The organism is Pollutimonas nitritireducens (genome assembly GCF_002849615.1).
Classification (GTDB): Bacteria; Pseudomonadota; Gammaproteobacteria; order Burkholderiales; family Burkholderiaceae_B; genus Pollutimonas; species Pollutimonas nitritireducens.
Genome location: NZ_PDNV01000004.1, coordinates 1 through 57,671, shown reverse-complemented (window position 1 = coordinate 57,671; position 57,671 = coordinate 1). Strand labels below are relative to the sequence as shown.

General features: G+C 56.8%; 51 protein-coding genes, 2 tRNA genes and 2 pseudogenes (1 of these 55 running past the window's edge). 44 read left to right on the top strand and 11 right to left on the bottom strand.

What is annotated here, in order from left to right; all coding sequences use genetic code 11:
- The 3 genes from CR155_RS06600 to CR155_RS06590 form a co-directional block, all read left to right on the top strand.
- Positions 1-784, top strand: the 3' portion of a protein-coding gene (locus CR155_RS06600) for a CaiB/BaiF CoA transferase family protein (protein WP_102069213.1). 413 nt of this gene lie to the left of the window's left edge; the window shows 784 of its 1,197 coding nt (coding positions 414-1,197); its start codon lies beyond the left edge, outside the window; its stop codon occupies positions 782-784.
- Positions 785-1,101: 317 nt separating this feature from the next.
- Positions 1,102-2,037 (top strand): Bug family tripartite tricarboxylate transporter substrate binding protein, encoded by a 936-nt coding sequence (locus CR155_RS06595; protein ID WP_102069460.1) that lies wholly within the window; start codon positions 1,102-1,104, stop codon positions 2,035-2,037.
- Positions 2,038-2,361: 324 nt separating this feature from the next.
- Positions 2,362-3,600 (top strand): TIGR03862 family flavoprotein, encoded by a 1,239-nt coding sequence (locus CR155_RS06590; RefSeq protein ID WP_102069212.1) that lies wholly within the window; start codon positions 2,362-2,364, stop codon positions 3,598-3,600.
- On the opposite strand, the gene CR155_RS06585 is transcribed toward CR155_RS06590, so the two are convergent.
- On the bottom strand, positions 3,597-4,769 hold the full coding sequence (locus CR155_RS06585) for an FUSC family protein (RefSeq protein ID WP_102069211.1): 1,173 nt from the start codon (positions 4,767-4,769) through the stop codon (positions 3,597-3,599). The two genes, CR155_RS06590 and CR155_RS06585, sit on opposite strands and share 4 nt — an antisense overlap.
- 205 nt (positions 4,770-4,974) lie before the next feature.
- Between CR155_RS06585 and CR155_RS06580 the strand changes: the two genes are divergently transcribed.
- The 9 genes from CR155_RS06580 to CR155_RS06540 all read left to right on the top strand — a co-directional run bounded on the left by CR155_RS06580 (position 4,975) and on the right by CR155_RS06540 (position 14,249).
- On the top strand, positions 4,975-5,919 hold the full coding sequence (locus CR155_RS06580; RefSeq protein ID WP_233214031.1) for a Bug family tripartite tricarboxylate transporter substrate binding protein: 945 nt from the start codon (positions 4,975-4,977) through the stop codon (positions 5,917-5,919).
- Between the two features lie 77 nt (positions 5,920-5,996).
- Positions 5,997-7,544: an acyl-CoA carboxylase subunit beta gene (locus CR155_RS06575; RefSeq protein ID WP_102069209.1), complete on the top strand. Its 1,548-nt coding sequence runs from the start codon at positions 5,997-5,999 to the stop codon at positions 7,542-7,544.
- Positions 7,545-7,546: 2 nt separating this feature from the next.
- Positions 7,547-8,914, top strand: coding sequence for an acetyl-CoA carboxylase biotin carboxylase subunit (locus CR155_RS06570; RefSeq protein WP_102069208.1), 1,368 nt, complete (start codon positions 7,547-7,549; stop codon positions 8,912-8,914).
- Between the two features lie 26 nt (positions 8,915-8,940).
- Positions 8,941-9,159, top strand: coding sequence for an acyl-CoA carboxylase biotin carboxyl carrier protein subunit (locus tag CR155_RS06565; RefSeq protein ID WP_102069207.1), 219 nt, complete (start codon positions 8,941-8,943; stop codon positions 9,157-9,159).
- Positions 9,160-9,161: 2 nt separating this feature from the next.
- Positions 9,162-11,252, top strand: a complete 2,091-nt coding sequence (locus CR155_RS06560; protein ID WP_102069206.1) for a 3-hydroxyacyl-CoA dehydrogenase NAD-binding domain-containing protein — start codon at positions 9,162-9,164, stop codon at positions 11,250-11,252.
- A gap of 60 nt (positions 11,253-11,312) precedes the next feature.
- Positions 11,313-11,711, top strand: a complete 399-nt coding sequence (locus CR155_RS21455; RefSeq protein ID WP_102069205.1) for a Zn-ribbon domain-containing OB-fold protein — start codon at positions 11,313-11,315, stop codon at positions 11,709-11,711.
- A complete protein-coding gene (locus tag CR155_RS06550; RefSeq protein WP_102069204.1) occupies positions 11,708-12,883 on the top strand; it encodes a thiolase family protein in 1,176 nt (391 codons plus the stop codon). Before CR155_RS21455 ends, CR155_RS06550 begins: the two co-directional genes overlap by 4 nt.
- 12 nt (positions 12,884-12,895) lie before the next feature.
- On the top strand, positions 12,896-13,588 hold the full coding sequence (locus tag CR155_RS06545) for a 3-oxoacid CoA-transferase subunit A (protein ID WP_102069203.1): 693 nt from the start codon (positions 12,896-12,898) through the stop codon (positions 13,586-13,588).
- The gene (locus CR155_RS06540; protein WP_102069202.1) at positions 13,581-14,249 is read left to right on the top strand and encodes a 3-oxoacid CoA-transferase subunit B; all 669 of its coding nucleotides are present in this window, start codon (positions 13,581-13,583) and stop codon (positions 14,247-14,249) included. The genes CR155_RS06545 and CR155_RS06540 overlap by 8 nt, the downstream gene beginning before the upstream one ends.
- A gap of 18 nt (positions 14,250-14,267) precedes the next feature.
- Here CR155_RS06540 and CR155_RS06535 read toward each other — a convergent pair.
- Positions 14,268-14,567: pseudogene (locus CR155_RS06535) on the bottom strand (TonB-dependent siderophore receptor); the annotation flags it as partial.
- A 255-nt stretch (positions 14,568-14,822) separates the two neighbouring features.
- Between CR155_RS06535 and CR155_RS06530 the strand changes: the two are divergent.
- From CR155_RS06530 to CR155_RS06485, 9 genes are all read left to right on the top strand, one after another.
- Complete coding sequence (locus CR155_RS06530) at positions 14,823-15,134, top strand: ArsR/SmtB family transcription factor (protein ID WP_102069200.1); 312 nt, start codon at positions 14,823-14,825, stop codon at positions 15,132-15,134.
- A gap of 180 nt (positions 15,135-15,314) precedes the next feature.
- Entirely contained in the window at positions 15,315-15,512 is a 198-nt protein-coding gene (locus CR155_RS06525; protein ID WP_102069459.1) for a YgaP family membrane protein, read from the top strand.
- Positions 15,513-16,207: 695 nt separating this feature from the next.
- Entirely contained in the window at positions 16,208-17,650 is a 1,443-nt protein-coding gene (locus CR155_RS06515) for a DUF3375 domain-containing protein (RefSeq protein ID WP_102069199.1), read from the top strand.
- A gap of 118 nt (positions 17,651-17,768) precedes the next feature.
- Complete coding sequence (locus CR155_RS06510) at positions 17,769-18,416, top strand: DUF4194 domain-containing protein (protein WP_102069458.1); 648 nt, start codon at positions 17,769-17,771, stop codon at positions 18,414-18,416.
- Complete coding sequence (locus CR155_RS06505) at positions 18,409-21,804, top strand: ATP-binding protein (RefSeq protein ID WP_102069198.1); 3,396 nt, start codon at positions 18,409-18,411, stop codon at positions 21,802-21,804. The genes CR155_RS06510 and CR155_RS06505 overlap by 8 nt, the downstream gene beginning before the upstream one ends.
- The gene (locus CR155_RS06500; protein ID WP_102069197.1) at positions 21,801-23,030 is read left to right on the top strand and encodes a DUF3322 domain-containing protein; all 1,230 of its coding nucleotides are present in this window, start codon (positions 21,801-21,803) and stop codon (positions 23,028-23,030) included. Before CR155_RS06505 ends, CR155_RS06500 begins: the two co-directional genes overlap by 4 nt.
- Positions 23,031-23,093: 63 nt before the next feature.
- A complete protein-coding gene (locus CR155_RS06495; protein WP_233213974.1) occupies positions 23,094-23,696 on the top strand; it encodes an Xre family toxin-antitoxin system antitoxin in 603 nt (200 codons plus the stop codon).
- Positions 23,693-24,181: an RES family NAD+ phosphorylase gene (locus CR155_RS06490; protein WP_102069196.1), complete on the top strand. Its 489-nt coding sequence runs from the start codon at positions 23,693-23,695 to the stop codon at positions 24,179-24,181. Before CR155_RS06495 ends, CR155_RS06490 begins: the two co-directional genes overlap by 4 nt.
- Before the next feature lie 446 nt (positions 24,182-24,627).
- A complete protein-coding gene (locus CR155_RS06485; protein ID WP_102069195.1) occupies positions 24,628-24,870 on the top strand; it encodes a hypothetical protein in 243 nt (80 codons plus the stop codon).
- A gap of 37 nt (positions 24,871-24,907) precedes the next feature.
- Here the strand turns inward: CR155_RS06485 and CR155_RS06480 are convergent.
- Positions 24,908-24,983 (bottom strand) — tRNA-Phe (locus CR155_RS06480).
- Positions 24,984-25,152: 169 nt separating this feature from the next.
- Between CR155_RS06480 and hemA the strand changes: the two genes are divergently transcribed.
- Genes hemA through CR155_RS06455 form a run of 5 tightly spaced genes read left to right on the top strand, consistent with a single transcriptional unit; the run spans position 25,153 to position 29,319 of the window.
- Complete coding sequence (gene hemA, locus CR155_RS06475) at positions 25,153-26,427, top strand: glutamyl-tRNA reductase (RefSeq protein WP_102069456.1); 1,275 nt, start codon at positions 25,153-25,155, stop codon at positions 26,425-26,427.
- A gap of 60 nt (positions 26,428-26,487) precedes the next feature.
- Positions 26,488-27,567 (top strand): peptide chain release factor 1, encoded by a 1,080-nt coding sequence (gene prfA, locus CR155_RS06470; RefSeq protein ID WP_102069194.1) that lies wholly within the window; start codon positions 26,488-26,490, stop codon positions 27,565-27,567.
- A 4-nt stretch (positions 27,568-27,571) separates the two neighbouring features.
- Positions 27,572-28,387 carry a peptide chain release factor N(5)-glutamine methyltransferase gene (gene prmC, locus CR155_RS06465; protein ID WP_102069193.1) on the top strand — a complete coding sequence of 272 codons (816 nt, stop codon included), beginning with the start codon at positions 27,572-27,574 and terminating at the stop codon, positions 28,385-28,387.
- 24 nt (positions 28,388-28,411) lie between these two features.
- Positions 28,412-28,738: a Grx4 family monothiol glutaredoxin gene (gene grxD, locus CR155_RS06460; RefSeq protein WP_102069192.1), complete on the top strand. Its 327-nt coding sequence runs from the start codon at positions 28,412-28,414 to the stop codon at positions 28,736-28,738.
- Positions 28,735-29,319 (top strand): UbiX family flavin prenyltransferase, encoded by a 585-nt coding sequence (locus tag CR155_RS06455; protein ID WP_102069191.1) that lies wholly within the window; start codon positions 28,735-28,737, stop codon positions 29,317-29,319. Before grxD ends, CR155_RS06455 begins: the two co-directional genes overlap by 4 nt.
- Before the next feature lie 2 nt (positions 29,320-29,321).
- Here the strand turns inward: CR155_RS06455 and CR155_RS06450 are convergent, their stop codons facing one another.
- From CR155_RS06450 to folB, 3 genes and pseudogenes are all read right to left on the bottom strand, one after another.
- A complete protein-coding gene (locus CR155_RS06450) occupies positions 29,322-31,697 on the bottom strand; it encodes a mechanosensitive ion channel domain-containing protein (protein ID WP_233213973.1) in 2,376 nt (791 codons plus the stop codon).
- 109 nt (positions 31,698-31,806) lie between these two features.
- A pseudogene (ttcA, locus tag CR155_RS06445) lies at positions 31,807-32,727 on the bottom strand (tRNA 2-thiocytidine(32) synthetase TtcA); the annotation flags it as partial.
- 102 nt (positions 32,728-32,829) lie between these two features.
- Positions 32,830-33,189: a dihydroneopterin aldolase gene (gene folB / locus CR155_RS06440; RefSeq protein WP_102069188.1), complete on the bottom strand. Its 360-nt coding sequence runs from the start codon at positions 33,187-33,189 to the stop codon at positions 32,830-32,832.
- Between the two features lie 69 nt (positions 33,190-33,258).
- On the opposite strand from folB, the gene CR155_RS06435 reads away from it, so the two are divergent.
- The gene (locus tag CR155_RS06435; RefSeq protein WP_102069187.1) at positions 33,259-34,185 is read left to right on the top strand and encodes an NAD(P)/FAD-dependent oxidoreductase; all 927 of its coding nucleotides are present in this window, start codon (positions 33,259-33,261) and stop codon (positions 34,183-34,185) included.
- A 27-nt stretch (positions 34,186-34,212) separates the two neighbouring features.
- On the opposite strand, the gene CR155_RS06430 is transcribed toward CR155_RS06435, so the two are convergent.
- Entirely contained in the window at positions 34,213-35,982 is a 1,770-nt protein-coding gene (locus tag CR155_RS06430; RefSeq protein ID WP_102069186.1) for a M61 family metallopeptidase, read from the bottom strand.
- Positions 35,983-36,014: 32 nt separating this feature from the next.
- Here CR155_RS06430 and CR155_RS06425 point away from each other — a divergent pair, with 32 nt between their 5' ends.
- From CR155_RS06425 to CR155_RS06360, 14 genes are all read left to right on the top strand, one after another.
- Entirely contained in the window at positions 36,015-36,791 is a 777-nt protein-coding gene (locus tag CR155_RS06425; protein WP_102069185.1) for an enoyl-CoA hydratase, read from the top strand.
- A 216-nt stretch (positions 36,792-37,007) separates the two neighbouring features.
- A complete protein-coding gene (locus CR155_RS06420) occupies positions 37,008-37,430 on the top strand; it encodes an ATP synthase subunit I (protein ID WP_199171696.1) in 423 nt (140 codons plus the stop codon).
- A 60-nt stretch (positions 37,431-37,490) separates the two neighbouring features.
- Positions 37,491-38,372: a F0F1 ATP synthase subunit A gene (atpB, locus tag CR155_RS06415; RefSeq protein ID WP_102069183.1), complete on the top strand. Its 882-nt coding sequence runs from the start codon at positions 37,491-37,493 to the stop codon at positions 38,370-38,372.
- Between the two features lie 105 nt (positions 38,373-38,477).
- Positions 38,478-38,720, top strand: coding sequence for a F0F1 ATP synthase subunit C (atpE, locus tag CR155_RS06410; protein ID WP_073102520.1), 243 nt, complete (start codon positions 38,478-38,480; stop codon positions 38,718-38,720).
- Positions 38,721-38,844: 124 nt separating this feature from the next.
- The gene (locus CR155_RS06405; RefSeq protein WP_102069182.1) at positions 38,845-39,315 is read left to right on the top strand and encodes a F0F1 ATP synthase subunit B; all 471 of its coding nucleotides are present in this window, start codon (positions 38,845-38,847) and stop codon (positions 39,313-39,315) included.
- 13 nt (positions 39,316-39,328) lie between these two features.
- A complete protein-coding gene (locus tag CR155_RS06400; RefSeq protein ID WP_102069181.1) occupies positions 39,329-39,868 on the top strand; it encodes a F0F1 ATP synthase subunit delta in 540 nt (179 codons plus the stop codon).
- Positions 39,869-39,903: 35 nt separating this feature from the next.
- Entirely contained in the window at positions 39,904-41,445 is a 1,542-nt protein-coding gene (gene atpA, locus CR155_RS06395; protein WP_102069180.1) for a F0F1 ATP synthase subunit alpha, read from the top strand.
- Between the two features lie 98 nt (positions 41,446-41,543).
- Positions 41,544-42,455, top strand: a complete 912-nt coding sequence (gene atpG, locus CR155_RS06390) for a F0F1 ATP synthase subunit gamma (RefSeq protein WP_102069179.1) — start codon at positions 41,544-41,546, stop codon at positions 42,453-42,455.
- 48 nt (positions 42,456-42,503) lie between these two features.
- A complete protein-coding gene (atpD, locus tag CR155_RS06385; protein WP_102069178.1) occupies positions 42,504-43,925 on the top strand; it encodes a F0F1 ATP synthase subunit beta in 1,422 nt (473 codons plus the stop codon).
- A 9-nt stretch (positions 43,926-43,934) separates the two neighbouring features.
- Entirely contained in the window at positions 43,935-44,360 is a 426-nt protein-coding gene (locus CR155_RS06380) for a F0F1 ATP synthase subunit epsilon (protein WP_102069177.1), read from the top strand.
- A gap of 186 nt (positions 44,361-44,546) precedes the next feature.
- Positions 44,547-45,338: a hypothetical protein gene (locus tag CR155_RS06375; protein WP_158238240.1), complete on the top strand. Its 792-nt coding sequence runs from the start codon at positions 44,547-44,549 to the stop codon at positions 45,336-45,338.
- A 27-nt stretch (positions 45,339-45,365) separates the two neighbouring features.
- Entirely contained in the window at positions 45,366-46,442 is a 1,077-nt protein-coding gene (gene hemE / locus CR155_RS06370) for a uroporphyrinogen decarboxylase (RefSeq protein WP_102069176.1), read from the top strand.
- 308 nt (positions 46,443-46,750) lie between these two features.
- Positions 46,751-48,862: a primosomal protein N' gene (locus CR155_RS06365; RefSeq protein WP_102069175.1), complete on the top strand. Its 2,112-nt coding sequence runs from the start codon at positions 46,751-46,753 to the stop codon at positions 48,860-48,862.
- An 8-nt stretch (positions 48,863-48,870) separates the two neighbouring features.
- Entirely contained in the window at positions 48,871-51,006 is a 2,136-nt protein-coding gene (locus CR155_RS06360; RefSeq protein WP_233213968.1) for a UvrD-helicase domain-containing protein, read from the top strand.
- Between the two features lie 104 nt (positions 51,007-51,110).
- On the opposite strand, the gene CR155_RS06355 is transcribed toward CR155_RS06360, so the two are convergent.
- From CR155_RS06355 to CR155_RS06345, 3 genes are all read right to left on the bottom strand, one after another.
- A complete protein-coding gene (locus tag CR155_RS06355; RefSeq protein WP_102069174.1) occupies positions 51,111-51,344 on the bottom strand; it encodes a hypothetical protein in 234 nt (77 codons plus the stop codon).
- A 167-nt stretch (positions 51,345-51,511) separates the two neighbouring features.
- Positions 51,512-52,258: an enoyl-CoA hydratase-related protein gene (locus CR155_RS06350; protein ID WP_102069173.1), complete on the bottom strand. Its 747-nt coding sequence runs from the start codon at positions 52,256-52,258 to the stop codon at positions 51,512-51,514.
- Complete coding sequence (locus CR155_RS06345) at positions 52,255-53,235, bottom strand: NAD(P)H-dependent flavin oxidoreductase (protein WP_102069172.1); 981 nt, start codon at positions 53,233-53,235, stop codon at positions 52,255-52,257. Before CR155_RS06345 ends, CR155_RS06350 begins: the two co-directional genes overlap by 4 nt.
- A gap of 168 nt (positions 53,236-53,403) precedes the next feature.
- Here CR155_RS06345 and CR155_RS06340 point away from each other — a divergent pair, with 168 nt between their 5' ends.
- Complete coding sequence (locus CR155_RS06340; RefSeq protein ID WP_102069171.1) at positions 53,404-54,624, top strand: CaiB/BaiF CoA transferase family protein; 1,221 nt, start codon at positions 53,404-53,406, stop codon at positions 54,622-54,624.
- Entirely contained in the window at positions 54,621-56,156 is a 1,536-nt protein-coding gene (locus CR155_RS06335) for a 3-hydroxyacyl-CoA dehydrogenase (protein WP_102069170.1), read from the top strand. The genes CR155_RS06340 and CR155_RS06335 overlap by 4 nt, the downstream gene beginning before the upstream one ends.
- A gap of 100 nt (positions 56,157-56,256) precedes the next feature.
- On the opposite strand, the gene CR155_RS06330 is transcribed toward CR155_RS06335, so the two are convergent.
- A complete protein-coding gene (locus CR155_RS06330) occupies positions 56,257-57,204 on the bottom strand; it encodes a c-type cytochrome (RefSeq protein ID WP_102069169.1) in 948 nt (315 codons plus the stop codon).
- Between the two features lie 248 nt (positions 57,205-57,452).
- Here CR155_RS06330 and CR155_RS06325 point away from each other — a divergent pair.
- Positions 57,453-57,527 (top strand) — tRNA-Arg (locus CR155_RS06325).
- Positions 57,528-57,671 lie beyond the last annotated feature (144 nt).

Here is a 57,671-nt window from a genome sequence, read left to right as displayed (position 1 = left end):
ATTCGCGGCGATTGCCGAGGCCATGGGAGGATTGCGCCATCTTAATGGCGAGGCCGGTCGTGCGCCAGTCCGCGCAGGCTTGTCGCTCGGTGACACAATTGCCGGATTGCATGGTGCCATAGGCGTACTCCTGGCCTTGTACGAGCGCGATACTCGAGGAGGAGAAGGTCAAGTCATCGATACAGCGCTTTATGAAAGTATCTTTAACCTTACTGAAAGCCTGCTGCCAGAATACTCGGTGTTCGGCGCAGTGCGCGAGCCGGCCGGTGCATCATTGCCGGGCATAGCGCCCTCCAGCGCGTATCCGTGCCGTGGTGGGCATTACGTGCTTATCGCAGGCAACGGCGATGCGATATTCCAGCGATTGATGCGCCGCATCGGACGCGATGACCTGGCCGATGACCCCCGCTTGGCCCACAACGACGGGCGCGTTGAACAAGTTCACATTCTTGACGAAGCCATCAGCGCCTGGACATCCGTACGCGACATCGACAGCGTGCTGGACGCCATGCGAGAGGCCGATGTGCCTTCCGGCCGCATCTATAACGTTCGCGATATTGCCGAAGATCCCCACTTTCGCGCGCGTGGTGCCATATCAAGCATCCGCAGTGCGAGCGGTATCGAGGTCGAGATGCCCAATGTGGTGCCCATACTTTCGGAAAACCCGGGCGCCATCCGTCGCCGGGCGCCGACGTTGGGCGAGCATACCGTGGCGGTGTTGAAAGAAGCTGGATTCGATGAGTCGCGTATCGGCATGTTGAGTGCAAAAGGAGTTATCGAATGAGACGCGGCATGGCCCTGGCCAATGCGGTGGCGGCCTGGTGCATATGTTCGAGTGCATGGACGTCAATACTGGCGTGTCGATCGAGCGTCTTCTGGCTGTTGTCTCCACGCTGCCACGATTGGTACAGCGAGACTTCAAGCCCGCATTGCTCGTCGCCGGCCCTCGTTTGAAGTTACACCCAGTGCCTTCGGCGCTGGCAATATAAGCGGCAGCACCTATCGGGGCGCCGCATTTCCATATAATCCGAGGAGACTATTTTGAAATCCACATTCAAGTTGCATCGCCCACTGAGCCTTCTGGGCTGCGCGCTGGGGCTGATGCTGACTGCCGCGACGGCTTCAGCTCAAGCCGAAGCGTATCCGGACCATCCTATCAGGCTGATTGTTTCGGCCGCGCCGGGCGGAACCACTGACATTACAGCCCGCATGATCGCCGACCCATTGGGCCGTGCGCTGAAACAGAGCGTCGTGGTCGACAATCGCCCGGGCGGCGCCGGTACCGTCGCCGCGCAACTTGTGACGCGCGCCAAGCCCGACGGCTACACCCTGCTCCTGCAGTACTCCGGTTATCAGGTCATTACGCCGTTGATCACGCCCAACCTGACCTGGGATCCCATCAAGGACTTTGCGCCGGTGGCCAATATATTGTCAGCGCCGCAAGTACTCGTTGTGCGATCGACGCTGCCGTACAAGACGCTGAAAGAGCTTGTGAATGCCGACAAAAAGGATCCAGCCAAGCTGAACTACGCTTCGTCGGGCGTCGGGTCGCTTCAGCAGGTTTCCACGGAATTGCTCAACCAGATGGCCGGCACCAAGCTCGTGCATATTCCTTACAATGGAACTGGGCCTTCAATAAAGGATTTGCTGGGTGGTTCGGTTGACCTGACCATGACTACGCCGCCGCCATTATTGCCTCATATCGCCAGCGGCTCCATGAGGCCGTTGGTGGTTACCGGAAAGAATCGTCTGCCGTCCTTGCCGGATGTCCCTACCGCTGCGGAAGCCGGTTATCCCGACCTGCTTGTTTCTTCTTGGTTCGCCATTTATGCCCCGGCTGGCACCCCGCCCGACATCGTCAACAAGCTGGCTTCCGAGATCGAAACAATCATGAAAACACCCGCGTTCCGTGAAAAGGCTGAAACGCTGGGCGCCGAAGCGCTGTTTATGGGTCCGGCCCAACTGGGCGAATTTACCAAACAAGAGCTCAAACGTTGGGAGCCCGTGGTCAAGGCTGCAGGCATCGTTTCCGAATAAGCTGCTCACCTATGGTTTCGGTGGCCATGGCGATCAGACTGGACGCAGCAAACTGACTGATGTAGACGTGCAATTTCATGGGGTTATCCTACGATGCTGAAGATGTGCCCAGCGTAGCGAGGCGGCCGAAACTGAGCAAGTCGCCAGGCCCCATCTTGAAGCCGATTGAAATAACTGGCGTCCGTAGTCGGTACTTTCGTTGCTTCTTGCTGCAGACGGGTATGCATCGCAAAGCGGCCACTTGCGGCAATGCCGTCTCCGTGGCGGCTAGCGGCTTGTGCTACCGTACGATTTTCTCTGGCCGATCCGGCCTTTTTCTCTCACATGTCTTCTTATTGCGTAGCCGTCATCGGCGGGGGGCCGGCCGGATTGATGGCGGCCGAAACCTTGGCAGACGCCGGTGTGCGGGTCGACGTCTACGATGCAATGCCATCGGTCGGCCGCAAGTTTCTCCTGGCTGGGCGCGGCGGCCTGAACCTTACGCACAGTGAACTATTGGCCGCCTTTGTGTCGCGCTATGGCCACCAGGCCGCACGTGTTGGATCGTGGCTGGAACAATTCGACGCCGACGCCTTGCGACAGTGGGCTCATGGGCTTGGGATATCAACATTCGTGGGATCTTCCGGCCGCGTGTTTCCGAGTGAAATGAAAGCGGCTCCCCTGTTGCGCGCGTGGCTGCAGAGATTGCGAGCCAACGGCGTGCGCGTACACGCCCGGCATGTGTGGCGCGGTTGGACGGAAGATGGGGCTTTAAAGCTGGACACGCCACAAGGAGCAATGACGCGCAAGGCCGACGCCGTGGTGCTGGCGCTGGGCGGCGCAAGCTGGGCCCGGCTGGGCTCTGACGGTGCCTGGCAGGCCATACTCGTACGGGAAGGCGTTGCTGTATCGCCATTGCTACCCGCCAACTGCGGCTTCACGGTGAACTGGAGTCCTTATTTCACCCAGCGTTTTTCCGGTGAACCTTTGAAATCGATAGCCATGGCGCCCCAGGGCGATATGGCGATGCGTCGCGGTGAGTGCGTGGTGACGCACGACGGTCTGGAAGGGGGAGTGATTTATGCCTGGTCGGCGCATCTGCGAGATGCCATTCTCGCGACGGGCGCTGCCGTATTGCATATCGACCTCTTGCCTGACCATGAGCCTGGTCGGGTGTTGGCGGAAGTGACTCGAAGCCGCGGGGCCCGGTCGTGGTCCAGTCACCTCGGTGGCCGGCTGGGCTTGCGCGGCGTGAAGGCTGGACTATTGCGGGAATGCCTGCCTAAAGAAATATTCGATCGACCCGATGCGCTGGCCACGGCAATAAAACAGCTGCCCTTGCGGCTATGCGGGGTGCGTCCTTTGGATGAAGCAATCAGTACGGCGGGAGGCGTGCGATTCGATGGCCTGGATCCAGGCCTGATGTTGAATGGTATGCCTGGGGTGTTCTGCGCAGGTGAAATGCTGGATTGGGAAGCCCCGACTGGAGGCTATTTGTTAACGGCATGCTTTGCCAGCGGACGCGTGGCGGCGCAGGGCGTGTTGCGATGGTTGGACGGCAAGGACCGGGGACAGAGTCTTTAACGCCTCGCCTGCATCTTCGTGCGCCGCCTTGCAAGGTATGCCCGATCATCGACTGTCGAAAAAATCAAAGCAAACACGATGCCGAGTGCCGCACCGACGATCGTGTCCAGCACACGCTCAACCGGCATGTTTGAGGTGGTGGCCACCGGGGTGGCGAGATGGGTCATCAGCAGGGCCATGGGAGTGACGGTGATTTGCCCCAGGGCATAGTTGTAGCCGATGATTACTTCAGTGATGAACTGGAAAAGCACGATAGCCGTGGCTACGGCCCAGAAGCCCGGGTTCTGCGCCAGGATAGCCCACGCGATGCAGGCACCCAGAACCGTCCCGGCCATACGCTGAAGGGAGCGATTCATGGTCACGTGCAGGTGCGTGCCCTGCATCACGGCTGTGGCACCTATGGCGGCCCAGGCAGGGTAATGCCAGCCGGCTGCATGGGAAATGCCGGCTGCGATGGCAGCGCCGATGGTAATCCTCCCGGCAACGATCAGTTGGTGCGACATTGGCGGTATTTTGGGGGCTGGCGAGGTCGTGCCTTCGGTTTCCTGAGATCTCAAACGATCCGTCAATGTGCAGATCACAAACGTGAGCAGCGCGCCCGCGCCGGTCGCCACAGTGCGTTCGACCACTGTCTGCCATGCATCGACAGGACCCATTACCGCCCCAACGGCGAACACAAAAATGACTGCGCCTGGGCCGCCCAGGCCCCAGGTTGTTACGGCTATGGTGTAAACGCCCGCGCTTAATGCCAGGACAAGGACCATAGCCGCCGGGGCGGCACCCGCAAAGGAAACCAACGATGGAACAAGGACGCCAGCGGTCAACAGGGCTCCGCCTATGAGGACGATTTTCCTGCGTCGTTGCAGAGATGCGTAGCGTCCGAACAAAGCCGCGAGAGCACCCAGGGCAGGAAAACCAACCAGCTGCGGCCATGGCGACAGGTGCGTTATGGCGAGTGCAAGCAGTATGGCCAATGCGGCCTGGAAGCCCGCTACACACGCGTTGCGTGGTGACGGAGGCGCGGCGACGATTATGCTTTCCCACAGCTGAGCGCGGGTCAACAAGTGCCGAGCCGAACCTCTACGTGTCGCATGCAAGCGCGCGCCGATGACTTTTTGGTCTCCTGCAGCGGATACCGGGTCGATCGATTTCTTTCTCTTGAACGGCATTTGGAATTTTCGAAACTGGACTACGCATGATACTCCGCCAGTGTCGCCGATCGCATCTTGCCAGCGATTGACAACGTTGCGGGTATCCTAATAAAATAGAATGAGTGTTCTGTCCATAAGAACGCTTAATACATCACCGAACTAGTTAAAAAGACGGGAGACAATAATGAAACCTTTTAGATATATCGCTGCTACCGGCTTGCTGATGACGTTGACCGGTGTGGGTTCCGCCTGCGCGGAGGTTTACCCATCCCAGCCGGTAAAATTTGTTGTCGGCTTCAGCCCGGGAAGCACAATCGATACCGTGGCCCGCATCATTGGTGAGGGACTGACCCAGCGCATGGGCACCACTTTCGTGATCGACAATAAAACCGGTGCGAACGGTGCAATTGCCGCGCGTACCGTTGCGCAGGCCAAACCCGACGGGTATACCCTCCTGGTGAGCAATTCCAGTTCGATCACGGTCAATCCTTTGCTCTACTCGGATCTGCAATACCATCCATTAAAAAACTTCGAACCGATATCGACGGTGGTTTCGGTGCCCTTTGTGCTGGCAATTAATCCCGAGAATAAGCGCACGGCGGCTATTTCCTCGTTAAAGGATCTGGTGGATGCGGCTGCTAAACAGCCCGGTCGAGTCACCTACGGATCCGCTGGCAACGGGAACCTGATGCATTTGGCTGGCGCACAGCTCGCCACGATGTCGAAGACCGAGATGGTTCACGTGCCCTATCGCGGAGCCGCACCCATGGAAGCTGCTCTATTGGCGGGCGACATCGACTATGGATTCGACACGCTTTCCGGTGTGCCATTAATGAAATCGGGCAAGTTAAAGCCCCTGGCAGTATCGACCAAAGAGCGTTGGCGCGATCTGCCAGACGTTCCCTCGGTTGCCGAGCAAGGCTATCCCGATTTTGACATTTCATTTTGGGTAGGTACATTTGCGCCTGCCGGAACACCTAAAGATGTCGTGGACCGGTTGAATAAGGAGATTGCGGCAGTAGCCAACGATCCGAAATTTCAGAAGAAGCTGATGCTGCAAGGAAACATCCTCACGCAAAGTCCAGCAGGTTTTATCGAGAAAATCCGGACAGAACTTGATCAGAACGAGCAGTTGATCCAGCGCGCGAATATCAAGATAGATAAGTAGGGCGAAGGGAAACTGGGGGGAACGGTGGCTGGTTTTCCATCGCCACTGTTTTGAATCTTTGTATTGAGGAGTAGTGGATGTCTTGGCAGAAAGAGCTGGACGAGCTCGCGTTACGCAAGCAACTGGCAGAAAAAATGGGCGGGCCGGAAAAAGTGGAACGGCATCGCGGAATGGGCCGACTGCCCGTGCGAGAGCGCATCGAGCGTCTAGTAGACCCCGGTTCATTCAGGGAGGTTGGGGCGTTAACGGGTAGCGGTGAGTACGACGAACACGGCACGCTTGTGGATCTGACGCCATCCAACTTTCTTACTGGACGGGCACGTGTCGATGGCCGCCCCATCGTTATTGCCGCTGACGATTTTACGGTTCGTGGTGGCGCCAACGATGGCGCTGTCGGAGATAAATTATTGGCGTCCGAGTGTATGGCGCGCGATTTGCGCCTTCCACTGATCCGGCTTGTCGACGGCACCGGAGGTGGCGGGTCAGTCAAGAACATCGAAACCAAAGGCTATTCCTTGTTGCCCAAGTTGCGGATGTGGCCCGCCATGGCGCAGAACCTTGCTACGGTGCCAGTGGTATCGCTGGCTTTGGGATCCGTCGCGGGCTTGGGCGCAGCCCGGGTGGCGACCAGTCATTATTCCGTAATGGTCAAAAACACATCCCAGCTGTTTATCGCGGGCCCACCTGTTGTCGCGCGTATCGGCCAGGTGTTGGACAAGAATGAGCTCGGCGGTAGCAATATCCACGTACGCAACGGAGTCGTGGACGACGAGGTCGCGAGCGAAGAGCAGGGGTTCGAGCGGGCGCGCCGTTTTCTTTCTTATCTGCCGCGTTCTGTATATGACACAGCGCCGCGTGCGGAAGCAATCCCGCCTGCGTCTTCGGATTTCACGTGGTTGCGCTCCGTAATTCCGTCCGAGTCCCGTCAGGTTTACAAGATGCGTCCCATAGTGGAATCGTTGGTGGACGAGGGCTCTTTCATGGAAATCGGCAGCAAGTGGGGTCGTTCCTTGATCGTCGGCTTGGCTCGCATAAACGGCTGGCCGATCGCTCTGTTTGCGAGTGATCCTTACTATTATGGTGGGGCCTGGGATAAACAGGCATCCGAAAAATTTATCCGGATGCTGGATATTGCCGAGGTTTTCCACCTGCCGGTGATAAACCTGGTCGATGTTCCTGGGTTCCAGATTGGGCTGAGCGCCGAAAAAGAAGGGGCCATGCGCTATGGTGTTCGCGCCTTGACTGCGGTGGCTCAATCGACAGTTCCATGGTGTACGTTCATCATTCGGAAGGCGTTTGGCGTAGCGGCCGGCGGGCATCAAAGTGATGGCCGGTTCAATTTCCGCTATGCATGGCCTTCCGCACAATGGGGATCACTGCCGATCGAGGGCGGCCTCGAAGTTGCGTATAAGCGCGAAATCGAATCTGCCGATGATCCCGCCGCCAAGAGGGCGGAGATTGAGGAACGTGTTCATGGGTTGACATCGCCATTTCGGAGCGCCGAAGCCTTTGTCATCGAGGACATTGTCGATCCCATCGAGTCACGTTCCTTACTGGAGGAATTTGTGGATGTGGTCGCGCCCTTACGCGGTACCGGCCCGCGTGGATTTGGATTCAGGCCTTGACCATGACACACGGAAGAACATTGAAGCGAGTGTTGGTCGCCAATCGTGGCGCCATAGCGGGCAGGGTTATTCGTGCATTGCGCCAGTTGGAGATAGAATCCGTCGCGGTCTACTCCGAAGCCGATAAAGATCTCCCCTACCTGCAAGATGCCGATACAGCGGTGTGTATCGGACCCGCGTCTCCGATGCACAGCTATCTGAATCAACGGGCGTTACTGGATGCTGCAATGCAGTCAGGGGCTGATGGCGTTCACCCCGGATATGGTTTTCTGTCGGAGAATGCAGATTTTGCTGAGAAGATCGAGGACGCCGGCCTGTGCTTCGTTGGACCGTCTCCCCGGTTCATACGCATGCTCGGACACAAAACCCAGGCGCGCGACGCCATGCGCCTGCACGGCATGCCTATGGTTCAAAGTAGTGAAGTGCTGGACGACGACATGGACCACGTTCGTTCCGTCGCGCTGGCGCTCGGGTTTCCTTTGCTTATCAAACCGGCTGCGGGTGGTGGGGGTATAGGGATGTTGCCTATACACCGCGTTGACCAAATCGAGTCGGAGTGGAAGCGTGCGCGCGCCATCGCCGAACGCAGCTTTGGGCGTACGGATCTGTACCTTGAACAGTTGATACAGGCGCCGCGCCATATCGAGTTTCAATTCCTGGCCGATCGCCATGGCGGTGTGCGGTGCCTTTATGAGCGTGATTGTTCAACCCAACGGCGACACCAGAAGGTCGTCGAAGAGGCGCCTGCGCCCGCGCTCGACCGCGAGCTCGTGCGGACCATGGCAGTTCAATTGGAGTCGATACTGGCCGCTATAGGCTATGACGTGATCGGAACCGTCGAGATGCTTTACACCCCAGAGACGGGATTTTCATTTTTGGAAATGAATACCCGTCTGCAGGTCGAGCATGCTGTCACCGAAGAAGTGACAGGTATCGACCTCGTGATGGCCCAGATCCGGCTGGCGCGGGGTGAGCTCATCGAGAATGTATTGCCAGGAGCCATCGATACCATAGGGTGTGCGATCGAAGCCCGCGTCTATGCAGAGGATCCGCTGCGGTTCCTGCCGTCGCCAGGACTCCTCAATGAGTTTGAGCCGCCGCGCATGCAGGGCATACGGGTCGAGACAGGCTATCAGCAGGGTTCCCGGGTAACGAGTCATTATGATCCCATGTTGGCCAAGGTGATCGCGAAGGCCGAAACCCGGCAAGAGGCAATCCAGCGACTAACCGAGGCCTTGAAGGTATTCAGGATCGAAGGGTTGAAAACAAATATTCCTTTTATCTTGCGCGTACTGGCCGATAAAGAGTTTGGCCAGGGACATGTATCGACGGATATCGTTCAGCGGATACTCGCTGAGCACCACGCATAGCAAATGAATCTAACAAACAGGAGCACATGATGGAGAAGATTGAGGCAACAGTAACGGGGCGCGTGCTGGAAGTACTCGTACAAGTCGGCAGCAAAGTGAACGTGGGCGACGACGTAGTGAAAATAGAATCCATGAAAATGGAAATTCCAGTGAGTTCCGAATATGCCGGTACTGTGAGGTCAATTGGAATCGCAGTCGATGACAGCGTCGAAGAAGGACAAGCCATTATTGAACTGGAGGCCTAGTCATGATTGCTTCGCAGACAGCGACGTTTCCTCAAGGTGCGGTGGCTGTATTGACCATCGATAATCCTCCTGTCAACGGCATCGGCAGCGGAGTCAGGGTCGCGCTGGGTAAAGCACTGGAAGAAGCGATTGCAAATCCCATGATCAAAGGAATCGTTCTTACAGGATCGGGCAGTTTTTTTTCCTGCGGCGCCGACATACGTGAGTTCAACACGCCCAAGTCCCGGCAGGAACCCAGCTTGCGCGCGATCATCGAGCAGCTGGAAAACTCGCCCAAGCCGACTGTCGCTGCGATACACGGGGCGGCATTGGGTGGTGGGCTCGAACTGGCTCTTGGTTGCCATTATCGTATTGCGCAGGCGAAGTCATCTTTTGGCCTGCCAGAGGTCAAGCTGGGAATCTTGCCAGGCGCCGGCGGTACCCAGCGGCTTCCGCGATTGATAGGTATCGGCCCCGCCTTGGAAATGGTGGCTGGGGGTGATTCTATCGATGCTTCGAAGGCCCAATCGCTGGGCCTGATTGAGCGACTCGTACAAACAGACCTTGTGCCGCAGGCATGCGAGCTGGCCCTGGAGGCCTCCATTCGAACGGAGGGGTTGCCGCGCCTGTCACGTGCGCCTATTGGTGCCACCGCCGATAGCAAGGTTTTCGACGAGGCGCGCAAACTGGCCGGCCGGCGTTATCGGGGATGCATCGCTCCCCTGGAGTGCATTGCATGCGTCGAGAAAACGCTCACGTCCGACCTGGATGAAGGGCTGGCATTTGAAAGAGAGCGTTTTCAGTTCCTGGTCAACGGCGATCAGTCAAAGGCCCAACGTCATCTCTTCTTTGCCGAGCGTGCGGCCATGAAGCCGCCTAAGGTCGAGGCAAAACTGACTCCGATTCGCAAAGTGGGTGTCGTGGGCGCCGGTACCATGGGCACTGGGATCGCCATGAGCATCGCGAACGCCGGGATATCCGTCGTGATGATTGAGCGCGACCAAGCGGGCTTGGATCATGGCTGGGAAGTGATCAAAGGAAACTATGCATCCAGCGTGAGCCGCGGGAAGCTGAGTGATTCCGATGTCAAAGCACGTCTGGCCCTGATCTCCCGTTCGCTTGACTATGCTGCCTTGGCAGACGTCGACTTGGTGATAGAGGCGGCGTTTGAAGACATGGGCGTAAAAAAAGAAATTTTTTCTCGGCTGGATGCTGTTTGCAAGCCGGACACCATCCTCGCTTCAAATACATCGCGTCTTGACATTAACGACTTGGCAGCATCGACTTCAAGGCCGTCAAAGGTGATAGGTACGCACTTTTTCAGTCCTGCCAATGTCATGCGCTTGCTGGAGGTAGTGCAAGGCACACGGACGGCGACAGACGTGATCGGATCCCTCTTTGCTTTCGCCAGAAAATTGGGAAAGATACCGGTTCTTGTGGGCGTTTGCGACGGATTCGTCGGCAATCGCATGGTCAGCCCCTATACGCGCGAGGCACATTTCCTTTTGGAAGAAGGTGCCACGCCGGAACAGGTGGACAGCGCTCTAAGGCGGTTCGGCATGGCTATGGGTCCTCTGCAAATGGGCGACATGGCGGGACTCGATATCAGCTGGGCGGCGCGAAAGCGCATGGCGCCCACGCGGCCGGCGCATATACGCTATAGCAAAGTGGCGGACACTATTTGCGAACTGGGTCGCCTGGGGCAGAAAACCGGCGCGGGCTTTTACCGTTACGAATCTGGGAGCCGTACTCCCATATCCGACCCCGCCATCGATGTCTTGATTGCCGAGTGCGCCCGAGAGGCTGGTGTCGAGCGGCGTGAAATCACTGATGTAGAAATCATACAAAGGACGATGTACGCGTTGGTCAATGAAGGTGCGCGGATTCTTCAGGAAGGAATCGCTCAAAGAGCATCCGACATTGATGTGATTTACGTGGCGGGCTATGGCTTTCCGGCATTCCGCGGAGGTCCGATGTTCTATGCCGACACGGTAGGATTGCCCGAAGTTCTGGCGACGATTGAACGCTTTCATGATCGGCATGGAGAGCTTTGGGCGCCTGCGCCTTTACTCAAGGAACTGGTAGAAAACGGCCGCAGTTTCGCCGATCTGTAGTCTCGTGCGTTACGGCGTTCGAGACGGCTGGCACATAACAAACAGAAGATAGAGGTAGAAATGGCTGAGAACGACATTGGCTTGGATTCTGCGGGGCCCCAAGCTCGTTATTTTTCGAAATTGGATCAAGGGATATTTGAACTTCAGCACTGCCAAGCGTGCCTTCGTCATCAGTTTTATCCGCGTGTTCTTTGCGAACACTGCGGTTCGACGGCGCTCGAATGGGTTAGCCCGAGCGGAAGAGGAACGCTGTACTCGTTCAGCGTGGTGCGTAGAAAGCCCGAGTTGGGAGGTGACTACAACGTCGTGTTGGTGGACCTTGCCGAAGACGTGCGACTCATGAGCCGTGTCGAGGGAGTAGCGCCCGATGAGTTGAGCATCGGCATGGAGTTGTCCGCTCGCGTCATTAACCAGGACGGCCATGGTGTCGTTGTTTTCCAGGCTGGGGTTCCGGTATGAACACACTTGATGCATTGCGCTCGAAGGCAGCAATCGTTGGGGTAGGAGTTGCAGGTTTAGGCGAGGCCCATGGCTATACTGAGCTTGAAATTCTTGCACAGGCCGCCACCAAGGCGGTGGCGGACGCGGGTCTGAGCATGCGGGACATCGATGGTGTAGCCACTTGCAGCTCATCTGCGACGATGTGGGGTATGCCGGTCGTGGAGTACTTGGGATTGCGCCCACAGTTCATTGAGAGCACGATGTTGGGCGGGTCAAGCTTTCTGGCCCATTTGCTCCCTGCCATTCTGGCGTTGGAGTCCGGTCAATGCAATGCTGTTCTGGTCTGCTACGGCAGCACTCAGCGTACGGCAACGTTCGGCCGCAAAGAAGGGGTAAAAGCGCGGACGTTGCTGGACCCGCAGCCCTTTGAGCAACCGTATGCGCCAATCCAGCCGATCACTTCGTATGCGTTGGCCGCCCAGCGGCATATGCACGAATTTGGAACAACGCGCCGGCAATTGGCCGAGGTCGCCGTGGCTGCACGAAAGTGGGCGCAACTTAATTCCGAAGCGGTAATGCGGGATCCGCTATCCATCGAAGATGTGCTGAATGCGCGCATGGTCTCTGACCCGCTTTCGGTGCGCGATTGCTGCCTGGTCACCGATGGAGCCGGCGCATACGTTCTGGTCAGATCCGACAAGGCAAAAGACCTTCCCCGCAAGCCGGTATATGTGCGGGGCAGTGCAACCGCAGTCTGGAACCGGCAGATATCCTCAATGAAAGATCTGACCACAACGGCGGCAGCCGAGTCGGGCGCGCGTGCGTTGAGCATGGCGGGGGTTGGCGTTTCGGACATCGACGTTGTCCAGCTGTATGACGCTTTTACGATAAATCCTATTCTTTTCCTTGAAGACCTGGGCTTCTGCAAGAAGGGGGAGGGTGGGTCTTTTGTTGAGGGCGGGGCGATTGCGCCTGGCGGCCGCTTACCGGTCAACACAAATGGCGGGGGGCTCTCTTGTGTGCATCCAGGGATGTATGGAATATTTTTATTGATCGAGGCCGTGCGCCAGCTTCGCGGAGATTGTGGCGAGCGGCAGGTTGCCGGAGCGGAGCTCGCACTCGTGCACGGCAATGGCGGAACCTTGTCCAGCCAGTCAACCGCAGTGCTGGCGACCGAATCCAGATGCTAAAGGAGTAATGGGGTGCTTGATAAGACGGTTGTGAGCTTCGCGGACGCCGTATCCGGTGTGCAGGACGGCGCGACGATATTGATAGGCGGGTTTGGATCGTCTGGCGTGCCTACGGAACTTATCTGCGCCTTGCTGGATCAGGGAGCCACCGATCTGGTCGTGGTCAACAATAATGCCGGTAATGGTCCGGTCGGCCTGAGTCAGTTGGTGGCGGCAGGTCGTGTTCGAAAAATGATCTGTTCTTTCGCCCGTTCTTCCAATAAGGCGCAGCCAAACGCCGTAGCGTTCGCCGAGTGCTACCGCGCTGGAAGAATAGAGCTGGAATGTGTGCCCCAGGGAACAATGGCGGAGAGAATGCGCGCCGCAGCGGCGGGTATGGGGCCGTTTTTTACGCCGACCTCATATGATACGGATCTGGCCAAAGGCAAGGAAACACGAGTAATTGACGGGATCGGCTACGTTCTTGAAACCCCGTTGAAGGGCGATTTCGCATTAATCAAGGCACTACATGGCGATCGGTGGGGAAATCTGAAATATCGGTATGCTGGGCGGAACTTTGCACCGGTCATGGCAATGGCTGCGACCACCACCATCGCCCAGGTCGATCAGATTCTCGCCTTGGGCGAAATTGAACCTGAACGGGTGGATACACCCGGAATATTCGTTCAGCGCGTCGTTCAAACGGGAAACAGGCAAAATGCATAATAAATTGACACGGCATCAGATCGCCAGTTTGGTTGCCAACGATATTCCAGACGGATTCTATGTCAATCTCGGAATCGGCATACCTACGCTAGTGGCTCGGCATTTGCCTCCCGACAAGGACATCATCCTGCACACAGAAAACGGTATTGTTGGCCTGGGCCCCGGCGATCCCAATGCCCCACTGGATCTGGATCTCATCAATGCAAGCAAGGAGCCCGTGAGCCTGCTGCCGGGGTCGTCCATCACCGATCACGTTATATCGTTTGCGATGATGCGTGGGGGACATCTCGATCTGACGGTGCTGGGCGCTTTCCAGGTGTCGGCAGCCGGCGACCTTGCTAACTGGGACACCGGTGCCGCCGATACAATACCTGCTGTAGGAGGCGCCATGGACCTGGTCGCCGGCGCCCGGCAGCTATTTGTCACGATGGAGCATGTTACTAGGCACGGCGAACCAAAGATTGTTTCGACGTGCACCTATCCACTAACGGGCAAGGCAGTCGTGGACCGGATTTATACCGACTTGGCCATTATTGACGTCCGGGATGACGGCTTGTTGGTCACTGCGATGGTACACGGCATGAGCTTCGATCTTCTTCAATCGCTGACGGCATGTCCGTTGCGCATCGCAACGGACTGCAGAATGCTGAATCCAACATGATTATGGACCTGGGCCTATTCACCAGCGATACCGCAAGCTAGCCCGTACGCTGCGCTGATAGCCATACCAGCACCACTCTTCCGAATAGCATGAAGCGACGTATTCCTTGTCGAACAGATTGGTGATGTTCAATGCGACCGACATACCCTTTAATGACGGGTTCGCGCGCCCGAGGTCATAATCCATTGCGGCATCCACCAGCGTGGCAGCCGGCACCTTGAATGCATCGTGTGTGCCGCCGGAGCTTGTGCCAAGATAGCGTGCACCGGCGGCTACGCCCATTCCGGCGAGCGGGCCGCTTTGCAGTTGGTACCGCGCCCCGCCAAGCAGGCATGGGCCGATGGTTCGGATGGCTCAGCGCAGGGGCGGCTGCGGTGTTCGCGACGCTGGCATCTGCGGCTCCGCGCGTCGGATCCAGCTCACGGAGGATGCCACTGCGCGGCCGATCGAAGTGAGGCGAGCGTTTTTTCTGGCTTGCACATCCCAGATGTAATAGCCGGAATACTTCCATATGATTGCGAAATATCATATTAGGATCATCTAATTTAGAATAACCTAATATATTATGACGCTATGGTAGTCAATAACGAAGATAATCTGTTGCTGCAGGAGGGCGCGTCCGAGGCGGCCGCGATGTTGCGTACCCTGGGCAATCCGCATCGGCTCCAGGTGCTGTGCATGCTTATTGAATATGGCGAGATGACCGTGGGCGACCTCAATAAGTACGTTGAGTTGAGTCAATCCGCGCTGTCTCAACACTTGGGGAAAATGCGGGACGAGGGCTTGGTGACCTTCCGACGCGAAGCTCAGACTCTGCACTACCGCATTGATAACGCCGACGTGGCAAAAATTATCGCCACCCTTAAAGACATTTTTTGTCCGTGACTTCTGTCAGGAGCGCCGCATATGTCTCTCAAATCAATGCCCGCCTCTGCGGTCCATTGAAGCCTGGAACGGTGGGCAGTGCTGATTGCTATACACCCGGCGGATGAGTATGCCGTGGAATCGATGACACAGAGGCCGTTGGCAGCAGCCATAGTGCCCATTCTTTTCAAAGGAGAAGTTATGAAATTCAACGTAGGCGGTTTAGATCGCGTGTTGCGCGTGCTCGTGGGCGTAGTATTGATTGCGCTCGCGGCAACCGGGACTGTGGGGTGGTGGGGATGGTTGGGTATCATCCCGTTGTTGACGGGGCTGGTACGTTTTTGTCCCCTTTACTCTCTTCTAGGAAAGAGCTCGTGTCCGATGCGGGCACCAAAGTAGTCCAGTGCCACAGGGCTTCGCCGACAGATATCCGTGCGGCGAAGCGCCCAGACGCCCCGACCATCAAAACAAAAAGCCCATCGCTGTGCCGTTAAACATAAACCTATCGGACGTTAGAGCATAAAGCTGCCGCTACCTCCCCTTTCCCCTGGGGAGCGAAAATCCCACAAACATTGCGAAAAAGCTTCTCTTTGCCTTTCGTTTAGGCTGCTGTCCCTGATGGGTTCTACTGGTTGGCACCTCTATCTAAATGGTTTCTACTCGAACGGTTGGTACGATGCATCGGCCGTCATGATCCGCAGGCTGGTGGAGTCTCTCATCATTGAGGTGTTCGAGAAGCACGGGGATCGCATCGAAGATACAAAACACCGCTGGCGACTTCTTCTACTTACGCGACCTTATTGGAGTGCTCGTCACAGAGAGGACGTGGAATCTCAGCAGGAACACGAAGACAGCCCTTCCTCGGCTCAAGAACGCAGGCAACATGTCGGCGCACAGTCGGCGCTTCATCGCCCAACGCCAGGACATCGACAGGCTAATGAGTGACCTGCGCGCGGTGTTCGCGGCTTTGGTGCTGGCGGACAGTCTGAGGGTGACTCATAGGTTACGAGAGTGATAAAGCCGTGTTCTGGCGGTTAAGGGTAATATTCAGTTGATTGGAATTGCCCTTTTGCGACATTAGACCGAAGTAAGCCATGGACTATGAAACCCTTGAGGCGATGCAACGGCGGCATCCGGCATGGCGTCTGTTACTCGCCGACTCCGCTCCTTTAGTAGCCAGTTTTCTACATCGTGTTTTCGTGGCGCCCAATGTACGGGTAATAAGCCAGGCCGACCTTATCGAAGCACTGGAAGACACGTTGTTTGCTCTGCGAGAGCAGTTGGGCGCCGAGGTGTTTCCAAAGCGAGCGCAAGATTATCTGAACGATTGGGCCGCGAACGAGCGCAGTTGGCTGCGCAAGTTTTACCCTAACGACTCCGATGAGCCTCATTTTGACCTAATGCCCGCCACGGAAAAAGCCATAGGCTGGTTGACCAGCCTCACCGAGCGCAGCTTTGTGGGTACCGAGTCTCGCTTGCTCACATTGTTCGACTTACTTAAGCAAATGAGCCAGGGCAGTGAAACCGATCCTCAAGTGCGTTTGCTGGAACTGCAAAAACAGCGTGCTGAAATTGACCTGGAAATTGCTTTGGTTTCACAGGGGCAGTTATCGTTGCTGGACGATACGGCAATCCGGGATCGCTTTCAACAATTCATGGGACTGGCACGCGAGCTGTTGGGGGACTTTCGTGAAGTCGAGCAAAATTTTCGTGGCCTGGATCGACACGTCCGCGAGCGCATCGCCTTGTGGGAGGGCAGTAAAGGCGAGTTGCTGCAGCAAATCATAGGCGAGCGCGACTTGATCGTCGACTCCGACCAAGGCCGAAGCTTCCGGGCGTTCTGGGATTTCCTGATGTCTCACGACCGGCAGGAAGAGCTGACTCAATTGCTGGACAAAGTCTTGCAACTACCGCCCATTGTTCAGCTTAAGCCCGATGTCCGTACGCGCCGCGTGCATTATGATTGGCTGGAAGCGGGCGAACATACGCAGCGTACGGTGGCCTTGTTGTCGCAGCAGTTGCGCCGGTTCCTTGACGATCAGGCCTATCTGGAGAATCGTCGCATTATGGATTTGCTGCGGGGCATTGAAAGCCAGGCGATGGCGGTGCGCGACATGGCGCCTTCTGGCAGTTTCATGCAGATTGACGATACGGCGGCCGATATTGAATTGCCGATGGAGCGACCGCTGCATACGCTTCCCATTAAACCGTTGATCAGCAGCAGCAAACTTGACGTGGGCGACGCGGATATTGATGCGACGGCATTGTTTTCCCAGTTTACGGTCGATAGTGCGGAGTTATCCCAACGCGTGCGCCGGGCTTTGCAGGGCCGTTCTCAAATCACACTGGCGGACTTGCTGGCGGAATATCCTCTTCAGCAGGGGCTCGCCGAGCTTATTGCTTATCTGCAGCTGGCCAGTGAACGGGGAGACGGCAAGGTGCTGCTGGATGACGATGCAAACGATAGCATTGCCTGGCAGGCAATCGACGGGAACTGGAAGCGGGCCGTGATGCCGCGGGTAGTGTTTATCAAATAGACTCTACGGGAAATAGGCCGTGCATATAGATGGTGCAGCGAATAAATGGTGCAGGATATGGATTGCTCCCTAATTGGTCGCATAGGACGGATTGTTAGCAGGATAAAGAATGCAAGATATGACTAGTCCGGCCGCGTCGTCGGTCGATACCGGTGCCGTAGGCGATCCAGAACTGGCCCGAGTGGTCATTCCTTTACTTAAAGGGATTGTCTATCGCGAAGACGCGGCGCAATGGGCTGCATTGCTAACGCTGCAAGGCCGTGTGCGCGACTTCATTGGCGTGCTGGGCTTGATGCTGATGTTGGACGAAACGGAAGGCTATGCGTTTTTACGGGCGCAGGCCGACACGGAAGAGGCGAACGAGTTAAAATTGCCGCGCCTGGTTGCGCGTCGGCCTCTATCATTTCCTGTCAGCCTGTTGCTGGCACTTCTGCGTAAGAAACTGGCCGAATTCGATGCTAGCGGCAGCGACACCCGGTTGATTCTGGCACGTAGTGATGTAGTCGAATTGATGCGCGTTTTTCTACCGGCCGGCAGTAACGAAACTCGTCTCGTGGATCAGATCGACACGCATATCAATAAAGTGGCCGAGCTGGGTTTTATACGTAAGTTGCGCGGGCAAGATGGCATGATCGAAGTACAGCGTATTCTGAAGGCGTTTGTCGATGCCCAGTGGCTTGCCCAGTTCGATCAGAATCTGGCGGCTTATCGAGAATCATTGCAAACTCAAGCGGCCATGCTTCCAACAGGATCCAATGATGAATGACATGCCGGGCCTGGATTTTCTGGGGGATGACGGGCGCTCGGGCTTCCGGCTTGCCCGGCTGGAGGTCTTCAACTGGGGGACATTCGACCGTCGCGTGTGGCAACTACGTCCCGACGGCCATAATGCGCTGCTGACGGGCGACATCGGCTCGGGCAAATCGACGCTCGTCGATGCGGTAACAACGTTGCTGGTTCCTGCTCAGCGAATTGCTTACAACAAGGCGGCTGGTGCGGAAGCGCGCGAACGAAGCCTGCGCTCATACGTGTTGGGCCATTACAAGTCGGAACGCAACGAGGTCGGCGGAGCGGGCCGGCCGGTTGCGCTGCGCGATCAGAATAGTTATTCAGTGATTCTGGGCGTTTTCCATAACGCTGGGTATGACCAGACAGTGACGCTGGCGCAAGTGTTCTGGTTCAAAGAGCCCCAGGGCCAGCCCGTGCGCTTTTATGTCGTGGCGGATAAAGAACTGTCGATCGCCGGCGATTTTGCGGAGTTCGGTACCGATATCGTCCAGTTGCGCAAGCGTTTGCGTGCGGGCGGGGCAGACGTCGAAGATACCTTTCCCCCATATAGCGCGGCGTTCCGACGCCGATTTGGCATCGCCAACGATCAGGCACTGGAGCTGTTTCATCAAACAGTGTCGATGAAGTCGGTGGGGAACCTGACTGACTTCGTCCGCAGCCACATGCTGGAGCCGTTCGACGTTGTGCCGCGCATTCAGGCGCTGATCGCACATTTCGATGACTTACACCGGGCTCATGAGGCGGTTCTGAAGGCCAAGCGCCAAGTTGAATTGTTAACACCTTTAGTGGCGGATTGTCAGCGGCATGCAGCGCTGCTGGACGGTATAGGGCAGTCGCGAGCCTGCCGCGATGCGCTTGGATCGTATTTTGCAGGGCTTAAAGCCAGTCTGCTGGAAACCCGCCTGGAAGCCCTGGATCAGGAATCGAAGCGCCTTGCCGGCCAGATCGCGCAGCTTGCTGAAACGCGCGATGGGCAACGTGCGCAAGAACGCGATCTACGACGCGCCATTGCCGATAATGGCGGCGACCGGATCGAGCGGCTTGAAATCGAATTGACGCAGAAAGAAGCGGAGCGCGTGCGCTGCCTGGTAAAGCGGCAGCAGTACGAAAAACTAAGTCATGTGCTGGGTCTGCCTGCCTTGCAGAATGCGGACGATTTTCTGGCGCAGGCCGGTCTGCGCCAACGCATGCATGAAACGGCCGCCGCGCGCGAGGCGGCCGTGCAAAACGAGCTGAACGAAGCCGGGGTCGACTTTGCTCAGATGCGGCGGGAATACGAGCTGCTGACGCAGGATATCGACAGCCTGAAATCTAGGCGCAGCAATATCGAGACACAACAGATTGCCATGCGTGCTGCATTATGCTCCGCGTTAAGCCTGTCAGAGGCCGATATGCCGTTTGCCGGTGAACTGATCCAGGTGCGCGATGATGAAAAAGACTGGGAAGGCTCCGCCGAACGGCTGTTGCGCAGTTTTGGTCTGTCCTTGCTGGTGCCCGATACGCATTATCCTCAGGTGGCTGAGTGGGTGGATCGTACCCGGCTAAAGGGGCGTCTGGTCTATTTCCGTGTGCGCGCCGCGCGGACATCACCCCGTGGCGATCAACCTGCTTTGCATCCGGATTCGCTGGTGCGCAAGCTCTCGATCAAACCTGACTCGAGCTTTTATCGCTGGCTGGAATCCGAAATAGGCCACCGTTTTGATGTGGCCTGTTGCGCTAATCAAGAGCAGTTCCGTCGCGAAACCAAGGCCATCACTCGCAATGGACAAATCAAGGCGCCCGGGGAGCGGCACGAAAAGGATGATCGCCACCGCATCGATGACCGTAGCCGTTACGTCCTGGGCTGGAGCAACGAAGCCAAGATTGCCGCGCTGGAAAACCAGGCGCGGTCCTTGCAGGCGCAAATTTCCAAGGTGGGCGGCAGTATTGCTTCGCTGCAAAAGGAACAAGCTGCGCTGAAACAACAGTTGGGAACCTTGGGCAAGCTGGATGAGTATCGTGATTTTCGAGAGCTTGATTGGCAACCGCTGGCACTTCATATTACCCGCCTGCAAAATGAAAAGCGGGAACTTGAAGCCGCCTCGGATGTGCTGGCCATACTTAGCGGCCGTCTGACAGAGCTGCTTGCGGCGCTGGCTGACACGGATTTGCAGTTGGATAAACGCAAGGATGCGCAGTCAAGGGCGCAACAGAAACAGTCCGATGCCCTGGCGTTGCTTAATCAGGTCAGGGCTGTATGCGAGACCGCTGATTTTGCCGTCCACGCGTCTCATTTCGAGCGCATTGAAGCGATGCAGGCTGAAACCGGAGTCGAGTTGCCATCCAGTGTCGAGTCCTGCGACCCCCGCGAACAGGAAATGCGCCGTTGGCTGCAAGAGCGCATCGACGCCGACGACAAGCGGCTGGCTCGTCTGGCCGCGGGAATAATCCGGGCCATGACCGAGTATGCAGAGGCCTATAAGCTGGAAACCCAAGAGGCCGATATCAGCCTTGAGGCTAGCCAAGAATACCGCGCCATGCTGGATCAGCTCCATGCCGACGACCTGCCGCGTTTCGAGGCCCGTTTCAAAGAGCTTTTAAACGAGAACACAATACGCGAAGTGGCCAATTTCCAGTCGCAGCTGAACCGCGAACGAGAAACCATACGTGAACGAATTGCCCGTATCAATGAATCGCTGACGCAAATCGACTACAACACCGGTCGCTATATTGTGCTGGAGGCGCAGCTCGCCGCCGATACGGATGTTCGCGACTTCCAGACCGACTTGCGCGCCTGTACCGAAGGGGCGCTTACCGGTTCCGATAATGCCCAATATTCCGAGGCCAAATTCCTGCAGGTCAAGCACATTATCGAGCGCTTTCGCGGACGGGAAGGAACGGCCGAGCACGACCGCCGCTGGACAAGCAAAGTAACCGACGTACGCAATTGGTTTGTTTTTGCCGCCAGCGAACGTTGGCGCGAAGACGATAGCGAACACGAGCACTATTCTGATTCAGGCGGAAAATCGGGTGGTCAAAAAGAAAAGCTTGCATATACCATTCTGGCCGCCAGCCTGGCCTATCAATTCGGCCTGGAGTGGGGCGCCGTGCGGTCGCGTTCCTTCCGCTTTGTCGTTATAGATGAAGCGTTTGGCCGCGGGTCGGACGAGTCGGCCCAGTATGGGCTGAACCTTTTCCGGCAACTGAACCTGCAACTACTTATCGTGACGCCGCTGCAGAAAATTCATATCATCGAACCGTTCGTATCCAGCGTCGGCTTTGTTGAAAATACCGATGGGCGAACTTCCTGCCTACGCAACCTCAGCATCGAGGAATATCATAGGGAAAAACAGGCTTATGGCGATCTTGACAGGGCGTTGCCTTGAGTTGGACTACGCCCGCAGACTTGCGTGCCCAAGTACAAAAGCGCTGGAATCAGGGCATACTATTGCGCAATCTGGTGGAGCCTGCCGATTTGTTTCCATTGCGCTTGATGCTCAAAGGGCCAAGCTCAACCGACATGTCAGAACGGTTCGAGGCGGTGCGTGAATGGGTGCGCGATTTGCAGTCGCAAGCCAAAGTCGATTCCAAAAGAAGCTATCGTCTGACCTGGCGCACCATCCGGCATCGTGTGATCGGCAGCAATGCGTTGCCGGATGAAGCCTGGGTCGACACCCCCGAAGATGCGTTTGGACTGATAGGCAACACGCGTGAGGTCCTACGATTTGCTGATATCGTGGACGAAACCCGTACCCGGATGCCGTCTTTGCTGCCGTGGCTGGCCAGGTATCCTTTGCGGGGATTAGCGCTGGCCGACGATTGGTCCGGGCTGCTGAATATTGCGGCTTGGCTGCATGCGCATCCGCGCCCCGGCATTTACCTGCGGCAGGTCGATTTGCCTGGCTTGCACAGCAAGTTCATTGAAAGACACCGCGCCGTACTGTCGGAGCTGCTGGATTACGTTTTGCCCGGGCAAGCCATCGATACATCGGTGACCGGGACAAGCAATTTTCTGTTGCGCTACGGCTTTCGCGAAAAGCCGCTACGTGTGCGGTTTCGCTTGCTGGATCCAGGGCAAGCCCTGTTCTTGGGTGGTACGGATCAAGATATCACCATTACGCAGGACGCCTTTGCCAGGCTTTATCCCGCGGCATCGCAAGTCTTTATTACTGAAAACGAGGTGAATTTCCTTGCCTTTCCCGCTTTGGCGGACAGTATGGTGGTGTTTGGTGCAGGCTACGGTTTCGATATGCTGGCGCAAGCGGAATGGCTGGAAAATAAGGTCTTGTATTACTGGGGAGACATCGATACGCACGGTTTCGCCATCCTGGATCAGCTGCGCAGCCATATGCCGCATGTGGTGTCGTTCCTGATGGACAAAGAAACACTGATTGCCCACCGTGAGCAATGGGGGGTTGAACCTTCGCCGACCTTACGGGAGTTGACTCGCCTGACTCCGGAAGAACGAGGCGTGTATGACGATATACGCTGGCAGCGGTTGCAGAACGACTTCTGCGTGCGGCTGGAACAGGAACGCATAGCTTTTGGCTGGCTGCTGCGTGCACTGGATAAAGCCGAAACTACCCTCCCAAATAGCTTAACTCCTCCGTGAAGAGGCATCCATGTACTTGATCCCTCGAATGAGGTATTATAAACCCTCAAAAGGAGGATATTTATGAGTACGGTGACTGAAGCTAAAGGCAAACGCACGAAAGCTCGTACGTCACGAGGTATGACCGGAACCAGCCGAACCGCTGCATTAAAGTTAAGGGCAACTGAGGATTTCGATACGGATCCGAAAGTTGCCATTTACCGGACAGTGCGCGGGAGGAAAGCTACTGCCTCTGCCGTACTGGGATTCCGCGACGTGTATCGCATGGACCCAATCGAAAGGATTCTGGTCGTTCAGCACGGTATTGAGGCAGAGAACTTTACTAATGTCGCTCAGTCTATGAGGCTCAGCAAAGAACGTGTAGCAGCAATACTTGGCATGGGTGCCAGTACCCTCGATCGTAAAATTCAGACGAAGAAGCTCCTAACAACCGACCAGAGTGAGCGCCTAGTGGCTACAGCAAAGCTGATTGGCCAAGTTCAGACGATGGTTGAAGAGTCTGGGGATCCGAAGGGCTTCGACGCCGCGCAATGGTTCGCTACTTGGCTCGATAAGCCCTTGAGTGCCTTGGGGGGACACAAACCGGCAGAAATCATGAATACGGCGGAAGGGCGCGAACTCGTGTCGAAGCTTCTCTCAACCGCACAGAGCGGCGCTTATGTATGAGGGAAGGTGAACAGATTTCTGTTTGGCGAATAGCCACTGATACACCCGACTATACCTCTGACGATATGACGGGAGAAGGGGCACGGCTGACTGGTGGACGGTGGAATAGAAAGGGAAACGCTGTAATTTATTCTGCCAGCTCCATTGCGTTAGCCTGCCTCGAAACTCTGGCACATCTCGAATTTGGCGGTCTACCTTTGAACCGCTATTTGGTAAGAATAGACATTCCAAAGGCAATTTGGGACAAAAGATTCAAATTCGATGAGTCTAAGAACATCGGGTGGGACGCATCACCAGCCGGTAAAGTAAGCCTTGACGCCGGTGACGATTGGCTGGCTGGGGCAAAGTCAGCAGTTATGGAGGTGCCGTCGGTGATTGTTCCAGAGGAATGTAACATCCTCATTAATCCTCACCATAACGGCATAAAGAAACTTCGCGCAGTTAAAGTTAGAAAATGGTTGTTCGACGCTCGTTTAAATGGATAAAGACTTGTCGGCCAGAGGTCATCTTCGTTTAGCGCTTTTCTGACCGTAAACAGCCAGGAATTTATCCTTATCCAAGATACCCCAGTCATATATCGATACTAGCCGGCTGAACCGCCTCTCTGCGTGGTCGTTCATCTCGACTTGTAGATGCGCTCGCCCGGTTTTAGCTGAGATCTGGAACCGTTAATTTCTTTAGTTTTCCCCATTTACGCTGCCTTGTCAGATTGTAACCGGGGAGTAGGTTCGTAACTGGCTTCTGGCTAGGTATTGCCCCTGAGTTTTTTAGCGCATGCTCAGGCGTCGGCGTGGCGGCGAATAGGGCGTATGTACATTCGTGATACGGAGGGCCACTGGACGGCTTTGACGTGGTCATCCACCCCGGTTCGATGAGTTGATCTCCAAGCGTAGGCGTGGAGAGGGGCGATAACGGCGGGACAAAGCAATCCATGGTCGATATTTATGCCGTGGCGCGCCCGAGTATGGGTATTGGGCAACTTTATCTGGAGGCCAACCACGCCGCGCCGCCCGAGCTCACTGCGATAGGCGCGCACATGAAAAAAGCCAGCCCGTTGACTGGCTTTCAGCGATTTCAGGCTAATTTTCTAGTCTATTCTCTGATCCGGATAAAGCATAATGTCGCCGATCGGGATTTAAAGCATAACTCTTCCGAATGGCAGTTTTATGCTTAACGGCACAACAGCAAGGATGGGCTGATGTTCTGTTTGTTGGTGGCCTGGGGCGGAATCGAACCACCGACACAAGGATTTTCAATCCTCTGCTCTACCGACTGAGCTACCAGGCCATCATCAAGAAGGCGAAATAGTACACCATATTCCGAATGTGTGCTTTGTACCACTGAACGACCCGGAAATTGACCCGACTTTGCGCTGAAACAAGTAGATATTTCAGGAAAACGTCAGGGGCGATTATAATCGGGGAATTGAAGTATGGCCCTGCGCGCTTTCTCCCAAATGTCTCTAGACGTATTAACTTTCGGCTTGAACCATGTTTCTGCTCCAGTTTCGGTGCGGGAGCGTGTGGCGTTCCCGATCGACGTCCTGAAACCTGCGCTTGATGGCCTGCGCGCCACCTTTGGACAGTCAGTCAAAGAAGCCGCCATACTTTCAACCTGTAATCGCACCGAGATCTACTGCGCGGCAGACCCGCAGGTGTCAGAGCATCTGCCCACATGGCTAGCAGACTTCAATCGTCTTGAAACCGGCAGTCTTCAGCCGCACCTATACCAGTACCAGCAGAACGATGCCGTAAGGCACGCTTTCCGCGTGGCCAGCGGCCTGGACTCCATGGTGCTGGGCGAACCGCAAATACTCGGCCAGATGAAAGACGCCGTGCGCGCGGCCAACGAAGCGGGTTCGTTGGGCACTTTGCTGCATCAATTGTTCCAGCGCACTTTTTCTGTCGCCAAGGAAGTCCGCTCCCAAACCGCCATTGGCGCGCATTCAGTGTCCATGGCCGCTGCTGCGGTGCGCCTGGCCGAGCGCGTGTTCGGTGATTTGTCCAAGGCCAGTGTGCTTTTCATAGGCGCCGGCGAAATGATCGAACTCTGTGCGACCCATTTCGCCGCGCTGAATCCGGCGCAAATGGTTGTGGCGAATCGCACGCTCGAGCGTGCCGAAGGGCTTGCCTCGCGGTTTGTCGCCAAGACCATGATGCTTGCCGATATTCCCGATAGACTGGCCGATTTTGACGTTATCGTTTCCTGTACGGCAAGCTCCTTGCCCATCCTGGGATTAGGGATGGTCGAACGGGTTACCCGCTCGCGCCGTCACCGGCCGATGGTGATGGTCGACCTGGCTGTGCCGCGCGACATTGAAACCGAGGTGGGCCGGCTTGCCGACGTTTACCTCTACACCGTCGATGATCTGGGTCGTATGGTTCAAAGCGGTACCGACGCGCGCCGCGCGGCTGTCGTGCAAGCCGAAGCCATCATTGAAACGCGCGTGCAGAATTTCATGCATTGGCTTCAGAATCGCAAGATCGTACCGGTCATTGTCGACTTCCAACAAGCGGCCGATCAGGTTCGACAGCACGAACTCGATCGCGCACGCCGAATGCTGGCGCGTGGCGACAATCCCGAGCTTGTCCTTGAGCAACTGGCCTATGGCCTGACGCAAAAATATCTGCATGGTCCCATGGCCGTGCTCAACCGCAGCGAGAACGAAGAGCGCCAGCAACTAATAAGCCTGCTGCCGCGCCTGCTTCCCCGTTCCGAACGTAATCGTTAGCGAAGCTCTGCCGGTCTTGTCGCGCGCGCTTCCTTTCAATTACTGTTTATCCCCTGAATTATGAAAAGTTCCATACGCAATCGGCTCGAGCAACTTGCTCGTCGATTGGTTGAAGTCGATGCCTTGTTGGCCGAACCCGAAATTGCCAATGACATGAACCGGTATCGCAAGATGTCGCGCGAACGATCGGACCTCGAACCGGTCGTCGCCGCGTTTGCCGCCTACACCGGCACCGAGGACGATATTCAGGCCGCCCAGGACATGATGAGCGACCCTGAGATGCGCGACATGGCGGAAGAGGAATACAAGCTTGCCAAGGACCGGCTGGAAGAATTGGCCTCCGATCTGCAAGTGTTGTTATTGCCGCGCGATCCTGACGATGGACGCAGTGTGTTCCTTGAAATCCGTGCAGGCACGGGGGGAGACGAAAGCGCCTTGTTCGCAGGCGATCTATTGCGGATGTATACGCGTTACGCTGAAAACAAGGGCTGGAAGGTCGAGATGATGTCCGAAAGCGCATCCGAAATCGGCGGCTATAAAGAAGTGATCGCCAGACTGGATGGCGACGGCGTGTATGGACAGCTCAAATTTGAATCGGGCGCGCATCGGGTGCAACGCGTCCCGGCGACGGAAACGCAGGGGCGGATACATACTTCTGCGTGCACCGTTGCCGTTCTTCCCGAGGCCGATGCCCAGAGCGATATTGTCATCAATTCATCAGATCTTCGTATTGACACCTACCGTGCCAGCGGGGCAGGCGGACAGCACATCAATAAAACGGACTCCGCAGTGCGTATAACGCATTTGCCGACCGGATTGGTGGTGGAATGCCAGGAGGATCGGTCGCAGCATCGCAATAAAGACAAGGCCATGCAAGTGCTGGCGGCGCGCTTGAAAGACAAGCAGCAGCAGGAACAGCATAATAAGGAAGCCGCGCAGCGCAAGAGCCTGGTGGGTACCGGAGATCGTTCCGAGCGGATACGCACTTACAATTATCCGCAGGGCCGGGTTACCGACCATCGCATCAATCTTACCTTGTACAAGCTGGCGCAAATCATGGAAGGCGACCTGGATGAACTGACGGGCGCCTTGCGCGCCGAGCATCAGGCCGAACAGCTGGCCATGCTCGGACAGGAATAGTCGGATGAACACCCTGCGCACCATGTCGCGGGACAGCAAGCTGCCACGTCTGGAAATGCAGATGTTGTGGCGGCATGTGTTACAGGTGCCACGTTCCTGGCTTATCGCCCATGATACCGACCCGCTTGCCAATACCGCCATCGTTCGCTTCCGTGAACTCGAGGCGCGACGCCTGGCGGGCGAGCCTATGGCTTATATTGTTGGATATCGTGAATTCATGGAATATGAATTTCTTGTTTCGCCCGCGGTGCTGATCCCACGCCCTGAAACAGAACTGCTTGTCGAGACTGGGTTAGACTATCTCAAGGGAAAGCGGTCTCCACGGGTGCTCGACCTGGGTACTGGCAGTGGCGCCGTGGCGGTGTCCATTGCCTTGCGTTGTCCTGGCGCCACGGTGGTGGCGACTGATCTCAGCAGCGCGGCGCTAGAGGTAGCTCGTACAAACGCAAGGCTCCTGGGCGCACAGGTCGATTTCCTACAAGGTGGTTGGTACGATGCCCTGGCTGGACGTAAGGACTTTGACCTCATTGTCTCGAATCCCCCTTATATTGCGGCGGCTGACTCGCACTTGAAGGAAGGCGACTTGCGGTTTGAGCCTGTCACCGCCCTGACCGACGGCTCGGACGGTTTATCCGCCCTCCGGGTCATTATCGAAGGGGCCGCCGGGCGCCTGCTGGCGGGTGGAGCCTTGTTCGTTGAGCATGGTTGGGATCAATCGCAGGACGTTCGGCAGCTGTTGCAATCGACCGGTTTTAAACGGGTCGCGAGTGCGCCAGACCTGGCGGGTATCGACCGGGTTACTGGCGGAATTTATAATTAATCTTTTCTGAAATACGAGAGCATCATGAGCGAAGTTCAAGATTTTATTCGTGAAACCGTCACAGCCAACCCGGTTGTATTGTTCATGAAGGGTACTGCACAGTTCCCGCAGTGCGGCTTTTCCGGTCGCGCCATTCAGATCCTGAAAGCATCAGGCGTCACCAAGCTGGTCACGGTGAACGTGCTGGATGACGAACTTGTTCGTCAAGGTGTCAAGGAATACTCAAGCTGGCCCACGATTCCACAGCTCTATGTCGCTGGCGAATTCATCGGCGGCTCGGACATCATCGCCGAAATGCACGAGAACGGTGAACTGACCAATGTTCTGAAAGAGGCTGGGGCGCTTGCGTGAAGGCCAAACGCCGGCTCGTTGTCGGCATTACGGGCGCCACCGGTGCAATCTACGCGGTCCGTCTGCTTGAGGCATTGCAGTCCGTGGACGATGTGGAATCGCATCTGGTGGTGTCGCCCTCTGGCGTGCTCAACATCAAATACGAATTGGATCTTGTCCGCCAGGATGTTCACTGCCTGGCGGACGAGGTATATAGCTTTCGCGATGTTGGTGCCGCCTTGTCCAGTGGCGGTTTCGACACGGCGGGCATGGTCGTTGTGCCGTGCTCCATGCGTACGCTGGCGGCGGTTGCCCATGGGCTGTCCGATAACCTGATTACCCGGGCGGCGGACGTAACACTGAAAGAACGTCGTCGACTGGTCATGATGGTGCGCGAGACGCCGCTGAACCTGGCGCACTTGCGCAATATGACAGCGGTCACCGAAATGGGGGGCATAATCTTCCCGCCATTGCCGGCGTTCTACCATCACCCGAAGAGCATTGAAGAAATGGTCGACCATACCGTGGCCCGCGTACTGGAGCTGCTGGGTATAGAAGTGCCGGGCCCGCATTGGGAAGGCACGGCCCATCGACAGCCTTAAGGTTATGTCGCCTCGGTGACCTCTTTCAGCGTGTCAATAAAGCGTACGTCCACCGGCTGCGTTACACCCGATTTGTCGCGGCCGAACTGCAGCACGGTGTGGGGGTAAGGAAGCTCAATGCCGGCTTCGTCGAAACGTTGCTTGAGTAGCTTGTTGAAACCGCGCTGTATCATCCACTGATTACCCGGCGTGGTCTTGATCAAGACCCGTATGGTGAATCCATTCTGGTTCAATGCAGTGACCCCGGGTATGGAGATATCTTCCATTACCTCGCGGGCCAGTTCAGGGTCCTGCATCAAATCCTTGAAAGCCAGCCTCATCTGTTCGGTGGCATCATCCACGCTTTCGCGGTGTGCAATATTGTATTCACCGTAATGGTAGCCGTAGTCGCGCGTATGGTTGGTCAATTGATCGATGCTGGAAAAAGGCACCATATGGTAGCCACCGTCCAGCGTTCGTATGCCGACAGAGCGAATGGTAATTTTCTCGACGGTTCCAAACAGGCTTCCGACTTCTACCGTATCGTTGCGGTTCATGCCATTTTCCAGCTGTATGAATACGCCTGTAATCACGTCTTGCACCAGCTTTTGCGCTCCGAAACCGATGGCAAGACCCGCCACGCCGGCTCCGGCGATAAGCGGCCCGATGTTGATACCTATCTGCGAAAGCACGACCAGAATCGTCATGGTCGCAATGATGATAGCCGTTGCATTGCGAAACAGCATAAGCAAGGTTTTCTCACGTTCGCTCGGATTGCTGCTTGACGCATCCAGCCGGTGCTCGATGATGCTGGCAATGACCGTCCAGCTTAACGCGGCAATGAGCAGGATTACACCCAAGTGCAGCAGTAGGGCGATGGTGGCCTGGCCATGATCGGACTGCAGCCAGCCGACCAGATTGAACGCATGCCAGGCGTCCAGCACGACCAGCGTCACGGCGATCAGTATGAGCAGGCGTAGGCCCTTCAGTATCACGGGAACGTAGGTATTGATGCGTGATTCCAACGTAGGGAATGACTGGCGCCACTTACCGGGAAGCTTGATGCGGTGTGACAGCAGTGCCGACAGTGCGCTGGCCAGCATAATCCCTATCAATACTGCTGCCGCGGTTTGAGCAGTGGCGCGCACCATGAACGCCAGCGCCTGTTGCTGCGCGGTTTGGCTGATCACCAGCAGGACGGTGAAATAGGCGATTGCAATCAGGTGCCAAGTACGCGACAGCACGCGAATCACTGTTCCGAATACGGCGGCGTTTGAATCGCCGGCGATCTCGGTGAGACTGGCCTTCACCGCCTTGCGATTCTTCCAGATCACCCGTACCCCGTAGAAGTAAACCCCGAGCATGACGACCAGGCCAAGCAGTTGGGCGACGGAGGGTCGGAAGACGGCAGCGACCAGCGGAACGATGACGAGCAGTGTATAACCGATAACTCCAATCAGGAAGGTCAACCAGTGGTTCCAATAGCTGGCGGCCTCCGGCGACAACGGCAACAGGCGTAATTCTTCATAACGCGTGGCGAATATGCCTCTGGAGAACGCCTTGACAACTTCTATCATCACAAACGCGCTAAGGAACTGAAGGGCGAAAAACGAAGTGCCGGGGTTCTGTCCTGCGGCGGCAAGCGTGGCAATGTAGCCGGCTGCCGCTGCCAACAGCGTCGCCGCCACGTCGATAACCAGTGCGGCAGCCACGCCCAGCAGTTTGCGGCTCAATGTCTGCGCGGCAAATCCTGGCTGCCATGGACCATGGCGCACGGGCCGTTCGGGGCCGTGCATTTGAGATATCGCCGGAGTGGGACTATCTTTCCCGATCCAGGCATTCAGCCTGGCGAAGCCGATGCCGGCCAGCATCCGGAAAACGATATAGCTCGCAAGTACAGTCAGCAGAGCAATAGACAACGTCTTCAAGGGGGCAGACCATTGTCGCGCGGCGCCATCCGATGTCGGCTCGCCTTTTATCAATGCCATGAAGACCGCGGCAACATCCGAGAGACCGTAGGCAAGACCGTTGGTGAATCGTTCGAGGGACACGGCCAGCTTCTGCGAGACGGGCCCGTTCGCAGTCGGTGCAGTCCCGCTTCCATTACTGGCATCGACGCTGCTTTGCGGTTCGGTCCGGGCGGTCGCAGGGGCGGATGCCGGCTTAGGTTCATCTTGCAATGCCAAGGCCCGAAGTTGTTCAATCAGCTTCTTGCGCGATTGATCATTCTCCAGGAGGTCGGCCAGAATGGCATAGGACGCGTCGGTGTGCGGCGGCACGCCGGCGGCTTCTTTCGCATGACCGCTGAACGCAAGCATGGCGGTCAGCAGTAAAAGAGTGGCCGACAGATGTCGAAAAAAATGAGAGGTCAGAATCTTGGGGGCCGTACTGGTAGTCACTCGGCGGATTTCCTTTTGGGCGTGCAAATGAAAAAGCACGTCGCTCAACGTGCTTTCGCAAAAGGGTAACATCCGCCGTGGCCGCTTGTCAGCGGTGGGATACGTGTGCTTACCGAAGGGTGCGCAGATCGGTCCTTGTCACCACCGTGGGCATGTGCTCGCCCCGATCGCGGTTCGCTTCGGCGTCAAGGTCCGCCTGCCCGAACGCTGCCGGAAGGTCGAATTCTTCCGCATCAAACGCCTTGTCGCCCATCTCGTCGGGCAAGCCCGTGGCTTGCAGGCCAGCAAAGTCGAATAGATTCCTGTCCATCAAATGCGTAGGCACCACACGTGACAGGGCCCCGAAAATGTTCAGGGATCTTCCGGGAAACCGTTTGTCCCATTCGGCAATCATGCGGCCGACCTCCTTGCGTTTCAGGTTTTCCTGGGACCCGCACAAATTGCACGGGATAATGGGAAACTGTTTCAAGGCGGAATAGGCAATCAGGTCTTTTTCCGTCACGTAGGCCAGGGGTCTGATCACAACATGCTTGCCATCGTCGGACGCCAGTTTGGGGGGCATGGCTTTCATACGTCCGCCATAGAACAGATTCAAGAAAAAAGTGCCCAGGATATCGTCGCGATGATGGCCCAATGCGATTTTCGTGGCGCCAAGCTCACCGGCCACGCGATACAGGATTCCCCGACGCAGGCGCGAGCATAGCGAGCACATTGTCTTTCCCTCCGGGATGACGCGTGTCACGACCGAGTAGGTATCCTGGGTGGCAATGTGATACGGGACGTTGATGGATTCGAGGTATTGCGGCAAGATATGGTCGGGGAATCCGGGCTGTTTCTGATCGAGGTTCACCGCGACAATGTCGAAATCGATGGGTGCGCGCGCCTTCAGCGTAAGCAGGATGTCCAGCATGCTGTAGGAATCCTTGCCGCCCGACAGACACACCATCACCTTGTCGCCGTTCTCGATCATGTTGAAATCGCTGATGGCGCGACCGGCTTCCCGGATCAGTCGCTTGACAAGCTTGTTTTCGCTGACACTGCGCTTATGAACGTGCTGATCAGTGTCGTTCGTGCTGGTCTGACGCGTATTGGAAGATAAAGTGTCGGCTTGCATGGCAATAAGGAAAAAAGTCTAACGGTTGCGGTATAGCTCGATCCCAACCGCGGCGCAGTCGGAGAAAGCCAGCGGCTTGCTGATTCGGATCCGCACGCTCTGCACATCGGAGAATTCATTCAGTATCCTGGTTACGACGCGTTCGCTTAGCGTCTCCAGCAAATTGACATGAGCCCGTGTGCATTCGTCCACAATAGCGTGGCGCAATTGACGGTAATCCAGCACCGATTGAATATTCTGATCGTGGACTTCCTGAGAAATATCCACATCGAATTCGGCATCGATATGCAGGGGCTGTGTTGCGCGCAGCTCGTGCTCGAGTATGCCGATACGCGCGTCCAGCGACAACTGGTTGAAGAAGATTCGTCGGGTGGGCATAAGATCGCCTTGTAGAATTGTTCGAATTGTAGTTCCTTTGGAAAAGATGAGATTCATGTTGGGAAAGTTATGAGCCCGAACAGTACCCTTTACGATGCACTGATCGTCGGCGGCGGCCCGGCCGGCGTGTCCTGCGCGGTCTGGCTGAAGCGCCTTGGATTCCTGCCGGCCGTCGTCGAGTTGCAGGCGCAGGTAGGCGGGCTGTGTCGCACGAACCCGTTTATCGACGAATGGAATGTTGCTTCGCCCGGTATGACCGGGCCCCGCGTGGCCGACAACCTTGCCCGCAGCCTGCGAAGGGCGGCCGTCCCGCTCTGGCTTTCGTGCCCCGTGCGCGAGGTCGCGCCCGCCACGTACGGGTTTTCGGTGGCCTGTGACGGGATGGAATCCCCATTGAAGTGCCGCCATGTGGTGCTCGCAACCGGTGTGCGGGCGCGCGGCCTGGGTGTGTCAGCAGCCGCAAGCCAAGAACCGGGCGGGTCGCCGGCGTCGCTGGCCGCGGGCCTGCTTGTGGGACCCGGCGCGCACATCGTCGCCCAGGATTTCCACGACAAGCGGGTTGCCATTCTCGGCGGTGGCGACAATGCATTCGAGAACGCCTTGTACACGAAAGATCGCGGCGCCGCCCAAGTGCATGTCTATGCCCGTAGCGTCAGAGCGCAACGGCAGTTTCTGCGCAAATTCCCGACAGCGGATGTCACGTTGGGCAGCTATAAGGTTGATACGGCCGCGCGTAGCGTCAATGGCCAAACCTACGATCTGATATTGGTCTTCCATGGCTGGGAGCCTTGTGTCAGCTTCGTCGATACGCTAGCCCTGCGTCGCAGCGCCCAGGGGTTCATCGCCACCGACATGCAGACGGCGCAAACCAGTTTCCCGGGCGTTTACGCCATAGGCGAGGTCGCGCAGAGGCAGCATCCCTGTGTGGTCACGGCCTTGGCCGATGGTGTGACGGCAGCCAAGGCCATACAGGCCAGGATTGAAGCGGGACTATGATCCGAAAGCCGGAAGCCGGGCACGCAGTCAGGCCTTCCGTTGCACGACGCATTCCGTCGCAGCAGGCGGATTGAGCATGACATCAAACGCGCGCAGCTCATCGCGCCGGAATACGAACACGGAAACAACGTCGCCAGGCTGGTAGGCGCGCAGGGCGCGCTCCAGGGACGATTTGTCCGATATGCGTACGCCGTTTATTGCAACGAGTGCATCGCCGGCGGACAGTCCGCCCGTGTGCGCGGCCCCGCCTTCGTATACCGTGGCCAGTTTGGTTTCCCCGTGACTGGTTTGTACGCGCGCATCCAGCGACGTGACGCCTGCCTCGGGCTTCCATGATATCGAAAAGCCTTGCGAAGACAGTAACGTTTCCAGCGGTACATCTTCACGGCCATAAGCATGCCGGGCAATAAAGTCTGACGTGTCGACGCCAGTTGCTTCGCGTATCAGCCCGGGCAGGGCGTCTTCCGGAATACCCTTGTTTCCGCCACGATAGAAGTCGCGGCCATATCGCTGCCACAGTAGACGCATTACGTCGTCCAGCGACCGTGTATCGCCAGACGCGCGGCGGATAAGGATGTCCAGGCCCATCGCAACAAGCGAACCCTTGGTGTAATAACTGACGAGCGCATTGGGTGAATTCTCGTCCTGCTTGTAGTAGCGTGTCCAGGCGTCAAATGAGCTTTCTGCCACGCTTTGCTTGAAGCGGCCGGCTGTGCGATGCACATTGCTGATGACTTTTCCAATCAGCCGCAGATAGTCGGCTTCTGCGATGACGCGCGAGCGCAGCAGCATCAGGTCATCGTAGTATGAAGTAAAGCCTTCAAAGACCCACAGCAACTCGGTATGCGCTTCACGGCTTAGATCATAGGGGGCGAAGCGCACCGGTTTGATGCGCTTGACATTCCAGGTGTGGAAGTATTCGTGGCTTACCAGGCCGAGGAATGTCTGGTACCCGTCGCCGGCATCTTTCTGACCTACGACCGGTAGGTCGTGGCGCGAAGCCATCAGAGCAGTCGAAGCCCGGTGTTCGAGACCTCCGTACCCATCGCCGGTTACCATCGTCATGAACACATATCGGTCGGAAGAGTCCAGAAAGGGCGCCGCTTTGCTATCGGGCTCAAACAATGCGATTTGAGCTTCGCAAATCTCGTGAACGTCGGAAGCGATGCGTTCCAGATCCAGGTTCGGTATCACCCCAGTGAAGACCATTTCGTGCAAGGCGCCATGCGCGGAGAATTGCACAACCTGCGGCGTGCCCATCTCGATGGGATGGTCGATGAGTGCATCGTAATCAGGGGCAATGTACATCCCGAAACCGTGGCGCTTGGCCGCCAGGGGATGGCGAGTCGATTCTGGAAGACTGGTGTAGACCCTCCACTGGCTGGAGTGAGGCGGCGGGCAGAGCTGTACATGGCAGGGCACATCAGTCTGCCCGCTGACCGCCAGGAAGACAGACGTCCCGTTCAGGAAGGCGTGGGATTCATCGATATGTGCGCCGCGGACCGAGAGATCCCAGGCGTAAACGCAATATTCCACCACCAGCGGACCGGCGCATGGATCGCAAGACCATGAGTGATTGCCGGTTTTCCGCAAGCCAACAGCTTGTCCGGCAGTACTTGCTTCTATTGTTTCAACTTGCCGGGAGAAATCTCGAATAAGATAACTTCCTGGGATCCACGCGGGTAGCGACACTTCCTGTCCCCGCGGGTCGGGAGTCTGGATGGTCAGGCTCACCTTCAGTCGATGGCCGGACGGGTCAAAAGGCATTACGCTATAAAGTATCGGTTCTTTTTTCATCCCTATATATTACTTTGCAACGAGGAGACGGCATGGACGCGCCATTGGTCAAAACAGAGGTTCGGGGTCGTGTAGGTTTGTTGACGCTTAACAGGCCCAAGGCCCTTAATGCACTCAGCAATGATGTCATTGCCGAATTGGCCGCGGCCATGAGGGCCTTCGATGCCGATGAAAATATCGGAGCCATGGTGCTTACGGGAAGCGAAAAGGCTTTTGCCGCGGGTGCAGATATCGGCGCCATGCAGGGCTGGTCTTACATGGATGTGTACAAACAGGACTACCTGGGTGGTGACTGGGAATCGCTCAAGCGGATACGCAAGCCCATTATTGCCGCCGTAGCAGGCTATGCCCTGGGCGGTGGTTGCGAACTCGCCATGCTTTGCGATTTTATTATCGCCGCCGAAAATGCGCGTTTCGGTCAGCCGGAAATCAAGCTGGGCGTCATTCCCGGTTATGGCGGAACGCAGCGCCTGCCGCGTGCCATCAGCAAAGCCAAAGCCATGGATCTCGTGTTGACGGCTCGGATGATGGATGCCCAGGAGGCCGAACGCGCAGGACTGGTATCGCGTGTGGTTCCGGCCGAGCGTCTGCTGGACGAGGCGCTGGAAGCGGCCGCCATTATTGCGTCCATGTCCCTGCCATCGGTCATCATGGCCAAGGAATGCGTGAACATGGCGTACGAGGGCTCCCTGAACGACACGCTGATGTTCGAGCGCCGGAATTTCCATGCGCTCTTTGCCACTGAAGACCAGAAGGAAGGCATGGCCGCATTCGTTGAAAAGCGTAAACCGGATTTCAAGCATAAATAGCACCCGTGCCAGAGGATTTCCTGTGAATCGGCCACGGCCTGATTCACAGGAGGGCGCGCGCGCCCGACGAGATGGGCTTACAATGTCGCGCTGCAGCAGCTTGCTTAGCGCTTAAAAATAAAGTTATACTCGCAGAGTTTGCCGCATTCGGTACAAACCCTTACGACTGACTTTATTGCAAAAAGAAGTCGCGTAACTAACCGGATGTTTTTCGGTATGGAAACAGAAACGCCACTCGTGCTTACCGAGCACGAACGCGCAGTGATAAACCGCAGGGCTGGTAGTGGTATTCTTCGTGCCCTCGTTGCTCAGGCTGCCATGGCCGCAGTTGCTGTTCTGGTTTCGTGGCTTGTGTCGGGGGGTATGGCCGCTGTCTCCGCGCTGGTTGGTGCGGCTGCCTACTTTGTTCCCAATGCGCTCTTCGCGCTGCGGTTGTTGTTAGGCATATTCGGGCCTGTGAAATCAAATCCGCTCACTTTCTTTTTTGGTGAGGCGTTGAAACTTGGTTCCGCAGTTGCCGTGCTGGTCCTGGTTGCATGGCTCGGCCGCGATTGGGTAGTATGGCCAGCTTTATTGTTCGGATTGTTGTGCGTATTGAAGGGTTACGTGCTGTTGCTTGCATTTCGCAAGTTGCCGTAGCGCTACAGATTAATTCACGAGCTTATTGCTCCGGTTACAAGCTTACAGATAAGGTTTCACATGGCTGCCGCTCAGGACATTTCGCCCCAGTCTGCGTATATTCAACACCATTTGGTCCATCTGAACAGCGTCGGTGAAAAACAGTCGGCGGTCGCCGACTTCAACATCGTCAACTACGATTCCCTGTTCTGGTCCATCCTAATGGGTCTGGTTGTTGTGTTCCTTCTGTGGCGCGCCGCAAAAATGGTCACCAACGGTGTGCCTGGTCGTTTCCAGGCTTCGATCGAAATGCTGGTCGACATGGTCGAAGAGCAAGCCAAGAGCATCATTCCAAGCGCAACCACCCGTCGTTTCGTCTCTCCATTGGCTCTGACCGTATTCTTGTGGATCATCCTCATGAATGCGCTTGATCTGGTGCCGGTAGACTTCCTGGCAAATGTTTTCATCTGGTCGGGCCTGGGCGACGAACACCACGACGTTCTCTATTACCACCGTATTCTGCCCACGGCCGATCTGAACGTGCCCATGGGCATGGCAATGGGTGTGCTTTTGCTCATGTTCTACTACGGCATCAAAATCAAAAGCCCAGGCGGTTTCGTCAAAGAACTCTTTACTGCTCCGTTTCACGCCCACGGCCTAGGCGGCCTCGTGCTCGCGCCATTCAACTTCCTGTTGAATTGCATCGAATACGCCGCCAAATCCGTTTCGCTGGGTATGCGGTTATTCGGCAACATGTTTGCCGGCGAGCTTATTTTCATGTTGATTGCCTTGTTGGGCGGCGCATGGACCGGATTTAATGGTGCAAGCATAGGCTTGGGTATTGGTCATGTTGTGGCGGGATCGGTGTGGGCAATTTTCCACATACTTATCGTGCTGCTGCAGGCGTTTATTTTCATGATGTTGACTCTCGTATATGTGGGTCAGGCTCACGAAGGCCATTAATAATTTTCGGTTCGGGCAGTTTGGCTCGGCCGGGGTGCGGGATTTTCCTGCAAAATCAGTTTCTTTTGACTTTTTGATTACACGGTTATTAACCAAGGAGTTGTTATGACCAACGTTGCTTTCGTTGCTCTAGCTTGCGGTCTTATTATTGGTCTCGGCGCTTTCGGTGCTTGCATTGGTATCGCTTTGATGGGGGGCAAATATCTGGAAGCTTCTGCTCGTCAGCCTGAACTGATGAACGCATTACAGACCAAGATGTTCTTGTTGGCCGGTCTTATCGATGCTGCGTTCCTGATCGGTGTTGGTATCGCCATGTTGTTTGCATTCGCCAATCCGTTTGTCGGATAAGCATTGCGGCCCGCCTTGGCGGGTTAAGCAGCCACAGGCGCCTGTTGAAGGCAGTCTGCGGCATGGACATCAGGTGTTATGCAGCGTTGCTGCCTGGCACTATGGGTATTAAAGGGAAACGACCGTGAATTTAAACGCGACTCTCTTTTTTCAGATGATCGTGTTTTTCGTGCTTGGCTGGTTTACGATGAAATTCGTATGGCCTCCTCTCACGAAAGCAATGGATGATCGCCGTCAGAAAATTGCCGACGGCCTTGCGGCTGCCGACAAGGGCAAGGCCGACCTGGCCCAGGCTCAGGCGCGTATCAGCCTAATCGAGGCTTCTGCAAAAACAGAAAACCATGCTCGCATGGTCGAGGCCGAGAAACAGGCTGCAGTGCTTATCGACCAGGCTCGCCGAGAAGGCGAGGTCGAGAAGGCGCGCATCATTGCACAGGCCGAACAGGACGCAGCCCAGGCGGCTCAGCGTGTTCGTGAAAGCCTGCGCGCCGATGTGGCCATTCTTGCCGTTAAGGGTGCAGAGCAGATTCTCAAACGAGAAATCGATGCACAGGCACATGCCGAGCTGTTGAACCAGCTTCAGGCACAACTCTAAACCAGGGCAGGCCATGGCTGAACTATCGACTATCGCTAGACCGTACGCCGAAGCACTGTTCGCAGCGGCCCGCGACGACCAGGCTGGCCTGGCGTCGTGGTCGGGTCTGGTGGCCGAACTGGCTCAAGTGGCCAGTCTCGGCGATGTGCGCGAAGCGCTGACAGACCCGCGGCTCAACGCCATCCAGCGTATCGAGCTGTTCGCGGGTCTGATCAAGACTCCGCTTCCGGCTGCGGCGCGCAATTTCATCGAACTGCTCGTCGGCAACAACCGTATACTGGTGTTGCCTGAAATTGCCGAGCAATTCGAAATTCTTAAAAACCGGCATGAAGGCACGGCGCTGGCTCAAATCAGCACCGCATACGCGCTAAGCGACGAACAGGTCCGAAAGCTCGTGTCCGGCCTAGAAAAAAAGTTTGGTCTCAAACTCAAGCCGGCCGTCACAGTCGATACCGACCTTATCGGTGGTGTACGCGTGATCGTTGGCGACCAAGTACTTGATACTTCTGTGCAGGCCCAGTTGGCCCGCATGCGCGATACCCTGGCCGCCTGAAGCGCGCCAGATAACAGGATTCCAGGAGTCTGAACATGCAACTTAATCCGTCAGAGATCAGCGAGCTGCTCAAGAGCCGCATCGAAGGCTTGGGCGCGTCGACCGACGTACGTACGCAAGGCACGGTCGTTTCCGTGACCGACGGTATTACCCGCATCCACGGTCTGTCCGACGTGATGCAGGGCGAAATGCTTGAATTTCCGAATAACGTGTTCGGTCTCGCGCTCAATCTTGAGCGCGATTCTGTTGGCGCCGTTATTCTGGGCGATTACACCGGCGTGTCGGAAGGCGACCCGGTCAAAACCACTGGCCGCATTCTCGAAGTGCCGGTCGGACCCGAATTGCGCGGTCGCGTCGTTGATGCGCTGGGCGTTCCCATCGATGGCAAAGGCCCGGTCAATGCCAAGGCCACGGACATCATTGAAAAAGTCGCTCCAGGTGTTATTGCACGTAAGTCGGTGTCGCAGCCGCTGCAAACCGGCATCAAGGCGATCGACTCCATGGTGCCTATCGGTCGTGGCCAGCGCGAGCTGATCATTGGCGACCGCCAGACCGGCAAAACGGCTGTTGCCGTCGACACCATCATCAGCCAGAAGGGCAAGAACGTTACCTGCGTGTACGTTGCCATTGGCCAGAAGGCTTCGACGATCAACAATGTGGTGCGCAAGCTCGAAGAACATGGTGCGCTTGAATACACCATTATTGTTGCCGCCGCCGCGTCCGAATCGGCTGCCATGCAGTATCTTTCTGCGTATTCGGGTTGCACCATGGGCGAGTACTTCCGTGACCGTGGTGAAGACGCACTGATCATCTATGATGACCTGACCAAGCAGGCATGGGCGTACCGCCAGGTATCGTTGCTGTTGCGCCGTCCTCCGGGTCGCGAGGCCTATCCTGGCGATGTGTTTTACCTGCACTCCCGCCTGCTTGAGCGTGCTGCCCGGGTCAACGAAGAGTACGTCGAGAAGTTCACGAACGGCGCCGTCAAGGGCAAGACAGGTTCGCTCACAGCGCTGCCTATCATTGAAACCCAGGCGGGTGACGTGTCCGCTTTCGTTCCGACCAACGTAATTTCGATTACCGATGGCCAGATCTTCCTTGAAACCGACTTGTTCAACGCGGGCGTGCGTCCTGCCATTAATGCGGGTATCTCGGTTTCGCGTGTGGGCGGTGCAGCGCAAACCAAGGTCGTCAAGAAGATGTCCGGCGGTATCCGTACCGACTTGGCCCAATATCGTGAATTGGCCGCGTTTGCGCAGTTCGCCTCCGACCTCGACGACGCCACGCGTCGTCAGCTCGAGCGCGGCAAGCGCGTGGTCGAACTGCTCAAGCAGCCCCAGTATCAGCCTTTGCAGGTTTGGGAACTGGCGATCACACTATTTGCGGTCAATAACGGCTACCTGGATGACCTCGAAGTCGGACAAATCCTGTCTTTCGAAAAGGCACTCAAGGATTACCTGAAGTCCAGGCATGAAGGCATGATCCAGCGCATCGAAGACACGAAAGAATTGTCCAAAGATGACGAAGCTGAATTGGTAGCAGCCATACAAGAGTTCAAAAAGCACGGTGCTTTTTAGTTTGACTGGCGAGGCTGCCCAGGCATTCGCCCGGGCAGCCATACGCACGGCGGAATCGCGCGAGCGGTTCCGCTATAACGCCCTTTCAGGAAAGAGCGATGGCCGGAATTAAGGAAATTCGAACCAAGATCAAGAGCGTGCAAAACACGCGCAAGATCACTAAAGCCATGGAGATGGTGGCTGCATCCAAAATGCGCAAGGCGCAGGAACGGATGCGTGCTGGCCGTCCCTATGCAAACAAGGTACGGGATATTGCTGCCAACTTGATGCAGGCGCACCCCGACTATTCGCATCCCTACATGGACGAGCGCTCCACGGTTCGTGGCGTGGGTATTGTGGTGGTCAGCACCGACAAAGGTTTGTGTGGTGGCTTGAATACCAACATCATGCGGCTGGTATTGGCTCGTCTGAAAGAGTTCGAAAAACAGGGCATCAAAGTTCAGGCAACGGCTTTGGGCAACAAGGGCGCCGGCGTATTGACCCGTATCGGCGCCAATCTGGTATCACAAGAAGTACAGCTTGGCGACACACCCAACCTGGCGCGCCTGATTGGCGCCTTGAAGGTCCAGATCGACGATTTTATGGACGGCAAGATCGACGCTATCTACATAGCGACGAACCGATTCGTGAACACCATGAAGCAGGATCCCAGCTTCATTCGGCTGTTGCCCTTGCCTAGCGGCCTGAAAGATCCTTTTCAGTCGGAAAGTGCCGTTGAAGAAGCCGACTCGGACGCTGCCAAGCCAAGCTACGGCTGGGATTATATCTACGAGCCGGACTCCAAGTCCGTCATTGACGACTTGCTGATGCGCTACGTAGAGGGTCTGGTATACCAGGCTGTGGCAGAAAACATGGCATCCGAGCAGTCGGCTCGCATGGTGGCCATGAAGTCGGCATCCGACAATGCCAAGAAAGTCATTGGCGACCTGGAACTGGTTTATAACAAAACCCGCCAGGCTGCTATTACCAAAGAAATTTCAGAAATCGTGGGGGGCGCTGCCGCTGTTTAAGCGTAAACAGAAAGGCATCCCGTCAAAGATATTTAGCAAGGACTAAACATGAGCAACGGTACCATCGTTCAGTGCATCGGCGCCGTGGTGGATATTCAGTTCCCCCGCGACAGCATTCCCAAAATCTATGACGCCCTAAGGCTCGTGGACGAAAGTTCGGCATTTGCCGAAGCTGGCCTCACATTCGAAGTTCAGCAGCAGTTGGGCGACGGCGTAGTCCGCACTATTGCCATGGGCTCCAGCGACGGCTTGCGTCGCGGCATGGCCGTGGCAAATTCAGGTGCGCCCATCTCTGTGCCTGTCGGTCTTGGCACGCTGGGTCGCATCATGGACGTGCTCGGCCGCCCCATTGATGAACGCGGTCCTATCCAAAGCGACGAGCTGCGCTCCATTCACCAGGATGCTCCTAAATTCGATGAACTGTCCCCGTCCGTAGAGCTGCTTGAAACCGGCATCAAGGTTATTGACTTGGTTTGCCCGTTCGCCAAGGGCGGTAAAGTCGGCCTGTTCGGCGGTGCCGGCGTGGGCAAGACGGTCAACATGCTCGAACTCATCAATAATATCGCCAAGGCGCACAGCGGCTTGTCGGTATTTGCCGGTGTGGGCGAGCGGACCCGTGAAGGTAATGACTTCTATCACGAAATGGCGGAAGCGGGCGTTATCAAACTCGATAACCTTGCAGAATCCAAGGTCGCGATGGTGTTCGGTCAAATGAACGAGCCTCCGGGCAACCGCTTGCGTGTGGCGCTGTCAGGTCTGACCATGGCCGAGAAGTTCCGCGACGAAGGTCGTGACATCCTGTTCTTCGTCGACAATATCTATCGCTACACGCTGGCCGGAACCGAAGTATCGGCGCTGCTGGGCCGCATGCCTTCAGCGGTGGGCTATCAGCCGACGCTGGCCGAAGAAATGGGTAAGCTGCAGGAGCGGATCACATCCACCAAGAAGGGTTCGATCACCTCCATCCAGGCCGTTTATGTTCCTGCCGATGACTTGACCGATCCTTCGCCCGCAACGACCTTCCAGCATCTGGACTCCACTGTCGTGTTGTCGCGCGACATTGCGGCCCTGGGTATTTACCCTGCGGTCGATCCGCTCGATTCCAGCAGCCGTCAGCTTGACCCCCAAGTTGTGGGCGAAGAGCATTACGCTGTCGCGCGTGGTGTCCAGCAGACACTGCAACGCTATAAAGAATTGCGCGACATCATCGCCATTCTGGGTATGGACGAGCTTTCGCCTGAGGATAAGCAGGCCGTAGCCCGCGCACGCAAGATCCAGCGATTCCTGTCACAGCCTTTCCACGTGGCTGAAGTCTTTACCGGTTCTCCTGGCAAGTACGTACCACTGTCCGAAACGCTGCGCGGCTTCAAAATGATTGTCGACGGCGAGTGCGATGCATTGCCCGAGCAGGCTTTCTACATGGTTGGTTCTATCGACGAAGCCTTCGAGAAAGCCAAGAAACTCCAATAAGGATTACACATGGCCTACCTGAATGTTGATGTGGTCAGCGCTGAAGAATCGATATTCTCCGGCGAAGCCAAATTCGTGACCTTGCCGGGCGAATCGGGCGAGCTGGGTATTCTGCCCGGTCACACCCCGCTTATATCGCGGATTCGTCCTGGAACGGTCAAGGTTGTGCTGGTCGACGGTTCCGAAATAAACATCTTCGTGGCCGGCGGCATTCTCGAAATTCAGCCGGGTGCCGTGACAGTACTGTCGGACACGGCAATACGTGCAGAAGACCTCGACGAAGCCAAGGCTCTGGAAGCGCGCAAGCACGCAGAAGAAGCCTTGCGCAACACCAAGGACAAGGCAGATATCGCTGTGGTCGAAGCTGAACTCGCGATGCTGGCCGCCCAGGCGGCAGCTGCGCGCAGGCTCAGCCAGATACGGCGCTCGCACTAAGAAAACGCATGTCGCAACGGCGGCATGCACCGGCAATAAGGGCATCCCATGGGATGCCCTTATTGTTTTTCAATGATGGATGGTATTTCCCGAATTATTAGTTTTGCGAATTGTCCATCAGTATTCCGATGATTATTCTTCCGGTGTGGCGTGACGAGGGCACGCTTTACTTCCCGGGAGAACTCAATGAGAGAATATCTGGATTGTGCGGTGTTAAGTACTACATGCAGCAGCTCGTGGGTGGAGCCATGGCTCGATTCCTACTGCGGCACCCGGCTCCAGCTGCAGGTGCTCGACACACACGATATCCATTGCCCCGAATCGGTGGTTGCGCTGGCGGCCTCATCGATGAGGCTGCGGCGTTTCGATGCATGCCTGATTCCGGTGCACGAACAAAACCTGGCGTGGGCGCGTACCGCCTTATCGGCGGCTCACGGGGTATTGCACACGCCAGTCCTCGCATTGGCGCACAAGCTGAAGGCGGCGGCCCTGAATGACTTATGCGCGCTAGGTCTGGCCGATTTCATACGCGAACCTGTCTGCGCCGAAGAGCTCCGGGCGCGTATAGAACGTCTCCTGGATGGCAAGCGGCATCAATCCGCGCTGGCGTTCGATCGACCCGGCGTTGGCGAAGTCGCCGTCCAGTATCGGGAAAGTTCGCAGATTGCCCGCCAAGAGGCTATCTGCGCTACTATCCTTGATCGCACCGGCCTCGAGCTCGATGCGTTCGCTGCCGCTTCCGCCGCGCAGTGTGCTACCTCGAAAGAATCGTTTCGAGCCGCCAAAAGCAAGGTCATCGAGCGCTTCGAGCGTGCATATATTACCGCCGCACTCGGTCGGCATTCCGGCAATATTGCTATGGCGGCGAGGGCCGCCCAGAAACACCGACGGGCCTTTTGGGCACTTATGCGCAAGCACGAGATCGACGCCACGCCATTTCGTGCCGAGCCCGTCGCCATTCGCACCAGAGACGGTTAAAATCGAGGATCTTAGAAAAGGATAGACGTGACTGCACCTATACTGAAAAACGATATTTTCCTGCGTTCGCTGATGCGCGAGCCAGTGCCCTATACGCCCTTATGGCTCATGCGCCAGGCCGGGCGTTACCTGCCCGAATACAACGAGACTCGTGCCCGGGCCGGGTCTTTCATGGCATTGGCACAAAATCGCGAGTACGCCTGTGAAGTCACCCTACAGCCGTTGCAGCGTTTCGACCTGGATGCCGCCATCTTGTTTTCCGATATCCTGACCGTCCCGCATGCCATGGGACTGGGTCTCGATTTCGTGGCAGGCGAGGGGCCCCGGTTTGCACATCCTGTTCGGAACGAGGACGATGTAAAAAGGTTGGTAGTTCCAGACCTATCCAAATTGCAATATGTATTCGACGCTGTATCGCTGATACGTAAGGAACTCGACGGCAAGGTACCGCTGATCGGTTTCGCGGGCAGTCCATGGACAGTCGGCTGCTATATGGTCGAGGGCCAGGGCTCCAGCGACTATCTGCTTATCAAGACAATGATGTACAGCCGTCCCGATTTGTTGCACCGCATCCTTGAGGTCAATGCAAAAGCTACGTTGGCTTATCTCAACGCACAAATCCAGGCCGGTGCGCAGGCAGTCATGATCTTCGACAGCTGGGGCGGCGTGCTGGCCGATGGCTTGTTCCAGGAATTTTCGCTGCATTACACGCGCCAGGTCGTACAAGGACTCATACGCGACCACGAAGGCCGAGTCGTTCCGTCTATCGTGTTCACCAAGGGTGGTGCGCAGTGGATAGAGGAAATAGCCGCCTGCGGCTGCGATGCGGTCGGTCTCGACTGGACCGCCAATCTTGCGCAGGTCCGCCGGCGGACCGGTGATTCCGTTGCCCTTCAGGGCAACCTCGATCCCATGGCGCTGTTTGGTGGCGATGCTGCAATCCGCACCCAAGCGCGCCGCGTCATTGACGACTTCGGGCCGGTGAACAAGGGTGGACATGTCTTTAACCTGGGCCATGGAATCTCTCGTTTTACCCCTCCGGACGCCGTATCGGTGCTGGTCGACGAAGTTCATACCTATAGCCGTACCAAGCACCAAATCTAAAGAAAATCAAGGGTGAAAGCCCTTGTTTTTCAATTGACTTACCAGGGTTGTGCACAATTGGGAATGACGAATCCGCGCCTGTCGACCATGTAAGTTACTGTTTAGCTAGTTCGTGTAATGCATTGTTTTATAAGAGTTTGTGCGTTTTTTTGTTGCACTGCCAAAAAATTATCACCGTCATCGTGTTGACTTTTACGAAGTTGTGCTGAAGTTCTCCCCAAAGTTATCCACAGGCATGCGCCTGCAGGCCAGGAAAGCGCTTGGTGCCTACGTTTAAGACGTTCAGCAAGAATTTACTTGAAGTATTAATGTCAGAAATCAGTGTCGTCGATCCGTCGCGCGATTCCATTGTTCATACGGGCCGGACCCTATTCTGGATACGCGTGGCTCTGGATGTCCCGCTGCTCGCTTTGTTCGACTATCGGGCGATTGCAGTCATTCCTGTCGGAACGCGGGTCATTGTGCCGTTCGGACGCCGCAAGTTGGTCGGCATCGTCGTGGCTCTGCCAGTCACACCGGCACTCGACCCTCGGCAAATCAAGAATGTGGACCAAGTACTGGATGACACGCCACCCATGCCGCCGGATTGGCTGCGCCTGGCGTCGTTCGCCGCCAGGTATTATCAGCGTCCACTCGGCGAGGTCATGCTGCCTGCCCTGCCGCCGAGTCTGCGTAAAGTGACGGCTTACCAGGGTAAGCGTTCGGCGGGCGGTCCGGTGCAGCGCATGGACAACCGTCGAAAGAAAAGCGTTGCCAACCCGGCCCTTCCGGACCCTCATCCGGAACTGAACGCCGAGCAGGCGGCGGCTGTCGACGCGATTGCAGCAGTGCAAGGACACACGACAATTCTTTTGTATGGCGTTACAGGTAGCGGAAAGACTGAAGTCTATCTGCATGCCGCGCAGGCAGCATTGGGGCGAGGACAACAGGTTCTGTTTCTGGTCCCTGAAATCAATCTTACCCCACAACTGGAAGCATCACTACGTGCTCGCCTTACCGATCTGGCCGGCCCCGATGCGCTTGCTGTCATGCATAGTGGGTTGGCGGACGGCGAACGCTTGCAGGCATGGGTAAGCATCCAGCGCGGTACGGCGCGCATCATGCTGGGCACCCGCCTGGCCATTTTTGCGCCTATGCCCGACCTGGGCCTGATCATTGTCGATGAAGAGCATGACACCTCTTACAAGCAGCAGGATGGTTTACGATATTCGGCCCGCGATCTTGCCATCTGGCGTGCGCGCGACAGGAATATACCTGTGGTGCTGGGCTCTGCAACACCTTCACTGGAGACCTGGAATCACGCCGAACGGGGACATTACCAACGTTATACGCTGGCTCGGCGTGCCCGGGCGGTAGAGCTGCCCAAGGTCAGGCTGGTCGACACGCGACGGCTGGCCATGAAAGAAGGATTTTCGCCGCACCTAATCACCGCGGTTGGCGAACGCCTTGCGCGTGGCGAGCAGGCGCTGATATTCATTAATCGCCGTGGTTATGCTCCTGTTCTCAATTGCGCGTCCTGTGGCTGGGTAAGCAATTGCCCTCGCTGCACGGCGTATACCGTGTTGCATCGAGGTAGTGCGCGTCATAATCATCTGCAGTGCCATCACTGCGGCTACCAGGCCCGGGTGCCGCGCGCCTGTCCCGATTGCGGAGACCAGGATCTGAAACCCATGGGACGCGGTACGCAACGTGTCGAGGAACACTTGGCAGAACTTTTCCCCGCGGCGCGCGTTGCGCGCATCGATGCGGACAGTACGCGTTTGAAGGGAAGTGCTGCGGCGTTGTTTGCTAAAGTCCATGCGGGCGAGGTCGATCTGCTGGTGGGGACGCAAATGGTAGCGAAGGGACATGATTTTTCGAACCTTGGCTTGGTAGGGGTCTTGAATGCCGATGCCATGTTGTTTGCCCAGGACTTTCGTGCGCCGGAACGCCTTTTTGCCCAGTTGATGCAGGTCGCCGGACGCGCGGGACGCCATGTCGCGGGCGGCGAGGTCATTATCCAGACCGACTATCCCGAGCAGGCCGTTTATCAGGCGCTGCTGCAGCATGATTATTCCGGATTCGCGGACTACGGGCTGGCCGAAAGAAAGGCTGTAGGGCTACCCCCTTATGCGTTCCAGGCCCTGTTGACGGCCGAAGCCAGGGAACTCTCGGCTGCACTTGCCTTTCTCTCGCAGGCACGTTCGTTACCGACCCAGGATCCAGAATCCTTTTCCACGGCATCCGCCATAACCTTGTACGATCCGGTTCCATTGCGCGTGGTGCGTGTTGCCAATATCGAGCGGGCACAGCTGCTTGTCGAAAGTGCAAACCGACCTGCCTTGCAGGCATTTCTGGCTGCCTGGTCTCTGGCCCTGGGGAATCTCGCTCGCGAATGCCGCGTACGATATAACCTGGAAGTCGATCCGCTGGAAATATAGAAAGGTCAGTGTTGAACTCCTCCCGAGGCCATACCGTAGCTCCTGATTTGAATGCGACACAGCGAGAGGCTGTGCTCTACCTGGATGGTCCCTGCCTGGTATTGGCTGGCGCGGGTAGTGGAAAGACACGGGTCATTACGCAGAAGATCGCGTATCTGTTGCGCGAGTGCGGCTATTCGGCCAAGCAGGTCGTCGCGCTGACTTTCACCAATAAGGCCGCGCGCGAAATGAATGAGCGGGTCAAGCTGCTGGTCGATCCGAAACTGGCCAAGGGACTGACGGTGAGCACCTTTCATTCGCTGGGCCTGCGCTTCTTGCGCGAAGAAGCAATGCATGCGGGTCTCAAGCCGCAATTCTCCATACTCGATTCGACGGATGCCCTGGCCATCATCCAGGAACTACTGGCAACAACCGATAAGGCGCGCCTCCGGGCGGTGCAGCAGAATATTTCCTTGTGGAAGAATGCACTGATGGATCCGGATGCGGCTGACCGCAATGCTGCCAGTGCCAGCGAAGTCGAAGCGGCAAAGATCTATCGCAGCTATAGTGCCACCCTGGTCGCCTACCAGTCTGTCGATTTCGATGACTTGATCCGGCTGCCGGCCATGTTGCTGGAACAAAACGCCGAGGTTCGACAGCGCTGGCAGGCAAGAGTGCATTATTTGCTGGTCGATGAATACCAGGATACCAACGTATGCCAGTATCGTCTGGTGCAGTGGCTGACCGGCGATCGCGCCATGTTGACTGCCGTGGGCGACGACGACCAGGCCATTTACGCCTGGCGCGGGGCCACGGTCGAGAACCTGGCCAAACTGACCACCGATTATCCCGCGCTCAAGGTGATAAAACTCGAGCAGAACTACCGTTCGGTCCAGCGCATACTTTCCGCTGCGAATCAGGTTATCAGCAAGAATCCCAATCTGTTCGGCAAGAAACTCTGGTCCAACCTGGGAATGGGGGAGGCCATCCAAGTCACGGCCATGGACAACGAGGAAAGCGAAGCGGAATCGATCGCGGTGCGGCTGTCGGCGGGCCGGTTCGAGAGGCAAGCAGAGTGGCGGGATTTTGCGGTGTTGTATCGCAGCAATCATCAGGCGCGCGCTTTGGAACAGGCGCTGCGCAATCTCAGGATCCCCTACACCATCTCGGGCGGTCAAAGTTTTTTCGACAAGGCCGAAATTCGAGATATTCTGGCCTATTTGCGACTGGTGGCGAACGACAGCGACGACCCGGCATTCATCCGGGCCGTGACAACACCCCGACGCGGTATAGGACAGCAGACGTTGCAGACTCTTGGTCAGTTTGCCGCCGAGCGCCAATTGTCCCTCTTCGCAGCCATCTTTGAAATTGGCTCCACCGAAAGGCTCGCATCCAAGCAACTTGAACCTCTGCAAATCTTCGGTACGTTTATACAGCGTATTCAAGAGCGGGCCGGGCGCAAAGGCGCTACGCTGCGGGTCATGCCGGGCAGCGGTAATTTGTTTGGGGTCGATGAAGGGCTGTCGGACATCGGAGTCGACGGTGCCAAAGACGATTCAGCGGGTGCCCTGCTGGACGATCTGCTCAGTACCATCCAGTACGAGCGTTATCTCTACGATACCCTGGAAGAAAGGCCGGCACAGACCCGCTGGCAGAACGTCATGGAGCTCATCAGCTGGCTGAAACGCAAAGCCACGGAGGACGGGCTCACTTTACTGCAACTGGTGCAGCATGTTGCCCTGGTGACCATGCTCGAACGCTCGGAAGATGAAGATCCGGACGCCGTCAAGCTTTCGACGCTGCATGCATCCAAAGGCCTGGAGTACCCGCATGTTTTCCTGGCAGGAGTGGAAGAGGGCTTGCTCCCACATCTGGGACGCGACGAAGAGGATGCCGATCCGACTACAGCTGCCGAGGCAATGGCCTTGCGCATCCAGGAAGAACGCCGCCTGATGTATGTCGGCATTACACGCGCTCAGCGCAGTCTGCACCTGACGTGGTGCAAGAAACGGCGCCGAGCCCGGGAAGATGTCGTTCGCGAATGTTCCCGCTTTATCGAGGAAATGGGCTTGGCCGAGGTCAAGCTGGAAGAGGACCCGTCGACGCGCGCGCTAAGTCCCAAGGATCGACTGGGAATGCTCAAGGCATTGCTCAACAAGGCCTGAATCCGCGCACACAAAAAAGCCCACCACTAATTTGGCAGGCTCTTTACCACGCGCTCCTTTAAGAAAGCGCTGTACTACTACATCACTGCACTACCTGATGTTGCTTACCACGCAGTACGCGTGTAACGCGCGTCTTTTGCGCGTGCTTCGTCCAGAGCTTGGGTCACATCGACCATGTAACGGGCGAAAGCCAAGAAGCCGGACTTGATACCGCTTACAACTTTCGTGGCCACAGCCATGATCGAGACTGCTTCGCCATTGCTCAAGGAGTCGCGCATCAGATCGCGCTCGATGGAATCACTTAAGCGGCTATCGGAACTGAATGAAATACTCGACATTTTTACTCACCTTTGAAAGAGCGTTTACTGACAGAACTAATTATAGGGTTTTCCCTAGGATATAGCTAGGGAAAACCCTAATCTCTTTTTAGGGTGTGAGAAGTGCTGTTTTTTAACCACGGAAATTGAGCAGGCTCGGACGTCCCGATGAGCGCCAAACCGCAATTTCAGGACTGATCAGACTTTCGTTCGAAGAATCGCCGGAAGGCGGCTTGCGCCTCATCAGACTTGAGCCGGTCCGTGAAAAGATCGCGCTCCGTATCGAATGTACGCATCAAGGCCGGGCGTCCGGGTTCTCGCAGCAGGCGTTTGCTGAGCCGTAGCGCTTCGGCAGGCTGGCGTCCAAGCAATTCCGCAGTGGCTTGGGCCTGGATCAAGGCATGACCAGGCGGCGAGATGGCGGTAATGAATCCGCTTTCGTAGGCTTCTGCGGCATCGAACCGCCTACCTAGCAACAGCCAGTCGTTGGCGCGGCGTGCCCCGACCAATTGCACTAGCAAAGTGCTGGAGCCGCCTTCGGGGCATAGTCCGAGCGATACGAAGGGCATGGAAAATTGGGCGGTTTCGCCGGCATAGACGAAATCGCAGTGTTGAAGCAACGTTACCCCCACGCCTATTGCGTGTCCTTCCACCGCTGCAATCACCGAGACGTCCACGTTGGCGAGCGTACGCAGGAATGCCAATGCGGGGCTGTCCACCACGCTGCGCGTAGTCTGGAATTCGCCCAGGTCGTTGCCGGCGGTGAAGCAATCACCGGCGCCGGTCAGAATGACGGCATGGCAGGCCGGATCGGCCTGTGCAGCTTGCAGGCCCTGGTCCAGAGCCTGGTACATGGAATGGGTCAGTGCATTGCGTCGTTCCGGACGATTTATTGTCAAGACCATGCAGCCGCCCTCGAACGTGCTGGCTATCATGCCTGGCCCCCCGTGAACGAATCGCCCAGAGCCGTGTAGGCCTCGCGATACTCGTACTTGAGTTTTTCCACGATGGTCGCGACCGACGAGATGCTGTCTATGCTTCCGACACCCTGTCCGGCGCCCCAGATGTCGCGCCATGCCTTGGTCCGGGTGCTGCCAAAATTGGTGCCGTCCGGGTTCGAGGACGCGAGTGTGTCGGGGTCCAGCCCGGCTGCGGCAATGCTGGGTTTCAGGTAATTGCCGGGGATGCCGGTGAAAAAGGGTGTGTAAAGAATGTCATTGGCCTGGGCATCCACGAGCATTTGCTTATAGGCGTCCTGGGCCTGGGCCTCGTGACTCGCAATGAAGCGGGTTCCAATGTAGGCGAAGTCGGCGCCCATGGCGCGAGCTGCAAGCACATCGTGTCCGCGCGAGATGGCGCCCGACAGTGCGATAGGACCGTCGAATATTTTCCTTACCTCTGCCAACAAGGCAAAGGGACTCAAAGTGCCGGCATGGCCTCCAGCTCCGGAACACACCAGTATCAGCCCGTCCACTCCCGCGTCGAGCGCCTTGCGGGCATGGCGCATCGTCGTCACGTCGTGGAAGACTTTGCCGCCCCATCCGTGTACGGCATCAACCACGTCGTTGGGCGCGCGCAGGCTCGTGATAATAAAAGGCACCTTGTGGTCTGCGCATACGGCAAGGTCCTCGAGCAGTCTGTCGTTTGATTTATGAATGATATGGTTGATGGCGTAGGGTGCGACGATGCGGCCAGGTTCCCGCCGTTTCAGTTCGGCCAGCGCCGTGTCGATCTGCGTAAGCCATTCTGCCAGCTTGCTCTGGGGACGAGCGTTCAGCGCCGGCATGGATCCTATGATGCCGCTGGCGCATTGCGCGATAAGCAGTTCTGGGCCCGAGACGATGAACATGGGCGCCGATATCACCGGCAGGGCGAGTTGCTGGTAGAGCTGAGTGACAATTGTCCGGGGCATTCGTTAATTCTCCGAAAAGGTGTGCAATGCGGCGGCACGCGTCAGGTTCTGCCGCTGCGCTCGCCTATTCTAGGGCCAAACGACCGCCTGATGAGACGCAAGGACGTCCCACGCACACGAGCCGGCCAGATGAGGCAAAATACCGCTTTTACTTGCCGATCGTCGCCAATGTCATTTCGTCCTGCTCCCCTCACTGGAATTCGTGTTTTAGATCTTACCCGGGTTCTGGCGGGTCCTTGGTGTACTCAAAATCTTGCCGACCTGGGGGCGGAGGTCATCAAGATTGAAAGGCCGGGCGCCGGCGACGATACGCGTGGCTGGGGACCGCCATATTTGAAAGATGCGCAAGGAAAAGACACCACCGAGGCGGCGTACTATGCGTCGGCGAACCGCAACAAGCAGTCGGTAGCCATCGATATTGCGACAGAGCGGGGCGCAGGGTTGGTGCGCGAACTCTCGAAGCAATGCGACATACTCGTCGAGAACTTCAAGGTTGGTGGCTTGAGCAAGTATGGGCTGGATTACGAGAGCATCAAGGCAATCAATCCCGCACTCATTTATTGCTCCATTACCGGTTTTGGCCAGACCGGGCCATATGCCAGCCGGCCGGGCTACGATTTCATGATCCAGGGCATGGGAGGGCTGATGAGCATCACCGGCGAGCGCGACGATTTGCCGGGAGGGGGCCCCCAGAAAGCCGGGGTGGCGGTTGCCGACTTGATGACCGGCATGTATTCCACAGTAGGCATATTGGCGGCCTTGCACGAGCGTGCTCGTAGCGGCCTGGGCCAGCATATCGATATGGCTCTGCTGGATTGCCAGGTGGCCATGCTCGCCAACCAGAATCTTAATTACCTTACCACCGGCGTCGCTCCGCGCCGGGCAGGGAACGCGCATCAGAATCTTGTACCCTATCAGGTATTTGCTGCCGCCGATGGCCATCTTATCGTGGCGGTGGGAAACGACACTCAGTTTAAGGCCTACTGCCATGTCATCGGCCGTCCTGCCTTGTCCGAAGATATCCGTTACAAGACCAACTCCAATCGCGTGATCAATCGCGAGATACTCATTCCATTGCTCACCGAAGCCATGAAGTTGCAGGCACGCGACTACTGGCTCGACGCGCTCGAGAAGGCCGGCGTGCCAGCCGGTCCCATCAATACAATCGATCAGGTCTATGAGAATCCGCAGGTCAAGGCACGCGGCATGCGCCAGACGCTGCCGCATGGGTCGGCCGGCGAGGCGCCAGTAAGTTCAAGTCCGCTGCGCTTTTCGGATAGCCCGGTCAATTATCATCATGCCGCCCCTTTGTTGGGCGAACACACCGAGCAGGTCCTGCGCGAACGCCTGGGCCTGTCAGACGACGAAATCCAGGAGCTGACAAAATGAAAGACATCAAGAAGATAGGCGTTGTGGGCGCTGGCGCCATGGGGCGCGGCATCGCTCAAATCGCGGCGCAGGCGGGCTTTGACGTCCTGCTGTTCGACTTGAATGCCGACGCTATTGCATCGGCCCGCGCAAACCTGAACCAGATGTGGGAGAAGCTGGCCGCAAAGGGAAAAATCACTCCCGAATTGGCCACTCAGTCGCTCAAGCGTGTTCAGCCATGCAGTGACTTGCAGGCAATGGCCGACGCAGACCTGGTTGTCGAGGCAGTCGTCGAGCGACTGGACGTCAAGTGCGACCTTTTCCGGCAACTCGAGGACATCGTGGCACCGGATTGCATCCTGGCTTCGAACACATCGTCGTTGCCGATCACTGCGATTGCACAGGCTTGTGAATATCCGGCACGGGTAGCCGGTTTTCATTTTTTCAATCCGGTCCCACTCATGAAGGTCGTTGAAGTCATTGACGGCTTGCGTACTGATGCACAGGTCGGCGATGCGCTTATGGTGTTTGCGCGGGCAATGGGCCACACGCCTGTTCGTGCCAAGGATATGCCAGGTTTTATCGTCAACCACGCTGGACGAGGAATGAATATCGAAGGCTTGAAGGCGGCCCAAGAGGCGGTTGCGCCTTTCTACCAGATAGACGCCATCATGCGTGAGCAGGCGGGTTTCCGGATGGGACCCTTCGAATTACTGGATCTCACAGGTCTGGATGTCTCACATGCTGTGATGGAGTCGATCTATCAGCAGTTCTATGACGAGCCACGTTTTCGCCCCTCACCGATTACTGCCGTGCGCAGCGCCGGCAAGCTGCTCGGCCGCAAGACCGGGCAAGGTTTCTATTCCTACCCCGAAGGCCAGAAACAGGTTCCGCAGGAGCCAGTCGTCCCGGCGTTGCGGCAGGGCCTTAAAGTTTGGCTTGCTCCTTATCACTCGGTCGGTCATAAACGCGCGGCCGCGTTGCTCAAGTCCCTGGGTATAACGCTTATTGCGGCAGAAGCGCCGCCCGCCGACGCCTTGATCATCGTCACCCCATATGGCGAAGACACCGCCACAATAATCAGCTCGCATCAGCTGGATGGCGATCGCACCGTGGCACTGGACACTTTCTTCGGGCTCGAGCAGGGCAAGCGCCGCGTACTGATGTGCTCGATATCGACACTGCCGGAGTGGCGCGATGCCGCGCATGCCTTGCTTGCCAGCGACAATACGCCGGTTTCTGTCATCGAGGATTCCGCGGGGTTCGTGGGCCAACGGATAGTCGCGACGATAGTGAATGTCGCCAGCGATATTGCTCAACAAACCATTGCCACGCCGGCGGACATAGATCTGGCCGTGTCACTGGGGCTGGGCTATCCGAAAGGCGGTCCACTGTCCATGGGCGACGCGCTGGGTGGTGCCCATGTCCTGGAAATCCTACGGTCGATGTATCGGGTCACGGGCGATATGCGCTACCGTGCCAGCCCTTGGCTGCAGCGCCGGGTTCAGCTGGGATTGTCTTTGCGCGCCGAAGCGCCTTGCAAGGCAATGTGACGCTGGCGAGGGGGCGCTCGGCCGCCTCGCGCTTGGCTTCTCTTGCGTGAATAAAAAAAACCGCCATGATTGGCGGTTTTTTTGCTTAGGTGCGGGCTGCTTACTTCGCAGCATTCACCATGTACTGCACCGCGGCTTTGATTTCAGCGTCGCTGGCTTGGGAGCCGCCGCGCGGTGGCATGACACCAATACCGTGAATGGCATTCTGCACCATGGCATCCAGGCCCGCGGCTTCGTACTTTGCCCACGAAGCCTTGTCACCAAACTTGGGTGCGTTGGCTACCCCGGTTGAGTGGCAGGCGAAGCAAACGGATTTGTACAGCTGCTCACCGGCTGGATCAATGGCCGCTGTATCGCCAGCGGGCGCTTTCTCGGGCGCAGGAGCGGCCGCAGCGACAGGTGCCGATTTTTCGGGTTCAGGAGCGGCCACGGTTGCGGCGGCAGCCGGAGCAGCCGCCGCAGGTGCAGGTGCAACAGGTGCAGGTGCAGCCCCAGCCGCCGGCGCTGCGTCGGCCTTGTCGCCTGCAGGCTCTGCAGGTTCTTCGAACGAAGCCCCGGACTTGTTCGCCATGTAAACCACAGCGCGTGCAACCTCAAAGTCGCTCAGTGAAGGGTTGCCGCCTTTGGGTGGCATCGCGTTGAGGCCGTGAATCGCGTTCTTGACGAGTTCGTCGTAACCTTTTTTGATGATCGGGGCCCATGCAGCGCTATCGCCAATTTTGTGCGCGCCAGCTACGCCAGCGGTATGGCATGCAGTACAGGTCGTATCGAAGACTTGTTGCCCGGTCTGGAAGACTTTCGGAGCGTTCGCGTCAACCAGGGCGAATTGCGCGACGGGTTTGATGCGCGAGGCGATGGCTTCCGGGGTTTGCGCATCGGACCCGGATCCCATTAATGAAGACGATGTCACCAGTAGAATCAGGAGGCCTATGACCACAACCGGCAGGATGAACGCCAGAATGACGGTTACGATCAGCTGCTTGGGCGTTTTGATGAGGCCTTCGTGTTCCTCGATGGTCTCTTCAACGTGTTCTTCTGTGTTATTCATATCGAATCCTGCGTGTTCCTAGTCAGAAGGCGCCAAGGCCTGAAGGCTATGTGGGCGGGCTGTGTGCTGGCTTGCGCAAGATGCGCATGGGGCCCAAAGCCGCGTGAATGAAGGATTATAACGAGACTGCCGTTTAAGTGCATGAAAGTTGATGCAGCGCAATCCGCGGGCGGCCTCTGACGGTCGAAAACGAGGTAATGCGCGGTATGCGGAAAAAATTCCGGCAAACAGGCTACAATGACGACCCCGCGCCCGTAGTTCAATGGATAGAATAAGAGCCTCCGAAGCTTTAGATACAGGTTCGATTCCTGTCGGGCGCGCCATGTTATCGACGATTCAGGGCTCTTCCCCATTAACGGGGGATGGGCATTCATCAGACACGGTTGATCACACCGTTCCAACCGCATTGAGCCAAGACTCTCATGCGGTAATTCTCAAAGTTCCTGAAGCCATATGCACGGCGTGAG

What these genes read in the sequence shown, in the direction of transcription:
- atpB (WP_102069183.1), top strand. Translation starts at nt 37,491, where the DNA reads ATGGCTGCCGCTCAGGACATTTCGCCCCAGTCTGCGTATATTCAACAC.
- CR155_RS06575 (WP_102069209.1), top strand. Translation starts at nt 5,997, where the DNA reads ATGTCTTGGCAGAAAGAGCTGGACGAGCTCGCGTTACGCAAGCAACTG.
- CR155_RS06580 (WP_233214031.1), top strand. Translation starts at nt 4,975, where the DNA reads ATGACGTTGACCGGTGTGGGTTCCGCCTGCGCGGAGGTTTACCCATCC.
- atpA (WP_102069180.1), top strand. Translation starts at nt 39,904, where the DNA reads ATGCAACTTAATCCGTCAGAGATCAGCGAGCTGCTCAAGAGCCGCATC.
- prmC (WP_102069193.1), top strand. Translation starts at nt 27,572, where the DNA reads ATGAACACCCTGCGCACCATGTCGCGGGACAGCAAGCTGCCACGTCTG.
- atpG (WP_102069179.1), top strand. Translation starts at nt 41,544, where the DNA reads ATGGCCGGAATTAAGGAAATTCGAACCAAGATCAAGAGCGTGCAAAAC.
- CR155_RS06570 (WP_102069208.1), top strand. Translation starts at nt 7,547, where the DNA reads ATGACACACGGAAGAACATTGAAGCGAGTGTTGGTCGCCAATCGTGGC.
- CR155_RS06425 (WP_102069185.1), top strand. Translation starts at nt 36,015, where the DNA reads ATGGACGCGCCATTGGTCAAAACAGAGGTTCGGGGTCGTGTAGGTTTG.
- CR155_RS21455 (WP_102069205.1), top strand. Translation starts at nt 11,313, where the DNA reads ATGGCTGAGAACGACATTGGCTTGGATTCTGCGGGGCCCCAAGCTCGT.
- CR155_RS06565 (WP_102069207.1), top strand. Translation starts at nt 8,941, where the DNA reads ATGATGGAGAAGATTGAGGCAACAGTAACGGGGCGCGTGCTGGAAGTA.
- CR155_RS06350 (WP_102069173.1), bottom strand. Translation starts at nt 52,258, where the DNA reads ATGATAGCCAGCACGTTCGAGGGCGGCTGCATGGTCTTGACAATAAAT.
- CR155_RS06400 (WP_102069181.1), top strand. Translation starts at nt 39,329, where the DNA reads ATGGCTGAACTATCGACTATCGCTAGACCGTACGCCGAAGCACTGTTC.
- grxD (WP_102069192.1), top strand. Translation starts at nt 28,412, where the DNA reads ATGAGCGAAGTTCAAGATTTTATTCGTGAAACCGTCACAGCCAACCCG.
- CR155_RS06485 (WP_102069195.1), top strand. Translation starts at nt 24,628, where the DNA reads ATGGTCGATATTTATGCCGTGGCGCGCCCGAGTATGGGTATTGGGCAA.
- CR155_RS06430 (WP_102069186.1), bottom strand. Translation starts at nt 35,982, where the DNA reads ATGAAAAAAGAACCGATACTTTATAGCGTAATGCCTTTTGACCCGTCC.
- CR155_RS06375 (WP_158238240.1), top strand. Translation starts at nt 44,547, where the DNA reads ATGAGAGAATATCTGGATTGTGCGGTGTTAAGTACTACATGCAGCAGC.
- CR155_RS06505 (WP_102069198.1), top strand. Translation starts at nt 18,409, where the DNA reads ATGAATGACATGCCGGGCCTGGATTTTCTGGGGGATGACGGGCGCTCG.
- CR155_RS06495 (WP_233213974.1), top strand. Translation starts at nt 23,094, where the DNA reads ATGAGTACGGTGACTGAAGCTAAAGGCAAACGCACGAAAGCTCGTACG.
- CR155_RS06435 (WP_102069187.1), top strand. Translation starts at nt 33,259, where the DNA reads ATGAGCCCGAACAGTACCCTTTACGATGCACTGATCGTCGGCGGCGGC.
- CR155_RS06590 (WP_102069212.1), top strand. Translation starts at nt 2,362, where the DNA reads ATGTCTTCTTATTGCGTAGCCGTCATCGGCGGGGGGCCGGCCGGATTG.
- atpE (WP_073102520.1), top strand. Translation starts at nt 38,478, where the DNA reads ATGACCAACGTTGCTTTCGTTGCTCTAGCTTGCGGTCTTATTATTGGT.
- CR155_RS06550 (WP_102069204.1), top strand. Translation starts at nt 11,708, where the DNA reads ATGAACACACTTGATGCATTGCGCTCGAAGGCAGCAATCGTTGGGGTA.
- atpD (WP_102069178.1), top strand. Translation starts at nt 42,504, where the DNA reads ATGAGCAACGGTACCATCGTTCAGTGCATCGGCGCCGTGGTGGATATT.
- CR155_RS06345 (WP_102069172.1), bottom strand. Translation starts at nt 53,235, where the DNA reads ATGCCCCGGACAATTGTCACTCAGCTCTACCAGCAACTCGCCCTGCCG.
- CR155_RS06585 (WP_102069211.1), bottom strand. Translation starts at nt 4,769, where the DNA reads ATGCCGTTCAAGAGAAAGAAATCGATCGACCCGGTATCCGCTGCAGGA.
- CR155_RS06560 (WP_102069206.1), top strand. Translation starts at nt 9,162, where the DNA reads ATGATTGCTTCGCAGACAGCGACGTTTCCTCAAGGTGCGGTGGCTGTA.
- CR155_RS06355 (WP_102069174.1), bottom strand. Translation starts at nt 51,344, where the DNA reads ATGTCGAGTATTTCATTCAGTTCCGATAGCCGCTTAAGTGATTCCATC.
- CR155_RS06420 (WP_199171696.1), top strand. Translation starts at nt 37,008, where the DNA reads ATGGAAACAGAAACGCCACTCGTGCTTACCGAGCACGAACGCGCAGTG.
- CR155_RS06525 (WP_102069459.1), top strand. Translation starts at nt 15,315, where the DNA reads ATGAAATTCAACGTAGGCGGTTTAGATCGCGTGTTGCGCGTGCTCGTG.
- CR155_RS06540 (WP_102069202.1), top strand. Translation starts at nt 13,581, where the DNA reads ATGCATAATAAATTGACACGGCATCAGATCGCCAGTTTGGTTGCCAAC.
- CR155_RS06335 (WP_102069170.1), top strand. Translation starts at nt 54,621, where the DNA reads ATGAAAGACATCAAGAAGATAGGCGTTGTGGGCGCTGGCGCCATGGGG.
- CR155_RS06340 (WP_102069171.1), top strand. Translation starts at nt 53,404, where the DNA reads ATGTCATTTCGTCCTGCTCCCCTCACTGGAATTCGTGTTTTAGATCTT.
- CR155_RS06595 (WP_102069460.1), top strand. Translation starts at nt 1,102, where the DNA reads ATGCTGACTGCCGCGACGGCTTCAGCTCAAGCCGAAGCGTATCCGGAC.
- CR155_RS06515 (WP_102069199.1), top strand. Translation starts at nt 16,208, where the DNA reads ATGGACTATGAAACCCTTGAGGCGATGCAACGGCGGCATCCGGCATGG.
- CR155_RS06380 (WP_102069177.1), top strand. Translation starts at nt 43,935, where the DNA reads ATGGCCTACCTGAATGTTGATGTGGTCAGCGCTGAAGAATCGATATTC.
- CR155_RS06530 (WP_102069200.1), top strand. Translation starts at nt 14,823, where the DNA reads ATGGTAGTCAATAACGAAGATAATCTGTTGCTGCAGGAGGGCGCGTCC.
- folB (WP_102069188.1), bottom strand. Translation starts at nt 33,189, where the DNA reads ATGCCCACCCGACGAATCTTCTTCAACCAGTTGTCGCTGGACGCGCGT.
- CR155_RS06365 (WP_102069175.1), top strand. Translation starts at nt 46,751, where the DNA reads ATGTCAGAAATCAGTGTCGTCGATCCGTCGCGCGATTCCATTGTTCAT.
- CR155_RS06490 (WP_102069196.1), top strand. Translation starts at nt 23,693, where the DNA reads ATGAGGGAAGGTGAACAGATTTCTGTTTGGCGAATAGCCACTGATACA.
- CR155_RS06510 (WP_102069458.1), top strand. Translation starts at nt 17,769, where the DNA reads ATGACTAGTCCGGCCGCGTCGTCGGTCGATACCGGTGCCGTAGGCGAT.
- prfA (WP_102069194.1), top strand. Translation starts at nt 26,488, where the DNA reads ATGAAAAGTTCCATACGCAATCGGCTCGAGCAACTTGCTCGTCGATTG.
- CR155_RS06330 (WP_102069169.1), bottom strand. Translation starts at nt 57,204, where the DNA reads ATGAATAACACAGAAGAACACGTTGAAGAGACCATCGAGGAACACGAA.
- hemA (WP_102069456.1), top strand. Translation starts at nt 25,153, where the DNA reads ATGTCTCTAGACGTATTAACTTTCGGCTTGAACCATGTTTCTGCTCCA.